At 61.2% G+C, this 55808-nt stretch carries 54 protein-coding genes and 3 tRNA genes (1 of these 57 running past the window's edge); 29 read left to right on the forward strand and 28 right to left on the reverse strand.

Translation table 11 applies throughout. The features are described from left to right. Positions 1-17: 17 nt before the first annotated feature. Both AB5Y48_RS06840 and AB5Y48_RS06845 read right to left on the reverse strand, forming a co-directional pair. Positions 18-94 (reverse strand) — tRNA-Met (locus tag AB5Y48_RS06840). A 58-nt stretch (positions 95-152) separates the two neighbouring features. Continuing rightward, positions 153-229 (reverse strand) — tRNA-Met (locus tag AB5Y48_RS06845). A 197-nt stretch (positions 230-426) separates the two neighbouring features. Here AB5Y48_RS06845 and glgX point away from each other — a divergent pair. Next, positions 427-2496, forward strand: a complete 2070-nt coding sequence (glgX, locus tag AB5Y48_RS06850) for a glycogen debranching protein GlgX (protein ID WP_224163707.1) — start codon at positions 427-429, stop codon at positions 2494-2496. A 7-nt stretch (positions 2497-2503) separates the two neighbouring features. On the opposite strand, the gene AB5Y48_RS06855 is transcribed toward glgX, so the two are convergent. The 3 genes from AB5Y48_RS06855 to AB5Y48_RS06865 form a co-directional block, all read right to left on the reverse strand. Then, positions 2504-3217: a hypothetical protein gene (locus AB5Y48_RS06855; RefSeq protein ID WP_368164059.1), complete on the reverse strand. Its 714-nt coding sequence runs from the start codon at positions 3215-3217 to the stop codon at positions 2504-2506. Between the two features lie 61 nt (positions 3218-3278). Further along, positions 3279-4901: a DUF2813 domain-containing protein gene (locus AB5Y48_RS06860; RefSeq protein ID WP_136613630.1), complete on the reverse strand. Its 1623-nt coding sequence runs from the start codon at positions 4899-4901 to the stop codon at positions 3279-3281. Positions 4902-5132: 231 nt separating this feature from the next. Beyond that, complete coding sequence (locus AB5Y48_RS06865; RefSeq protein ID WP_368164060.1) at positions 5133-6020, reverse strand: helix-turn-helix domain-containing protein; 888 nt, start codon at positions 6018-6020, stop codon at positions 5133-5135. A gap of 163 nt (positions 6021-6183) precedes the next feature. Between AB5Y48_RS06865 and AB5Y48_RS06870 the strand changes: the two genes are divergently transcribed. Both AB5Y48_RS06870 and AB5Y48_RS06875 read left to right on the forward strand, forming a co-directional pair. After that, a complete protein-coding gene (locus AB5Y48_RS06870; RefSeq protein ID WP_368164061.1) occupies positions 6184-7065 on the forward strand; it encodes a DMT family transporter in 882 nt (293 codons plus the stop codon). A 41-nt stretch (positions 7066-7106) separates the two neighbouring features. Further along, positions 7107-7955, forward strand: a complete 849-nt coding sequence (locus AB5Y48_RS06875; RefSeq protein ID WP_368164062.1) for a LysR family transcriptional regulator — start codon at positions 7107-7109, stop codon at positions 7953-7955. Here the strand turns inward: AB5Y48_RS06875 and AB5Y48_RS06880 are convergent. Beyond that, entirely contained in the window at positions 7937-8710 is a 774-nt protein-coding gene (locus tag AB5Y48_RS06880; protein WP_050667494.1) for a TSUP family transporter, read from the reverse strand. The two genes, AB5Y48_RS06875 and AB5Y48_RS06880, sit on opposite strands and share 19 nt — an antisense overlap. 97 nt (positions 8711-8807) lie before the next feature. Next, positions 8808-9533, reverse strand: coding sequence for a tRNA-uridine aminocarboxypropyltransferase (locus AB5Y48_RS06885; RefSeq protein ID WP_368164148.1), 726 nt, complete (start codon positions 9531-9533; stop codon positions 8808-8810). A gap of 204 nt (positions 9534-9737) precedes the next feature. Here AB5Y48_RS06885 and AB5Y48_RS06890 point away from each other — a divergent pair, with 204 nt between their 5' ends. From AB5Y48_RS06890 to yfaE, 4 genes are all read left to right on the forward strand, one after another. Continuing rightward, complete coding sequence (locus tag AB5Y48_RS06890; protein WP_368164063.1) at positions 9738-10328, forward strand: transcriptional regulator; 591 nt, start codon at positions 9738-9740, stop codon at positions 10326-10328. A 360-nt stretch (positions 10329-10688) separates the two neighbouring features. Continuing rightward, positions 10689-12956 (forward strand): class 1a ribonucleoside-diphosphate reductase subunit alpha, encoded by a 2268-nt coding sequence (nrdA, locus tag AB5Y48_RS06895; protein ID WP_368164064.1) that lies wholly within the window; start codon positions 10689-10691, stop codon positions 12954-12956. A 92-nt stretch (positions 12957-13048) separates the two neighbouring features. After that, positions 13049-14179 (forward strand): class Ia ribonucleoside-diphosphate reductase subunit beta, encoded by a 1131-nt coding sequence (gene nrdB, locus AB5Y48_RS06900; protein WP_060586364.1) that lies wholly within the window; start codon positions 13049-13051, stop codon positions 14177-14179. Further along, positions 14179-14469 carry a class I ribonucleotide reductase maintenance protein YfaE gene (yfaE, locus tag AB5Y48_RS06905; protein ID WP_082178037.1) on the forward strand — a complete coding sequence of 97 codons (291 nt, stop codon included), beginning with the start codon at positions 14179-14181 and terminating at the stop codon, positions 14467-14469. Before nrdB ends, yfaE begins: the two co-directional genes overlap by 1 nt. A 50-nt stretch (positions 14470-14519) precedes the next feature. On the opposite strand, the gene AB5Y48_RS06910 is transcribed toward yfaE, so the two are convergent. The 5 genes from AB5Y48_RS06910 to AB5Y48_RS06930 form a co-directional block, all read right to left on the reverse strand. After that, the gene (locus tag AB5Y48_RS06910) at positions 14520-15491 is read right to left on the reverse strand and encodes a hypothetical protein (RefSeq protein WP_368164065.1); all 972 of its coding nucleotides are present in this window, start codon (positions 15489-15491) and stop codon (positions 14520-14522) included. Positions 15492-15755: 264 nt separating this feature from the next. Next, the gene (gene prc / locus AB5Y48_RS06915; protein ID WP_050667489.1) at positions 15756-17768 is read right to left on the reverse strand and encodes a carboxy terminal-processing peptidase; all 2013 of its coding nucleotides are present in this window, start codon (positions 17766-17768) and stop codon (positions 15756-15758) included. A 10-nt stretch (positions 17769-17778) separates the two neighbouring features. After that, positions 17779-18336, reverse strand: coding sequence for an RNA chaperone ProQ (proQ, locus tag AB5Y48_RS06920; protein ID WP_050667488.1), 558 nt, complete (start codon positions 18334-18336; stop codon positions 17779-17781). 91 nt (positions 18337-18427) lie between these two features. After that, complete coding sequence (locus AB5Y48_RS06925; RefSeq protein WP_050667487.1) at positions 18428-18904, reverse strand: GAF domain-containing protein; 477 nt, start codon at positions 18902-18904, stop codon at positions 18428-18430. 72 nt (positions 18905-18976) lie between these two features. Beyond that, positions 18977-19369, reverse strand: a complete 393-nt coding sequence (locus AB5Y48_RS06930) for a hypothetical protein (RefSeq protein WP_368164066.1) — start codon at positions 19367-19369, stop codon at positions 18977-18979. Between the two features lie 359 nt (positions 19370-19728). On the opposite strand from AB5Y48_RS06930, the gene ccoN reads away from it, so the two are divergent. From ccoN to ttcA, 11 genes are all read left to right on the forward strand, one after another. Further along, positions 19729-21153: a cytochrome-c oxidase, cbb3-type subunit I gene (gene ccoN / locus AB5Y48_RS06935; RefSeq protein ID WP_050667485.1), complete on the forward strand. Its 1425-nt coding sequence runs from the start codon at positions 19729-19731 to the stop codon at positions 21151-21153. Between the two features lie 16 nt (positions 21154-21169). Next, positions 21170-21784, forward strand: a complete 615-nt coding sequence (gene ccoO, locus AB5Y48_RS06940) for a cytochrome-c oxidase, cbb3-type subunit II (RefSeq protein ID WP_050667484.1) — start codon at positions 21170-21172, stop codon at positions 21782-21784. A 12-nt stretch (positions 21785-21796) separates the two neighbouring features. Beyond that, on the forward strand, positions 21797-21973 hold the full coding sequence (locus AB5Y48_RS06945) for a CcoQ/FixQ family Cbb3-type cytochrome c oxidase assembly chaperone (protein WP_050667483.1): 177 nt from the start codon (positions 21797-21799) through the stop codon (positions 21971-21973). Beyond that, positions 21973-22947, forward strand: a complete 975-nt coding sequence (gene ccoP, locus AB5Y48_RS06950; protein ID WP_050667482.1) for a cytochrome-c oxidase, cbb3-type subunit III — start codon at positions 21973-21975, stop codon at positions 22945-22947. Before AB5Y48_RS06945 ends, ccoP begins: the two co-directional genes overlap by 1 nt. A 117-nt stretch (positions 22948-23064) precedes the next feature. Continuing rightward, entirely contained in the window at positions 23065-23550 is a 486-nt protein-coding gene (locus tag AB5Y48_RS06955) for a FixH family protein (protein ID WP_050667481.1), read from the forward strand. A 1-nt stretch (position 23551) separates the two neighbouring features. Beyond that, positions 23552-25918 carry a heavy metal translocating P-type ATPase gene (locus AB5Y48_RS06960; protein WP_060586375.1) on the forward strand — a complete coding sequence of 789 codons (2367 nt, stop codon included), beginning with the start codon at positions 23552-23554 and terminating at the stop codon, positions 25916-25918. Beyond that, the gene (ccoS, locus tag AB5Y48_RS06965; RefSeq protein WP_050667479.1) at positions 25915-26091 is read left to right on the forward strand and encodes a cbb3-type cytochrome oxidase assembly protein CcoS; all 177 of its coding nucleotides are present in this window, start codon (positions 25915-25917) and stop codon (positions 26089-26091) included. Before AB5Y48_RS06960 ends, ccoS begins: the two co-directional genes overlap by 4 nt. Continuing rightward, entirely contained in the window at positions 26075-26761 is a 687-nt protein-coding gene (locus tag AB5Y48_RS06970; protein WP_368164067.1) for a sulfite exporter TauE/SafE family protein, read from the forward strand. Before ccoS ends, AB5Y48_RS06970 begins: the two co-directional genes overlap by 17 nt. Positions 26762-26829: 68 nt before the next feature. Then, entirely contained in the window at positions 26830-27585 is a 756-nt protein-coding gene (locus AB5Y48_RS06975) for an FNR family transcription factor (RefSeq protein WP_050667477.1), read from the forward strand. A 130-nt stretch (positions 27586-27715) separates the two neighbouring features. After that, positions 27716-28660: a universal stress protein UspE gene (gene uspE / locus AB5Y48_RS06980; protein ID WP_050667476.1), complete on the forward strand. Its 945-nt coding sequence runs from the start codon at positions 27716-27718 to the stop codon at positions 28658-28660. 62 nt (positions 28661-28722) lie between these two features. After that, entirely contained in the window at positions 28723-29631 is a 909-nt protein-coding gene (gene ttcA, locus AB5Y48_RS06985) for a tRNA 2-thiocytidine(32) synthetase TtcA (protein WP_050667475.1), read from the forward strand. Between the two features lie 49 nt (positions 29632-29680). Here ttcA and AB5Y48_RS06990 read toward each other — a convergent pair whose 3' ends face one another. Both AB5Y48_RS06990 and AB5Y48_RS06995 read right to left on the reverse strand, forming a co-directional pair. Further along, on the reverse strand, positions 29681-30322 hold the full coding sequence (locus tag AB5Y48_RS06990; RefSeq protein WP_050667474.1) for a DUF2987 domain-containing protein: 642 nt from the start codon (positions 30320-30322) through the stop codon (positions 29681-29683). Positions 30323-30331: 9 nt separating this feature from the next. After that, a complete protein-coding gene (locus AB5Y48_RS06995) occupies positions 30332-31069 on the reverse strand; it encodes a hypothetical protein (RefSeq protein WP_050667545.1) in 738 nt (245 codons plus the stop codon). Between the two features lie 214 nt (positions 31070-31283). Here AB5Y48_RS06995 and potA point away from each other — a divergent pair, with 214 nt between their 5' ends. From potA to AB5Y48_RS07015, 4 genes are all read left to right on the forward strand, one after another. Next, entirely contained in the window at positions 31284-32384 is a 1101-nt protein-coding gene (potA, locus tag AB5Y48_RS07000) for a spermidine/putrescine ABC transporter ATP-binding protein PotA (protein WP_050667473.1), read from the forward strand. After that, entirely contained in the window at positions 32371-33255 is an 885-nt protein-coding gene (gene potB, locus AB5Y48_RS07005) for a spermidine/putrescine ABC transporter permease PotB (protein WP_050667472.1), read from the forward strand. Before potA ends, potB begins: the two co-directional genes overlap by 14 nt. After that, positions 33252-34016 carry a spermidine/putrescine ABC transporter permease PotC gene (gene potC / locus AB5Y48_RS07010; protein ID WP_136613643.1) on the forward strand — a complete coding sequence of 255 codons (765 nt, stop codon included), beginning with the start codon at positions 33252-33254 and terminating at the stop codon, positions 34014-34016. Before potB ends, potC begins: the two co-directional genes overlap by 4 nt. 71 nt (positions 34017-34087) lie before the next feature. After that, complete coding sequence (locus tag AB5Y48_RS07015; protein WP_136613644.1) at positions 34088-35155, forward strand: extracellular solute-binding protein; 1068 nt, start codon at positions 34088-34090, stop codon at positions 35153-35155. A gap of 33 nt (positions 35156-35188) precedes the next feature. Here AB5Y48_RS07015 and AB5Y48_RS07020 read toward each other — a convergent pair whose 3' ends face one another. Continuing rightward, entirely contained in the window at positions 35189-36181 is a 993-nt protein-coding gene (locus AB5Y48_RS07020; RefSeq protein ID WP_368164068.1) for a D-alanine--D-alanine ligase, read from the reverse strand. 122 nt (positions 36182-36303) lie between these two features. Beyond that, positions 36304-36894, reverse strand: coding sequence for a 2OG-Fe(II) oxygenase (locus AB5Y48_RS07025; RefSeq protein ID WP_368164149.1), 591 nt, complete (start codon positions 36892-36894; stop codon positions 36304-36306). Positions 36895-37025: 131 nt separating this feature from the next. On the opposite strand from AB5Y48_RS07025, the gene AB5Y48_RS07030 reads away from it, so the two are divergent. Both AB5Y48_RS07030 and AB5Y48_RS07035 read left to right on the forward strand, forming a co-directional pair. Beyond that, positions 37026-37517 carry a glutathione peroxidase gene (locus AB5Y48_RS07030; RefSeq protein ID WP_050665616.1) on the forward strand — a complete coding sequence of 164 codons (492 nt, stop codon included), beginning with the start codon at positions 37026-37028 and terminating at the stop codon, positions 37515-37517. 87 nt (positions 37518-37604) lie between these two features. Further along, positions 37605-38957 (forward strand): DEAD/DEAH box helicase, encoded by a 1353-nt coding sequence (locus AB5Y48_RS07035; RefSeq protein WP_368164069.1) that lies wholly within the window; start codon positions 37605-37607, stop codon positions 38955-38957. A 33-nt stretch (positions 38958-38990) separates the two neighbouring features. On the opposite strand, the gene AB5Y48_RS07040 is transcribed toward AB5Y48_RS07035, so the two are convergent. The 6 genes from AB5Y48_RS07040 to AB5Y48_RS07065 form a co-directional block, all read right to left on the reverse strand. Beyond that, positions 38991-39476 (reverse strand): prolyl-tRNA synthetase associated domain-containing protein, encoded by a 486-nt coding sequence (locus AB5Y48_RS07040; protein WP_368164070.1) that lies wholly within the window; start codon positions 39474-39476, stop codon positions 38991-38993. 99 nt (positions 39477-39575) lie between these two features. Then, a complete protein-coding gene (gene aroG / locus AB5Y48_RS07045; protein WP_050665613.1) occupies positions 39576-40628 on the reverse strand; it encodes a 3-deoxy-7-phosphoheptulonate synthase AroG in 1053 nt (350 codons plus the stop codon). A 162-nt stretch (positions 40629-40790) separates the two neighbouring features. After that, a complete protein-coding gene (gene aroA / locus AB5Y48_RS07050; protein WP_368164071.1) occupies positions 40791-42074 on the reverse strand; it encodes a 3-phosphoshikimate 1-carboxyvinyltransferase in 1284 nt (427 codons plus the stop codon). Positions 42075-42209: 135 nt separating this feature from the next. Then, positions 42210-43295, reverse strand: coding sequence for a 3-phosphoserine/phosphohydroxythreonine transaminase (serC, locus tag AB5Y48_RS07055; RefSeq protein WP_368164072.1), 1086 nt, complete (start codon positions 43293-43295; stop codon positions 42210-42212). A 140-nt stretch (positions 43296-43435) separates the two neighbouring features. Further along, positions 43436-44371 (reverse strand): electron transfer flavoprotein subunit alpha/FixB family protein, encoded by a 936-nt coding sequence (locus AB5Y48_RS07060; protein WP_050665610.1) that lies wholly within the window; start codon positions 44369-44371, stop codon positions 43436-43438. Then, positions 44368-45120 (reverse strand): electron transfer flavoprotein subunit beta/FixA family protein, encoded by a 753-nt coding sequence (locus tag AB5Y48_RS07065; protein WP_050665609.1) that lies wholly within the window; start codon positions 45118-45120, stop codon positions 44368-44370. Before AB5Y48_RS07065 ends, AB5Y48_RS07060 begins: the two co-directional genes overlap by 4 nt. A 151-nt stretch (positions 45121-45271) precedes the next feature. Here AB5Y48_RS07065 and AB5Y48_RS07070 point away from each other — a divergent pair, with 151 nt between their 5' ends. Next, complete coding sequence (locus AB5Y48_RS07070) at positions 45272-46894, forward strand: electron transfer flavoprotein-ubiquinone oxidoreductase (RefSeq protein WP_050665608.1); 1623 nt, start codon at positions 45272-45274, stop codon at positions 46892-46894. Positions 46895-47095: 201 nt separating this feature from the next. Then, positions 47096-48043 (forward strand): magnesium/cobalt transporter CorA, encoded by a 948-nt coding sequence (gene corA, locus AB5Y48_RS07075; RefSeq protein ID WP_050665607.1) that lies wholly within the window; start codon positions 47096-47098, stop codon positions 48041-48043. 27 nt (positions 48044-48070) lie between these two features. Here the strand turns inward: corA and AB5Y48_RS07080 are convergent, their stop codons facing one another. From AB5Y48_RS07080 to uvrB, 3 genes are read right to left on the reverse strand one after another with little or no spacing between them, the layout of a single operon-like run. After that, a complete protein-coding gene (locus tag AB5Y48_RS07080; protein ID WP_082177918.1) occupies positions 48071-48775 on the reverse strand; it encodes an ABC transporter substrate-binding protein in 705 nt (234 codons plus the stop codon). Further along, positions 48772-49014 carry a YkvA family protein gene (locus AB5Y48_RS07085; protein WP_368164073.1) on the reverse strand — a complete coding sequence of 81 codons (243 nt, stop codon included), beginning with the start codon at positions 49012-49014 and terminating at the stop codon, positions 48772-48774. The genes AB5Y48_RS07080 and AB5Y48_RS07085 overlap by 4 nt, the downstream gene beginning before the upstream one ends. Beyond that, positions 49011-51008, reverse strand: a complete 1998-nt coding sequence (uvrB, locus tag AB5Y48_RS07090; RefSeq protein WP_368164074.1) for an excinuclease ABC subunit UvrB — start codon at positions 51006-51008, stop codon at positions 49011-49013. Before uvrB ends, AB5Y48_RS07085 begins: the two co-directional genes overlap by 4 nt. Before the next feature lie 156 nt (positions 51009-51164). On the opposite strand from uvrB, the gene AB5Y48_RS07095 reads away from it, so the two are divergent. Further along, a tRNA-Asn gene (locus tag AB5Y48_RS07095) sits at positions 51165-51240 on the forward strand. A gap of 754 nt (positions 51241-51994) precedes the next feature. Here AB5Y48_RS07095 and AB5Y48_RS07100 read toward each other — a convergent pair. After that, positions 51995-53365 carry a DEAD/DEAH box helicase gene (locus tag AB5Y48_RS07100; RefSeq protein WP_050665603.1) on the reverse strand — a complete coding sequence of 457 codons (1371 nt, stop codon included), beginning with the start codon at positions 53363-53365 and terminating at the stop codon, positions 51995-51997. Between the two features lie 219 nt (positions 53366-53584). Here AB5Y48_RS07100 and AB5Y48_RS07105 point away from each other — a divergent pair, with 219 nt between their 5' ends. Both AB5Y48_RS07105 and AB5Y48_RS07110 read left to right on the forward strand, forming a co-directional pair. Beyond that, positions 53585-53926: a substrate-binding periplasmic protein gene (locus tag AB5Y48_RS07105; RefSeq protein WP_368164075.1), complete on the forward strand. Its 342-nt coding sequence runs from the start codon at positions 53585-53587 to the stop codon at positions 53924-53926. Between the two features lie 150 nt (positions 53927-54076). Continuing rightward, entirely contained in the window at positions 54077-54319 is a 243-nt protein-coding gene (locus tag AB5Y48_RS07110; RefSeq protein ID WP_368164076.1) for a hypothetical protein, read from the forward strand. Positions 54320-54321: 2 nt separating this feature from the next. Here the strand turns inward: AB5Y48_RS07110 and aroC are convergent, their stop codons facing one another. Both aroC and prmB read right to left on the reverse strand, forming a co-directional pair. Continuing rightward, the gene (gene aroC, locus AB5Y48_RS07115) at positions 54322-55410 is read right to left on the reverse strand and encodes a chorismate synthase (RefSeq protein ID WP_368164077.1); all 1089 of its coding nucleotides are present in this window, start codon (positions 55408-55410) and stop codon (positions 54322-54324) included. A 12-nt stretch (positions 55411-55422) separates the two neighbouring features. Beyond that, positions 55423-55808 carry the final stretch of a 50S ribosomal protein L3 N(5)-glutamine methyltransferase gene (gene prmB, locus AB5Y48_RS07120; RefSeq protein ID WP_050665600.1) on the reverse strand. 550 nt of this gene lie beyond the right edge of the window, so the window shows 386 of its 936 coding nt (coding positions 551-936); its start codon lies off the right edge, out of view; it ends in the stop codon at positions 55423-55425.

A 55808-nucleotide genomic window follows, 5' to 3' on the forward strand; every position in this document is an offset into this window, starting at 1 on the left:
TGCCTTGCGGCTCAAGTTGGTTGCGGGGGCCGGATTTGAACCGACGACCTTCGGGTTATGAGCCCGACGAGCTACCGAGCTGCTCCACCCCGCGTCCGAATTGTCACCTCGATGTGAGCAGAACATCGAAGCCTGTGCCTTGCGGCTTAAGTTGGTTGCGGGGGCCGGATTTGAACCGACGACCTTCGGGTTATGAGCCCGACGAGCTACCGAGCTGCTCCACCCCGCGTCCGAGGTCGCCAATAATAGGGCGCGCGCTTCATATTGCAAGGAATATTCATAAAAATATTTGATGAAACTAACTGACTGCCTGTTTGAGCGGCAAGATGAGCAACTCTCGCACAACCCTTGGGTAATAAGGCGTCAGAGGCAGCCACACTTATCCCTGACTAGACTGTGAGGCACTGGCGTCAAAGGAGCAGTCTTATGAGGATTTCACGCGGCCACTGCACCCGGCTGGGGGCACACCTCGAGGGAGATGGGGTCAACTTTGCCATCTGGGCACGCCTCGCCAGCCATGTCGAGCTGCTGCTCTTTGCTCATGAGACCGACACCAACCCGGCCGTGATCCCTCTCTCTCCCCGCCTCAATCGCACCGCCTACTATTGGCACATCCATGTGGCCGGCATTGGGGCCGGCCAATGCTATGGCTTTCGTATCCACGGACCCTGGCGTCCCTATAACGGGACCCGCTTTGATCGAGACAAGGTGCTGCTCGACCCTTATAGCCGGGCTGTCGAGCTTCCCCCCAATTACGATCGTCTGGCGGCAGCCAGACCGGGCAGTAATCTGCACTGCTGCGCCAAGAGCCGGGTGGTCGATCTGGGCCACTACGACTGGGAAGGGGATGAACTGCCCGCCCACTCCCTCTCGCGTTCTGTCATCTATGAGTTGCACCTGGCCGGTTTTACCCGTGATCCCGGCTCAGGGATCCCCGCAAAGCGCCGCGGCACCTACCTGGGTCTCATCGACAAGATTCCTTATCTGCAACAGTTGGGGATCACCGCCGTCGAGCTGCTCCCCATCTTTCAGTTTGATCCCCAGGATGCTCCCGCTGGCCTTGCCAACTACTGGGGTTACAGCCCTATCTCTTTCTTTGCGCCGCACGCGCAATATGCCGCCACCAGCGATCCGGTCACCGAGTTTCGCGACATGGTCAAGGCGCTGCACCGGGCCGGGATCGAGGTCATTCTGGATGTGGTCTACAACCACACCGCCGAGGGGGGGGACGATGGCCCCACCTTTTGCTATCGCGGCATCGACAATGAGGCTTACTACATCCTGAACGATCAGATGCACCACACCAACTACTCGGGCTGCGGCAACACCTTTAACGGCGCCCACCCGGTGGCCCTTCGCATGATCATGGACAGTCTGCGCTTCTGGCGTCAGGAGATGCATGTGGACGGGTTCCGATTCGATCTGGCCTCAATACTCTCCCGCGACGAGAGCGGCATGCCGGTGACCAACTCCCCGACCCTACGCACCATAGATACCGATCCCCAGATCACTGACACCAAACTCATCGCCGAGGCCTGGGACGCGGGTGGACTCTATCAGGTGGGGAGCATAGCGGGTGCCCGCTGGCGTGAGTGGAACGGTCAGTTTCGCGATGATGTCCGCCGCTTTATTCGTGGCGATGACAACAGCGTCCGGGCCTTTGCCGAGCGACTGTGTGGCAGTCCGGACATCTACCACTACCACCACGCGGATCCCGAGAAGAGCATCAACTTCGTCACCTGTCACGATGGTTTTACCCTGTGGGACTGGGCCAGTTACAACGAGAAGCACAACGAGGCGAACGGTGAACACAATCGCGATGGCTGCAATGAGAATTTCAGCTGGAATCATGGCCATGAAGGCGTAACGGGAGATCCGCAGATCAATACCCTGCGCCTGCGACAGGCCAAGAATATGATGGTGGCCACCCTGCTCTCGGTGGGCTCTCCCATGATTCTCATGGGCGATGAGGTGCTCCACAGCCAGGAAGGCAATAACAACGCCTACTGTCAGGACACCCCCTTGAGCTGGATGCAGTGGAAGTGGGATAGCCGCGCCCAGAATATGTTGCGCTTCATGCGGGAGCTGATCCTCTATCGCAAGCAGCTGCTGGCTCGCCCCGAACAAGATGGCATGCCCCACTCTCTGGCCGAGATCCTGCGCCACAGCGAGATCTGCTGGCATGGGGTGGAGTGCTATCAACCGGACTGGGGCGGCCACTCTCATGCCATCGCCATGTCAGCCCTCTCCAAGGAGGAGCGGCTCGCCTTTTATCTGGTCTTTAACAGTTTCTGGGAGCCTCTGGAGTTCAAACTGCCGGCCCCCCCACGCGGGGTCGGTGGAGAGTGGCATCGCATCCTCGATACGGCCCTGCCCACTCCCCAGGACATCGTCTCCTTCGGCAGTGAATTGGTCATGATCAAGGGGCACTATCGGCTGGCAGAGCGCAGCTGCTGCCTGCTGGTCAGCGGGGCAGCCGGATTCTGCCCCGCCTGAGCAAGCCTTAGATGAGGGCGAAGAGACGGGCCCCGGCACACTGGGAGAGGAGCAGGATAAAGAGGGTGGTGGAGAGCACCACAGGGGCGTTGTCACGGCGGCTGAGAAGGGGGAAGAACCAGATCCCTAGCCCCATGATCATCAGGAGGCTATAGCCCAGCACCCAGGGGATCAGGGTATCGAGCAGGGCCGCATCTTGCTGCATCAGGGTCACGACGCCAAGCCATACCAGCCCCGCCAGGGCGCCGACGAGCCCCCCAAGAGGCAACAGCAGGTTGAACGCCTGCAGCCGATGACGAGCACGAAGCAGCATCAGGTGGGCGAAGGCGCAGCCCAGCACGATGAGTTGGGTCAGCGCTGCCCCGCCCTCACGGGCCATCAGCAAGAGACCATAGAGGGCGAGCGGCAATGCCGGCACGGCAAACCAGCCAGAGGGAATGGAGCGCTTGGCCTCGAGGCGCGACTGAAGGATGGCGAGAGCAAAACCGGCGATCACCGCCCCCCCAGCCGGGGCGATCAGCCACAGAGGGGCGCCGGCAGAGAGGGCCAGCAACACCGACAGGGCCGTCATCACCCACACCGAGAAGATCTGGGTCGAAATCCGGGCGCGCTGACCGGGGCAGAGATCCCCTTTCCACAGCACGACCCCCAGCAACAACAAGGCGCCACAGGCCATCAGGCCGAGCAGAGGGTAGAGCCAGAGAGTGAGTTGAGCAAACATGGCAAGACTCCTGAGACAAGAGCCGCGCAGTATACCCAATTCACCCCGGCAGCCCAATCCATCAACTCTGACCACGCGCCATGGCGACCACTTTCGCAAACATCTGCCTGAGCACGGGGGGGATCTCACCCAGCCGCTCCGCCTCCTCCACCACGGCCAGGGCCATCCCCGGCTTGCTGCGATGATGGATAGCCTTGTCGATAATGCGCCCTGTGCTCAGCGGCGTCTTGTCGCCGACCCCGGCCTCGCGCCGATAGACACTCTCGAAGCCATGCTGATAGAGGTAGTGCTCGATATCGGCCGCCGGCAACAGGGTTAGACGATCCCGCTCGCGCTCTCCCTTGAGCTGCCCGCGCACCGAGTTGGCATACTTGACGCCGGCCTCATCGCCATCGGCCAGGAGATGCCACTCGATACCAAAGTCACGGGCAATCTTGATAAGGGGTGTCTGCCCGCACTGGGCAAATTCGATGATGCGCACCCCCTCCGCCCTCAGGCTGTAACCGCAGATCTGGGCCAGCTCCGAGAGCAGCCAGATCTCGGTCTCCCCTTCCACCAGCAGCCAGCAGCGGGCAAACAGGGACATGGGGCGGTTGATGCGCACATGAAAGGCTATCTTGCGCAGATCGTCGCTGCTATAGCGCTCGCCACCAAGCTGGTGACACTGGATATCCCCGTCCCGACGCACCAGACGGCGCACCTCGGAGAGCGGAAGCGAGGAGAGCAGGTCCCCCGAGTTGGTGGTGAGCAACTTCTGCCCGGGGAGCTGCTCGAGCAGCCCCCAGGCCAGGGCCAGCATGGTGGGGTGCAAGCGACTCTCGGGATCTTCGAGGATCAGGATGGGGCGCGCCCCCTCCTCCAGCTCACGGTTACCGCGTGCCTGCAACAGGGCGCCCGCCACGCCGGCCATGGCCAGTTGCAAGGCCCGGCTGTCGGAGCTGGCCAGCATATCGTGCAAATTGGCCGGGTGACGCAGGGTCATGGGCTTGTTGATGATCTCGCGCTGGGTACGAGGCTTGTGTTTGAGCGGCGAGAGGGCCCGAAAATAGTGCTCCATCAGGTGACGCACCGCCTGCAGCGCCCCTTTGAGCTCCCCTTCCGTGATCCCCTGGGGATCGTCTTGCATCCGCTCGCTCAGATCGCTCAATGACTGCTCCCACTGACCGTTGAGCGCAGGCTCGGTCGCCCTGGCGGCGCGGGCGTCGCGCAGCCGAAACACCGGGTTCATGGTGATCAGCTGCTCGACCAGCCCGACTTCATTCAAGGTCAGTGCCTTGCCGGCGCTATCGAGAAAATCGTGGCGCGTCTCTATCTCGCCACTCTCGAGGCGCACCGCCATGGCCCGATAGTGGATCCGGTTGAACTTGTCTTTGTGTTTTACCCAGGCCGGGGCAAGTCGCGCCAGGCGGCTGGAGTGCAGGGCGATATCGGGACGGAACTCGCAGAAAGTGAGGACAATCTGGGCATGATCGGCCAGGGGCAGACCGGGGTCTTCGGGGCGGTAGAAGTCATCGGCGGTAAACTGATAGGGCTCGGCCTCTTGCCCCAACAGGCACCAGAGCGCCCGCAGCAGGCTGCTCTTTCCCCAGGCGTTCTCCCCTATCAGTACTGTGGTCTGATCCAGCCCCATCGAGAGGCGGTTTATCCCGCGAAAACTGCGGATATCGATGCGTTCCAGATACATTCAGGGGGAGTCCGGCTGGTCATTTTCATCCAATAGTGACAAAGCCGGGCCCAAAAACCTATGTGTTGAGCGTGCTTATTACCGGGAACTGTGAGGCGTTTGGCGATTTTGTGCCGTTTCGCTGGGGGCGGTATGCCACACAGGCCCGTTCCAGTGGCTGAACCAGAGTTGACGATGACGCAGCTGACGTTTTTTATGTCCCATGACTCTCTCCTTGGGTTGCAGCCACCACTATCTTTGCTGCATATGACAACAAGATGACCATTGGGCTCGCCACTGCCCCGGCGTCTGTCCGAAGGCTGCCTTGAAGCGATTGCCGAAGTGAGCCTGGGAGGAAAAACCGCAGCGCAGGGCGATCTCTGCCAGTGGCAGCCTCCCCTTTAGCAGCTCCACGGCCCGGGTCAGCCGGCGGGTGGCGAGATAGCGATGGGGAGGTAGTCCGACACTGGTGGCAAACATCCGGGCGAAGTGGTATTCGCTCAGTTGCACCAAACCGGCCAGCTCGGCTAGCGTGACGGGCTCGCCCAGGTGCTGCTCTATATAGTCGCACACCCGGCGCACCATCACCGGGGCCAAGCCTCCCCGGATCCGGGGTAAGCGGGGGGCCGCCCGGGTGTGGCAGCGATAGAGCTGCAGCATCAGCATCCAGGCACAATGGGAGAGGGAGAGTCTATCCAGTGGCGAGGACCAGTCGAGGGCGAGCAGAGGCCCCTGCACCAGGCTTGCCAGCAAGGGATCTTCGATAAAGGTCTTGTCTTCGAGCTCGAGGTGCCGCCCCTCCCGATCGCACGCCTGTTCGGCAATACGCACCAGATGGGCCGGGGTGAAGTAGAGGTGGAAAAAGGCAAACTCGTCGCGTACCAGCCACTCCGACTGATGCTGATCCGGCATGATGCAGATCTTGCCGACCCCCCCGCGCCCGCGCGGGCCATCGAGGCGCTCGGTCTGCTCCCCACCCTCGAGATAGACGCTCAGGGTGTGGTGGCCCGGCTTGTCGTAGCGCGTCTGATCGAAGCGATTACGCCAGCGGGCCGCGCCAAGCTCGGGCTCCAGCCAGCACTCGGCCTCGAGCCGAGCCCCGGTCCGTTGCAATGCCTGATAGACGCCATCCTGCCCCATGCTGCCCCCTCTCCGTTGAGGCTCATTCTAACCATACCGGCCTGCGGGGCGAGAGAGGGCGTGAACAAAAGCGCAAGAATCTGCAAAAGGCGCACTCTGCTGCAAGACAGAGCCCGGTATGACGCGCCACTGTGGTGTCTCTCACCCTCGTCAGGAGTTTTCCATGAACCTTGCCCTCTATCTCTCCACCACCCTTATCTGGGGCTCGACCTGGATTGCCATCAGCTGGCAACTCGGTGAGGTGCCCATCGAGGTGTCGGTGCTTTACCGCTTCGCACTGGCGGCACTGGCCCTGTTTGCCATTCTGGCCGCGGCCCGTCGTCCCCTGCACCTGCCGCTTGCCGGCCACACCTATGCACTGGGTCTTGGGGTGCTGCTCTTTTCCACCAACTTCTTGTGCTTCTACCATGCCACCCGCTTCATCCCCAGTGGCCTCTCGGCCGTGGTATTTGCCAGTGCCAGCATAGTGAGTGGCCTGCTGCTGTGGCTGCTCGAGCAGAGGCGCCCCTCTGGGCGCTGGGCCCTCGGCGCCCTGCTCGGTGTGAGCGGCACCCTGCTGCTGTTTTGGCCCGAGCTGCGCCAAGGCGATGGCCAGACACCCCGGCTCGGCCTGCTGCTCGCCTGCGCGGGTACCCTCTGCTTCTGCCTTGGCAACCTGGTCTCGGCCCGTGGCCAGCGGGCCGGCTTCACTGTGCTGCAACTGGTTCCCTGGGGCATGCTCTACGGCGTGGGGCTGCTGTCTCTCTGGGTCCTCGTCAGGGGTGAGACACTGACTATCCCCCACGGCGGGCGCTATCTGGCCGGGCTCATCTATCTGGCGCTGTTCGGATCGGTCGTGGCATTTTGCGCCTACCTCACCCTGGTCGGACGCATCGGCGCCGCCAACGCCTCCTATGCTACCGTGCTCTTTCCTCTGGTGGCCCTGACCTTGTCAACCTGGTTTGAGGGGTATCACTGGACAACGACAGCCTGGGTCGGAGTCACCTGCTCTGTGCTGGGCAATCTCATTTTGTTTGCCCCGCGGCGCTTGCCGTGGCGGGTCTGACGCCCTAACGTGTCGGCAGCACGTCATACTGGGGAGTCATCATGCTGCTGGAAGGACTGGAAACCCTCTATCTGCTGGCCCGCGAAGGAACCATGGGCAAGGTGGGAAGTCGCCTCTATATCAGTCAATCGGCGGTCAGCAAGCGCATCGCCAACCTGGAGGGGCGCCTTGGCAAGCGCCTGGTGGAGCCGGATGGCCGCAACATCCGTCTCACCGCCGATGCCCGCGATCTGTTGGCTCGCGTCAATCCGCTGCTTGAGGAGCTTAAAGGGGAGATCTCGGACAACCGGGCCATGAGCGATCACACCCCGTTGCCGCTCGCCTGCTCCGAGACGCTGCTGGCAGGCTATCTGGCTCCCTTCTTCGCCGCGTATATCCGCCAGCAGGACAAGGCTCTGGTGCTCTCCACCCACCACACCCCTGTCATCATCGAGAGAGTGCGCTCCGGCGATGCCCTGCTCGGGATCTGTGCCGGACGCCTTCCCAATGGCCACGGCCTGTTGGCCACCCGGCTGATGGACGAGCCCTTCTACCTGGTCGGAGATGAGGAGCAGGCCCTCAGGGAGGGGATCCTCACCATGGAGCTGGAGAACCCCTCCAATACCTATCTGGCTGCGACCCTGGAGGAGCAGGGACTGCGCCCGCGCATGCAGCTGGACTCCTACCAGGCCCTGATCGAGCTGGCCCGCGCCGGCGTGGCCCCCGTGCTGTTACCGGCCGGGCTGCTCGACAAACTGGGGGATGAGGCGCAGCCACGGCGCCCCCTTGCTGGGCTGACACGCCCCTTGCACCTCATCTACCGCCCCAACGCCCTCAAGCGAGATCGACTGGTACGGCTGATGGAGGCCATCGGCGCCCACTTCACCTCCCGTCAGATGGTGAGCAGCTGAGGGTAGTGTGCCAGCAGCAGCTTGACCGACATCACCAGGGAGACGGAGACCAGCAGAGGACGAATCAGCTTTACCCCCTTGCTGATGACCAACCGGGAGCCGAGTCTGGCCCCCAGAAACTGACCGACCGCCATCACCAGCCCTACACTCCACACCACCTTACCCCCCAGGGCGAAAAAGAGCAGTGAGGCGATGTTGGAGGTGAAGTTGAGCAACTTGGTATGGGCCGTGGCACGGGCCATGCCGTAACCCCCCAGGGCGATAAAGGCGATGGCAAAGAAGGAGCCGGTCCCGGGCCCGAAAAAGCCATCGTAAAACCCGACCCCACCGCCGGCCAACAACGCAAAGGGCAAGGGGGAGAGGCGGCGCTGACTCTCGGCATCGCTCACCCGGGGTGAAAACATGAAGTAGAGGGCGAAGATCATCAACAGGAAAGGCAGGATCTTCTCCAGCACGGCGGCATCGATGGTCTGCACCGCCAGCGAGCCTCCTGCGGCCCCCACAAAGGTCGCGATCACCGCAGGCCAAATGGTGTGCCACTCGAGCATGCCACGACGGGCAAAGAAGAGGGTGGCAGAGAAGGAGCCAAAACTGCTCTGCAACTTGTTGGTGCCGAGCACCAGAGCCGGCGGCATACCGGTGGCCAGCAGTGCCGGCACGGTGAGCAGTCCCCCGCCGCCGGCGATCGAGTCGATAAATCCCGCCAGCAGGGCGACGCCAAACAGCATCACCAGAGTCATTAATTCCATTTCCATTGGTCACCTCATCATCAGCAATGGCGCGATGTTACTCCCCTTCCCTCCCCCGGCACAGCGAAACGACGGCAGGCAACCTATTCCCATCAGGAATCAATTAACCCTGCCATGCCTCCAGGGCCTGGCACAGGAGCGCATCGTCGGGGGAACGGCGCAATTTTCCGGCCAGATAACGACAGCTAAAGAGGTTGAACCACTGCTGCAGGGCCGCCCCCTCGCGGCCGAAGCCCGCACTCTCGAGCACACAGGCGGCGACCTCGGCGGTGCACAGGTGCTCGTCGTGGGCGGCAACCCGCATGCCATACGTCGAGAGCTGCTCCGGACGCACCGAGAGCACCGGGAAGGCGTCGAGATAGGGGCTCTTGTTGGCCATGCGCCGCGCCTCACGCCAGGTGCCATCGAGGAGAATAAAGAGAGGGCGTTTGCCCTCTTCAAGCACAGGCGTGTGAAGAACCCGCTCGGGAGCCTTCTCGCAATCGGGAAAGACCAGGAAAGGCTGGTAGTCGGGATGGGCGAGCAGGGCCAGCAGCGCCGGATCCGGCTCGGTGCGGGACCAGAGGAAGGCATGGGTCGAGTCGGGCAGCACATCGGCGATGAGGCGCCCGGTATTGCTCGGTTTGAGGGGTTCGCTATCAAACATGATCAGGCAGAAAGCGGCGCGAGAGTGCATCACGGGCCGTAAATGGCAGGCACACAGCCCCGGCTGCAACAGACAGCCAAGGCAACGCTTGACGCTGCCGCCACGGGCAAGAAAGGGTCGGGTTGAGCGGGCAAGACGGACGGTGCGCAGGCGGTTGACTGAGTGATCCGGGGCCTGGGTCATGGAGAGTTCAATCCAGAAGATGAGCGAGGAGCGCATTCTAGCGGCCCTGTGGTGAAGGGGGAACAGTCCCTCCTAAAAAGCTAAAAAACTCATTAAATCTCAAAATGGGCCCACGGGATAATTGTCCGACCCCGAACCTGCATGCCAAACTGCATGCCACTCAACAGTGAGCAATACATTACAACAACAAATTACACACAGAGCATGAAAATCCACATTGCCCCATACGCTATCGATCTCATCAGCGGCGAAATCACCCAGGATGATGAGTGTCTTATCCGGCTCGGCGGTGCCGAGACCCGACTCCTGACGGCTCTGGTCGAGGCCAATGGCGACCCCGTCAGCCGTCAGGCTCTGCTCGAGCATGGCTGGCCCGGCAAGGTTGTCGGCCCCAATTCTCTTAATGTGGCTATCGCCAACCTCAGGCGCAGCCTGCCGCCACCGCTGCAACTCATCACCCTGCCCAAATTTGGTTACCGTATCGAAGGGTTCGTACACGACGGGGAGCTCCCGCTGCCCGAGCAGCTCCCTCCCCAACTGCGTCAACATGTCAGCCGCCTGATAGAGCGGGTCAGACAACTGCCGGATCAGCACTACGCGGATCACCTGGCCGCCCTGGCCGGTTTGCATGAGGCCCTGACCATCATCATCGAGGAGGGGGAGCCGGAGGATTATCAGCGCTATTGCGACACCATCGCCGAGCTCTTTAACCCCCAGCCGGATCTCTCTGTGCTGGCTCGCGGGATCAGCCAGCTCACCCTGGAGGCGCTGGAACACAAGTTGGGCAAACATTGACCACATGGTCGAGCGTCGGGAGTGAGCTGATGAAATCTGCGACAACCCTCTTCCCCTTGTGGCGAAGCCACCTGTCGTCAAGCCAAATAATTTGGTTTTTTTTGTCGGGGGAGGATCCTGCCGACACGACAACGCCATGAAAGGGAGGGCAAACCACTCGCTGTGAGCAGCCACTAACAGGGCGCAGAGACCCACAATTTATCCACAGGAAGTGCAGTATAGATGGATTGCAAAGGCGTGTTTGCCTCACTATCTTGTGCTTCAGCCAACAAAAAACATCTACATCTTGTGCCTCACCCCATGTTGTTCCCAATATGGGGTGAGGATTTTCGGGAAACTAACAATAGAAGGTCATCTCTCATGAACTTGCTTGTGACGAAACGGGACGGCAACAAAGAGCCCATCGATCTGGACAAGATCCATCGCGTGCTGGATTGGGCCGCGGAAGGACTCGACAACGTCTCCGTCTCTCAGGTCGAACTCAAGTCACACATCCAGTTCTATGATGGCATCCGCACCTCCGACATTCACGAGACCATCATCAAGGCGGCAGCCGATCTTATCTCCCAGGAGAGCCCGGACTATCAGTTTATGGCTGCCCGTCTGGCCATCTTCCATCTGCGCAAGAAGGCCTATGGCCAGTTTGAGCCGCCCCACCTCTACAGCCACGTCGCCAAACTGGTCGACATGGGCAAATATGACAAGCACCTGCTGGAAGACTACACCCAGGCCGAATTCGAGGAGCTCAATGCTCACCTCGACCACTGGCGTGACATGACCTTCTCCTACGCCGCCGTCAAGCAGCTGGAGGGCAAGTATCTGGTCCAGAACCGCGTCACCGGCGAGATCTACGAGAGCCCGCAGTTCCTCTACATCCTGGTGGCTGCCTGCCTCTTCTCCAAGTATCCGAAAGATACCCGTCTTGACTACATCAAGCGTTTCTACGATGCGGTCTCGACCTTCAAGATCTCCCTGCCGACTCCGATCATGAGCGGTGTGCGTACCCCGACCCGCCAGTTCAGCTCCTGCGTGCTGATCGAGTGCGACGACAGCCTGGACTCTATCAACGCCACCGCCAGTGCCATCGTACGCTATGTCTCCCAGCGTGCCGGTATCGGTATCAACGCCGGCCGTATTCGTGGTCTGGGCAGCCCCATCCGTGGCGGCGAAGCCTTCCACACCGGCTGTATCCCCTTCTACAAGTACTTCCAGACGGCCGTGAAGTGCTGCTCCCAGGGCGGTGTGCGTGGCGGTGCGGCCACCCTCTTCTACCCCCTGTGGCACATCGAGGTGGAGAGCCTGCTGGTACTGAAGAACAACCGCGGCGTGGAAGAGAACCGGGTCCGTCACATGGACTACGGGGTGCAGCTCAACAAGCTGATGTACCAGCGTCTTATCAAGGGCGGTGACATCACCTTGTTCTCCCCGTCTGATGCACCTGGCCTGTATGACGCCTTCTTTGCCGATCAGGAGAAGTTCGAAGCGCTCTACGTCAAGTACGAGCAGGATCCGGGCATCCGCAAGAAGACCCTCAAGGCGGTCGATCTCTTCTCCCTGATGATGCAGGAGCGTGCCGGTACCGGTCGCATCTACATCCAGAACGTGGACCACTGCAACACCCACAGCCCGTTCGATCCGAGCGTCGCCCCGGTACGCCAGTCCAACCTCTGCCTCGAGATTGCACTGCCCACCAAGCCGCTTAACAACATCGACGACGAGAGCGGCGAGATCGCCCTGTGCACCCTCTCTGCCTTCAACCTCGGCGCCATCGAGAAGCTCGACGATCTGGAAGAGATGGCCGATCTGGCGGTGCGAGCCCTCGATGCCCTGCTCGACTATCAGGACTACCCGATTGCCGCCGCCAGGAAGGGCAGCATGAACCGCCGCACCCTGGGGATTGGCGTCATCAACTATGCCTACTACCTGGCCAAGAACGGTGCCCGCTACTCCGACGGCTCCGGCCTGGCCCTGACCCATCGTACCTTCGAGGCGATCCAGTACTATCTGCTGAAGGCATCCGTTGGGCTGGCCCGTGAGTTTGGCCCCTGCCCGGCCTTCAACGAGACCACCTATGCCCAGGGGATCCTGCCCATCGACACCTACAAGGCCGATCTGGACACCCTGTGCAACGAACCCCTGCACTACGACTGGGAAGCCCTGCGCGAAGAGATCCGCACCGTGGGTCTGCGCAACTCCACCCTGACCGCCCTGATGCCGAGTGAGACCTCCAGCCAGATCTCCAACGCCACCAACGGCATCGAGCCGCCGCGCGGCCTGGTCTCGGTCAAGGCGTCCAAGGACGGTATCCTCAAGCAGGTGGTCCCCGAGTACAGCCGCCTCAAGGATCAGTACGAGCTCCTGTGGCAACAGCCGAGTGTGGATGGCTACCTGCAGTTGGTCGGTATCATGCAAAAATTTGTGGATCAGGCCATCTCCGCCAACACCAACTATGATCCGGCCCGCTTCGAGGGTAGCAAGGTCCCCATGAAGCAACTGCTCAAGGACTTGCTGACCGCCTACAAGTACGGGGTCAAGACCCTCTACTACCACAACACCCGGGACGGTGCCGACGACACCCAGACCGATCTGCAAGATGACGGTTGTGCCAGCGGGGCGTGCAAAATCTAACCAACGAGGGCGGGAGCAAGACTCCCGCCCGGCTGCTTTTGCCCCCGGATAACCCCAACAACAGTGTTCACACAGACAAGAGCCGAACATCCATGGCCTACACCACTTTCAGCCAAATCAAGAATGACCAGCTCAAAGAGCCCATGTTCTTTGGTCAACCCGTCAACGTAGCCCGCTACGATCAGCAGAAGCACGATGTCTTCGAGCGACTCATCGAGAAACAGCTCTCCTTCTTCTGGCGACCGGAAGAGGTGGATGTCTCGCGGGATCGCATCGACTACCAGGCCCTGCCGCCCCACGAGCAACACATCTTCATCTCCAACCTGAAGTATCAGACCCTGCTCGACTCCATACAGGGGCGTAGCCCCAACGTGGCGCTGCTGCCCCTGGTCTCCATCCCCGAGCTGGAGACCTGGATCGAGACCTGGTCCTTCTCCGAGACCATCCATTCTCGCTCTTACACCCATATCATTCGCAACATCGTCAACGATCCGGCCCTGGTGTTCGACGACATCGTCACCAACGAGCAGATCCTCAAGCGCGCCGAGTCTATCAGCCACTTCTACGACGATCTGATTGAAGCCACCTCCGTCTATCACCTGCACGGGGAAGGCACTCACATCCTCAATGGCAAGAGCGTCACCCTGACGTTGCGGGATCTCAAGAAGAAGCTCTATCTGTGCCTGATGAGCGTCAACGCCCTGGAAGCCATCCGTTTCTACGTCAGCTTCGCCTGCTCCTTTGCCTTTGCCGAGCGTGAACTGATGGAGGGTAACGCCAAGATCATCAAGATGATCGCCCGCGACGAGGCACTGCATCTCACCGGGACCCAGCACATGCTGAACCTGATGCGCAGCGGTCAGGATGACCCCGAGATGGCCGAGATCGCCCGCGAATGCGAGCAGGCCTGCTTCGATCTCTTCAAGGAAGCCGCCATTCAGGAGAAGGAGTGGGCCGAGTACCTGTTCCGTGATGGCTCCATGATCGGCCTGAACAAAGACATCCTCTGCCAATACGTGGAGTACATTACCAATCTGCGCATGAGCGCCGTGGGCCTGCAGCCAGCGTTTGCCGCCAAGCAGAACCCCATCCCCTGGATCAACACCTGGCTCTCCTCTGACAATGTGCAAGTCGCTCCGCAAGAGGTGGAGGTGAGCTCCTACCTGGTCGGCCAGATCGACAGCGAGGTAAGCCACGAAGACCTGGGCGACTTCGAGCTCTGATGAGTAGCGGCGCCCTCCCGAGTCTCGATGTGCAGGCCGTCATCGAAACCGACTCGACCCGGCTGGTGGTGAAGGGAGCAGAGACCCTGCTCGATACCTTGGAGCGCCACGGGGTCGAGGTGGAGTACCAGTGTCGCAGTGGCTATTGCGGCGCCTGCCGCACTCCCCTGCTGGCCGGCACCGTCCGCTACCTGCTGACGCCTCTGGCCTTTGTCGGTGCCGGTGAGTGTCTCCCCTGCTGCTGCCGGGCCGAGGGCACCATTCGGCTGGCGCTCGGGGAGCGCCAGTAAGCAAAAAAAGAGAGGGAGGCGCAGGCCTCCCTCTCTTTTTGCTTATGCCGTTACTGGGTCGAATCGAGATCCAGCACCAGTCCCTTCACGTCCGGGACACCGATCCCCAACATGGGCTTGCCCTTATCATCTTGGAATCCGACGCCATAGACGGTCAACGAGTCTTGCTGCTTCGCCAGATCGCGCAAGGCAAGCAGCCACGACCGCTCCAGGTTGGTCTCAACCAGCGAGGTATTGTCGTAATAGTCGAAGCGGCACTGCTGCAGGCCACTGAGCACAATACGATTTAACCCGCTCCCCGCCTGCCCGCGCCCTTCCAGACGGCAACCGGCATGGGGCAACGCCAGAGCCAGGTGCAATTCACCGCCATTGACGGTCGTCTCTGCACTGCTGAGCAGAGAGGCATTATCTCCCCCCTCATAAGTCCAGTGACGCGAATCCAGTGCCTGGGTCGGGTAGGGTTTCAGGGCAACCTTGCCGCTCCAACCGGCCACCAAGGATGATGAAGAGCCCGTGTTGCTATATGCGGTCTCGTGATCTGCGATCCACAGTGCTTCGCTCAGACCTTCAACCGCCACACTACCCCGGCTCAGGGGCGACCAGTCAAAATTGCGAATCTTGTCTCCCATATATAACTGGCTGCTATCAGGCTGCTCAAATCGTTCAACGACGTTGGAAATGGAGTTGGTGTAACGCCCACTCTCATCAGTAATCCGACCTGCACTACCAGTCAGTTGCAACAACGTTGCCTTGCTCTTATCGGCACTCTCCAGGGCGATCAGGCTGGTCCAGGGCTGTGCCTTCTCACCGGCCGGATAGACGATAGCGACTGAAAACTCAGGATCCAACGCCAGCGCCTTGTTGGCGCCATCGAGCAGATAGGGGGTATAAATACCGACCTCGGGCATGGCCATCGGCTGGGGCTTGGGTTGCGGGGCCGGAGAGCCGCCCTCAGAGCCACCACCGCCACAGGCAGAGAGCAGGGCCAGGGTGCTGGCCAGAATAGTAAACCTGAACTTCATCGTTGTTATCTCTTTGTTGTTTTATGAGCGGCAAGAGGATATCAATCAACTGATAAAAAACACACTCATCAGTTGTTACAACTCATTTCAACAACAAATACAAATAAATACTCCAGATAAAATCTAGTTCTCAGTATAAAGAAACAACAAATGACGCAATTCCTTCACCGGGCCAGCATCTTTATCCGGGCTAAAATAGCTATGCACTTTTTCAGATAAAAAAACGGCCAACACAGGTTGGCCGTTTTACTCTCGCTGGAAAAATCAAGATTTGGTCGTGAGCTTGCCCAGATCGGCGGTGATGTTGGCCGCCTCCTTGAGAAACTCATCCGGCGCCTCATAATCACTCGGCAGTTCATCGAGAGATTTCACCTGAGGCTTACCCATGCGCTTGAGACGCTCGTTGGTGCGCACCAGCGCCAACGCATCCTGCTTCTCTTGCTCGGCACGACGCTCAGCCTCATTGAGGGAGACGGATTTTTTGTCCTTCTCGCGCTTGTATTCGGCAATATCCTGCTCCACATAGGCAAACTCGGGATCGCTGGCAACCCGTTTCTCGTAGGCCTGCTTGAGGGTGGGCAACTGCGCCGTGAAGTTGCCCACCCGTTGGTAGCTGGCCGACGCAATCTTGTCCCACGGCAGGGCGTTGGGCTCCTGGCTCTCCCCCGTCTCCTCATGAGGAATGGCGGTCGGGAAGGCGATATCGGGCACGACGCCCTTGTTCTGGGTGCTGCCACCATCGATGCGGTAGAACTTGGCAATGGTGTACTGCACATGCCCCAGAGGCTCGTCGTAGAAGTCATACACCTTGGCCAGACTGCGGTGCTGCTGCACAGTTCCTTTGCCGAAGGAGTTTTCTCCTATGATGAGGGCCCGGCCGTAGTCTTGCATGGCAGCGGCAAAGATCTCGGAGGCAGAGGCACTGTAACGGTCGATCAATACCGTCATGGGGCCCCCGTAATAGACCTGACCGTCGTCGTCGCCGTTGACGGTGACCCGCCCCATGTGATCGCGGATTTGAACCACAGGACCTGCGGTGATGAAGAGCCCGGTCAGGGCAGAGGCTTCCGTCAGGGCTCCGCCCCCGTTACCACGCAGATCGACCACCAGGCCGTCGATCTTCTTCTTGTTGAGACTGGCCAGCTCCTTGATCACATCCTCGTGCAGATTGACATAGAAACTCGGGATTTCGAGCACCCCGATCTTCTTGCCCTCGGCCATCACCACCTTGGATTTGGCGGCGCGATCCTCGAGACGAACCTTGTCGCGCACCAGCTCGATCACCTCTGTCTTGGCGGTGGCACCCTTGCCACGCTGGATCTCGAGGCGCACCTTGCTGCCCTTGGGGCCCTTGATAAGGTCGACCACCTCATCGAGACGCCAGCCGATCACATCGACAATCTTGCCGTCGGCCTGGCCCACACCGGTGATCTTGTCATCGGGCTTGAGCTGGTTGGAATTGGCGGCGGGACCACCGGGCACCAGGGAGCGGATCACGGTGAAATCATCTTCGGCCTGCAGCACGGCACCTATCCCCTCGAGGGAGAGGTTCATCTCGGAGTTGAAACGATCGGCATTGCGGGGCGAGAGATAACTGGTGTGAGGTTCGATGGCGCGAGCAAAGGAGTTCATGAAGAGCTGAAAGACATCCTCGCTCTCGGTCTGGGACATACGCTTGATGGCATTGTTGTAACGCTTGGCGAGCAACTCCTTGATCTCGGGCCACTCCTTGCCGGAGAGCTTGAGACTCAGGGCATCGTACTTGACCCGCTGGCGCCACAACTCGTTGAGTTCACCCTCACTCTTTGGCCAGGAGGCGCCTTCCCTGTCGAAGAGATACTCATCCTTCTGGGTGAAATCGAAGGGAGTATCGAGCAGTGTCAGGGCATATTCGTATCGCTCATAGCGCCGCTGCTGACTCAGGTTGAACATGTCATAGGCAGGGTCGAGACGACCACGCTCCAGATCCTTGTCAAACCCCTTGCGGTACTTCTCAAAACGCTGGATGTCGGAGGCCAGAAACAGATTGCGGCTGTAATCGAGCGCCTCTAAATACTTGTCAAAGATCTCGGCTGAGAAGGCCGCATCCAGCTTGAATTGCTTGTAGTGGGAACGGGTGAACAGATTAGTGATCCGCTTGCTCGCCGTGGCGTGCTGGCTCTCTTGGCTAAGAACCGGGAGCTCACTCTCTTTCAGTACCGGCTCGACGGCCTGGGCGAGCCCGGCGATGGCCAGGCTCCAGGCGATGAGAGAATAACGAATGACACCTTGCTTCAAAAAAGCCTCCTTAGAGGACCAGGTGTTCGAACTTGACGCGCATCATCATGCCGGTCTGCAGCTGAACCTGCACGTCATCCTTGGTGATTTCCTTGATGGTAGCGGCAACCGGAGACTTACCCAGCACAACCTTGACCCCCTGCTCGAGCTTGAGCTCGTCGGCTGAGACCTTGCGCGGTTGCGGACGACGGGGCTTCTTGGGCTTGTCGCTCTTGTTGGTGACACGACGGCTGGCAAAGACGCGATCCTTGCTCTCCTTGAGCGCCTGTTTGGCGTGCTCGACATGCTCCTCGGTCAGCAGCTCACCCGGATTGCCATCGAGATCGACACGGGCGATCCCCGCCTTGAGGCCATGCAGATAACGCCAACTGGAGGTGTACTGACGCAGAGCTGAACGCAGCAGGGTCTTGGAGACCTTGGGGTCATCGGCCAGGCGGGCAGCCAGGTCCTGGAAGATACCGATCTTGAGCGGCTTGGCCTCCCCTTCTGCGATGAAGCAGGCGGGAAACTTCTCGATCAGATAGGCAATGACCTCTTTACTGTTCTTCAGCTTTTCAGTGTTTTCCATGTATAACCTTGATTTATTAATTAGCAGGGGCTCGAGCCCGCAGAGACGACAAGGGCCCCATTATAGAGAGGTTGGGAGCGTTTGCGAACTCTCATGCAACCTTGAAGAGTTCGGCCTCGAGTAACGAGACGATTTTTTCCAGTCCTTCCTGGTCCTGCTCGTCGAAACGAGCGATGCGGGGACTGTCAACATCGAGCACGGCCACCACCTCGCCCCGGGCACGAACCGGGATCACCACCTCGGCATTACTGGCCGCATCACAGGCAATATGACCGGCGAACTGATGCACATCGCGAACCAGCTGGCTCGCGTTCTCGGCCACGGCACTGCCACAGACACCGCGACCGACCGGAATGCGCAGACAGGCCGGCTTGCCCTGGAAGGGGCCGAGCACCAGGGTCTCGCCTTTGAGCAGATAGAAGCCCACCCAGTTGATCTCTTCGAGCTCCAGGTTCAACAGGGCCGAGACATTGGCCATGTTGGCTATCATGTCCGGCTCCCCCTCGATCAGGGCCTTCACCTGCTGGCACAGGCGCTCATAGAAGCGGGATTTGTCACTTGCTACCACAGGGGCATACTCCTCATCAGTTAACCAACAAAACAATCATGTCGGGTGCATCATCAGCCGCCCGACGGGGCATTAACGGGTCACGGTGAAGGGGATCTTCAGCGGTCTCTCACCCTCAGTCTCCACCACCAGCTGCCACACCATGGCGGGCTCGGTGCAGGCACCGACCATGGCATCAACGACCCAGACACCCGCCTCTTGTCGGGGCTCGAGGGGAATGCGCCCCATAAACATATCCCGCCCTTCGACCCAGGCTTTGGCGGGCGCCTTCCCGAGACCATCGAGCCTGATCACGAAAGGACTCTCTGCCTTGATCGGCCGGGGTGAGGCGGTGGCGGTGAGCACCTTGTCTCCCTGGATCAGTCGGCAAGCGGCGTGCGACAGATCACAGATTTGAATATCCGTCGACGGCGATATTCCGGCGTCAGAAGCCTGCCACAGGGTCCGATAAGTGAAGGCTGCCATTAAAATTGCCAGCACGATCACAATTTGAATCAGCTTGGCCCGGGTTAATTTGCCCTGCATCGTAAAAAACGCCCCAAAGATGTCGAATAGATGTACTTTTCTTGATCGAAAACATGGTCTTTTGGCTCTGCCACACCTTGTGGCGGGGCTCAAATATATCACTGTTTATACTGTTATTTTACCTGTCACTTCATTATCATCATCACCGAGTTTTCATTTACCACCCTTTTGGATTTCGTTTTGCTAACAAGCGTTAACAAAACTCGATTCAAGGCGGCAAATGAAGCCACTTCTCCAAGGTTGCTAGCGGTCTTCGGACCACATATCTAGAACAACAGCATCGGAAGCGGAAAACAACGATGAGCCATACTACTACCCACCCTGAGTACAACTACACCGTTGTCCGTCAGTTCACCGTGATGACCATCATCTGGGGAATTGTCGGGATGACAGTAGGGGTACTGATTGCAGCCCAGCTGATCTGGCCTGCCCTCAACTTCGATACTCCCTGGTTGACCTACAGCCGCCTGCGCCCCCTGCACACCAACGCGGTGATCTTTGCATTCGGCGTCAGTGCCCTGATGGCCACCTCCTTCTATGTCGTGCAACGCACCTGCCAGGCTCGCCTGTTTGGTGGCCCGCTCGCCAGCTTCGTGTTCTGGGGCTGGCAGGCCATCATCCTCTCGGCCGCCATCACCCTGCCCCTGGGCATGACCGGTGGCAAGGAGTATGCCGAGCTGGAGTGGCCGATTGATATCGCGATTACCATCGTCTGGGTGGCTTATGCGATCGTCTTCTTCGGCACCATGATCAAGCGCACCACCTCTCACATCTATGTGGCGAACTGGTTCTTCGGTGCCTTCATCATCACGGTCGCCGTGCTGCACATCATCAACAGCATGTCGATCCCCCTGACCCTGACCAAGTCCTACTCCATGTACTCCGGCGCCATGGACGCCATGGTGCAGTGGTGGTACGGCCACAATGCGGTAGGTTTCCTGCTGACCGCGGGCTTCCTCGGCATGATGTACTACTTCGTGCCCAAGCAGGCGGGTCGCCCGGTCTACTCCTACCGTCTCTCCATCGTGCACTTCTGGGCGCTGATCTCCCTCTACATCTGGGCCGGTCCGCACCACCTGCACTACACTGCGCTGCCGGACTGGGCCCAGTCGCTGGGCATGGTGATGTCCCTGATCCTGTTCGTGCCCTCCTGGGGTGGCATGATCAACGGCATCATGACCCTGTCGGGCGCCTGGCACAAGCTGCGCTATGACCCTGTGCTGCGCTTCCTGATCGTCTCCCTCTCCTTCTACGGTATGTCCACCTTCGAAGGCCCCATGATGTCGATCAAGACGGTCAACGCCCTCTCCCACTACACCGACTGGACCGTAGGTCACGTTCACTCCGGTGCGTTGGGCTGGGTTGCCATGGTCTCCATCGGTTCCGTTTATCACCTGATCCCGAATCTGTTTGGCCAGGGCCGCATGTACAGCGTCAGCCTCATCAACACTCACTTCTGGCTGGCGACCGTCGGTACCGTGCTCTATATCGTCTCCATGTGGATTTCCGGTGTGATGCAGGGTCTGATGTGGCGTGCAGTCAACGACGACGGCACCCTGACCTACAGCTTCGTGGAAGCCTTGCAGGCCTCCTACCCCTTCTACTTCGTCCGCTTCCTGGGTGGTTGCTTCTTTGTGCTCGGCATGCTGCTGATGGCGTACAACGCCTATCGCACCATCACTGCGCCCAAGGGCTCCCTGGAGCCGATTGCCCAGCCGGCCTGATCTGAAGAGGTAACCCATGAGCAACAACAACCGTCACGAAATTTTTGAAAAGAACGTTCCCCTGCTGGCGCTGGGTATCGTCTTCGCTATCAGCCTGGGTGGTCTGGTCGAGATCACCCCCCTCTTCTTCCAGAAGCAGACCACTGAGCCGGTCGATGGCCTCAAGCCCTACACCGCCCTGCAGATGGAAGGCCGCGATATCTACATTCGCGAAGGGTGCAGCGTCTGCCACAGCCAGATGATCCGTCCGTTCCGCGCCGAGACCGAGCGCTATGGTCACTATTCGGTGGCCGGCGAGAGCGTCTGGGAGCACCCCTTCCTGTGGGGCTCCAAGCGTACCGGTCCGGATCTGGCCCGGGTCGGTGGCCGTTACTCCGATGACTGGCACCGTGCCCACCTGATCAACCCGCGCGATGTGGTGCCCGAGTCCAACATGCCCGCCTTCCCCTGGCTGGCCAAGAACGAGATCGATGGCGATCTGACCGGCAAGAAGCTGGCGCTGTTCCGGGATCACTTCGGTGTTCCCTACACGGATGCCGACATCGCCGGCGCCAAGGATGCGGTGAAGGGCAAGACAGAGCTCGATGCGCTGGTTGCCTATCTGCAGTCTATCGGCACCGCCCTCAAATAAGGAGCAATGGATATGGATTACGGCACCTTTCGCGGACTCTATACCCTGCTGCTGCTGGCCATCATGATCGGTATTGCCGTCTGGGCCTACAGCAAGCGCCGCAAGGCCGCCTTTGACGAGGCTGCCAACCTGATCTTTGCCGACGAGCAAAACAGTGCCGATAACAAGAACGCAGGAGCGAAGCAATAATGAGCACTCTGTTGAGTATTTTTGTCACCGTCATCACCTTGGGGACCATACTGGGCTGCTTTGCCCTGCTCTGGTGGTGTCTGAAGGACAAGATGGGGGTTGAAGAGGGTCAGCCCATGGGCCACGCCTTCGACGGCATCGAAGAGATCAACAACCCGCTGCCCAAGTGGTGGACCTATCTCTTCATCATCATGATCGTCTTCGGTCTGGTCTATCTGGCCTCCTACCCGGGCCTGGGTAACTGGAAGGGTCTGCTGGGCTGGCAGAGCTCCAACCAGGACATCCGCTCCCTGGCGGACTCCAAGGCGGCCACTGCCTCGGCCCAGGAGCAGGGGCGTGTGGTGCAGTATGACCGTGAACATGCCAAGGCTGACGAGCTCTACGGCGCCAAGTTCCGCGAACTGACCTACAGCGCCGATGGCAAGACCTACAAGGCCATCGAGGAGATCGCCAAGGATCCGGAGGCCCTCAAGGTAGGCCAGCGTCTGTTCCTGCAAAACTGCGCCCTGTGCCACGGCTCCGATGCGCGCGGCGGCAAGGGCTTCCCCAACCTCACCGACGGTGAGTGGCAGTGGGGCGGCAAGCCGGATCAGATCAAGACCACCATCATGAACGGCCGCCATGCCGCCATGCCGGCCTGGGGTGAGACCCTGGGCAAGGATGGGGTCAAGGAGGTCACTGCCTATGTGCTGAGCCTCTCCGGCCGTACCGTGGATCCGGTCATGGCGCGCAAGGGACAGGCCCGCTTCGCCATGTGTGCTGCCTGTCACGGTGCCGAAGGCAAGGGCGGTGAGGCCTTCGGGGCTCCCGATCTGACCAACACCACCTGGCTCTACGGTGGCTCTCGCCAGACCGTCGAGGAGACCATTACCCATGGTCGTCAGGGTGTGATGCCGGCATGGAAAGATGTGCTGGGTGAAGACAAGGTGCATCTGCTTGCCTCCTACGTCTACAGCCTCTCCCATCAGCAGTAAAGCGTGACAACGCTTTGAGTAATCAGCAAAAAGCCTCGACTCTTCGAGGCTTTTTGTTATCTTGTGTTGGTATTTTTAACCCGCTCAGTTAACCATTCGTTTCACGGTAGTAGCATCATGTCCCAACCCTGGTATCGTCAGTTCTGGCCCTGGTTTCTCATAACCCTTCCCCTCTGCGCCGTCGTCGCCAGCGTCTATACGGCCATCATCGCCAGTCGTGGTGGCGTCAATCTGGTGGCCGAGGACTATTACAAGCAGGGCAAGGAAATCAACCAGGATCTCAGCAAGTTTCACCGCTCCGAAACCCTGGGACTCACCTTCGATCTGCGGGTCGAGGGCAACACCCTCACGGTGCGTAAACTGACCGGAGATATCCCCAACCAGGCCCTCTTTCTCTCTCTGTTTCACCCTACTCTGCCGGGCCATGACAGCGAGCATCTTCTGACGGCCGATGCCAGCGGCACCTATCGCCTGGTGCTCGATCAACCCCTCACCGGCAAGTGGCAGGTACGCCTCGACGCCTTTAACCACGAGTGGCGCCTGCAAGAGACCATTCGTCTGCCGCTGCCCCATGGTCAGGTGCTCGACCCCAAGGGGCGTTGAGATGAGTGACTGCTTTCATTGTGGTGAGCCGGTTGGCACCGCCGATTACGCCCTCGAAATAAAAGGGATCAAACAACCCTTCTGCTGCCCCGGCTGTCAGGCGGTGGCCGAGACCATACTCGGCAGCGGTCTGGCCAGTTATTACGAGCATCGCACCGCCCCCGGCGCCAAAGGGGATCTGGTGCCCGAAGAGCTGCTGGCCATGGCCAACTACGATCTGGCCGAGGTACAGCAGGAGTTTGTCACCGAACAGGGTGCCGAGCGGGAGATCCAGCTCACGGTCGAGGGGCTGACCTGCGCCGCCTGTGCCTGGCTCATCGAACGCCACCTCTTCACCCTGCCCGGCCTGCGCTACATCAACGTCAATACCACCACCCACAGAGCCAGGGTGCGTTGGGATCCCGAGCAACTCTCCTTAAGCGATCTGCTCAAAGGTTTTGCCGCCGTCGGCTATCGGGCCTACCCCTTCCAGACCCACAGCCAGGAGGCTCTCTACGCCAAGGAGGTGAAGAGCTATCTCTACCGCATGGGGCTCGCCGGTCTTGGCTCCATGCAGGTGATGATGTGCTCGGTCGCCCTCTACATGGATCTCTTTGTGAGTGTGGAGCAGGAGTTTATCGTCTACTTCCAGTGGATCAGCCTGCTGCTCTCCACTCCCATCATGCTCTACTCGGCCCAGCCCTTCTACGTGAACGCCTGGCGCAGTCTGCGCCAGGGTCATCTGTCGATGGATGTGTCTGTCTCACTGGCGCTGATCGGTGCCTTTATCGCCTCTATCTGGGCCACCGTCTTCAATACGGGTGAGGTCTATTACGACTCCATCACCATGTTCGTCTTCTTTCTGCTGCTGGGCCGGTTGCTCGAGCTGCGGGCCCGTCGCAAAGCCTCGGAGTCGAGCTCCAACCTGGCTCGCATGATCCCGGTCATGGCTACCCTGGTTGAGGCGCAGGGAGAGCGGCTGGTCGCCGCCAAGACCCTGAAGGTTGGCGATCAAATCCGGGTTCTGGCCGGCGCCACCCTCCCCGCCGACGGCATCGTTCTGGAAGGGCGCGCCAGTATCGATGAATCCATGCTCACCGGTGAGCCCCTCCCCGAGGTGCGCCAGGTGGGTGATCAGGTCTTCGCGGGGACCATCAACAGCGACAGCCCATTGCTGCTTCGGGTCTCCCACCCGATGAGCGAGTCGCGCATCGCCCAGATCATGCGCCTGCAAGACAGCGCACTGGACGAAAAGCCCGCCCTGGCCCTGATGGCGGATGTCATCTCCCGCTACTTCATTCTGGTGCTGCTGCTGATCGCCGCCGCCGTTTGGCTCTTCTGGCACTTCCATGCCCCCGAAAAGGCCTTCTGGGTCACCCTCTCGGTGCTGGTGGCCACCTGCCCCTGCGCCCTCTCGCTGGCCACCCCCACCGCCCTCACCACCGCCACGGCGCGGCTAACCCGAAGCGGGATCTTGTTGCGCCGCGGCCATGTGCTCGATGTGCTGACCCAGGCCAACCGGGTGGTACTCGACAAGACAGGCACCCTCACCACGGGGGAAATCCGCCTCAAGCGGATTCAGGCCATGGAGGGGCAAGATGGACACTACCTGCAGCGGATCGCCGCCGCCCTGGAGTCCCGCTCCGAACACCCCATCGCCCGGGCCTTCCGACTCGGGGAGGTGCTGCTCCCGGTCAGCGACTATCGCCTCGAGATAGGTTGTGGCGTCGCAGGAAACATAGATGGCAAAGCATATCGTCTCGGCAGCGCCCAATGGCTCAAGGCCCCCACCGACTTTGAGCAGGGTCTGAGCATATGGCTCGAGGAGGAGGGACTACTGGTGGCCCGCTTCGAGCTCGAAGATACCCTGCGTCCCGATGCCCCTGCTCTCATCCTCGCCCTGCAACAGGCCGGCCTCGCCGTTACGATGCTGACCGGCGACAGCTCCGTCCAGGCCGAGCGCGTCGCGGCCGAGCTCGGCATCGATGAACTGGTCAAGGGGGTCACCCCGGATGGCAAGCTGGACTACCTCAAGGCACGCGAGCGCAAGGGGGATGTCAGCATCATGGTCGGTGACGGGGTCAACGATGCCCCTGTGTTGGCCGGTGCCCATGCCTCCTTTGCCATGGCCGGCGGCACGGATCTGGCCAAAAACAGCGCCGATGCCATCCTGCTTGGCGATGACCTGTGCAAGCTGCTGGAGGCTCGTCGCCTGGCACGCCATACCCGGCGCATCATCAGGCAGAACTTTGCCTGGTCCCTGGGGTACAATCTGCTGGTGCTGCCGCTGGCAGCCAGTGGCTGGCTGCCCCCCTATCTGGCCGCGGCCGGCATGTCACTGAGCTCCCTCATCGTGGTGAGCAACTCCATGAGGCTCAACAAGCTATGAATATCGTCTTCGTCCTGATCCCGATCGCCATCCTGTTTGTCGTCATCGCCGCCCTGGTCTTCTTCTGGGCCATCCGCTCGGAGCAGTTCGAGGATCTCGACCGGCAGGGCTCCAGCATCCTCTTTGACGAGCAGACCCCGGATCAGAAGGGCGAACATGAGCGCCAACCTTGATCTGCTGGGAGCCCTGCTGATGGGCCTGGCGGGCAGCAGCCACTGCTTTGCCATGTGTGGCGGCGTCTCTGCCGCCCTCTCCATGGCCATTCCCCCCGCCCATCAACGCCCCCTCGGCCGCCTCACCTACCTTATCTGTTACAACCTGGGTCGCATCCTCAGCTACATGCTGGCCGGTGCCCTGGTGGGGGGACTGTTCGCCTCGGTGGCGGGGCTCGGCCAGGGAAAACACGCCCTGGCCTGGCTGCAGCTGTTTGCCGCCCTCATGATGATCGCGGTCGGACTCTATCTGGCAGGCTGGTGGCAAGGGGTGCTGCGCATCGAGCAGTTGGGTGCCCGGCTGTGGCCCCATATCAGTCCCCTCGCCAATCGCTGCCTCCCCCTGCAACGACCGCTGGCCGCCCTCCCCTTCGGCATGATCTGGGGTTGGCTCCCCTGCGGCATGGTCTACTCCATGCTGACCTGGAGTGCCGCCTCCGGCAGTGCCGGCGCCGGGGCCTTGCTGATGCTCAGCTTTGGCCTGGGTACCCTGCCAACCCTGTTTGCCCTGGGGGGATTGGCAGATCGCCTGCGTTACTGGTTGACCCGACGGGAGCTGCGTCTGGCGGGGGGGTTACTGCTGCTGCTGCTCGGTACTCACACCCTCTGGATCGCCATCAGGCTACTTTGAGACTCTATCCAACTGGCGGTAGTTGATGGTAAACTCTTTGACATAAATCAATTCTTTCGAAGCGCCTTATGATTCCGGAAAAGAAAACGGGTAGACGCATACAGAGTGGCGGTTGTGCCATTCACTGCCAGGATTGCAGCATCAGTCAGCTCTGTATCCCCTTCTCCCTCAACGAGAGTGAGCTGGATCTGCTCGACAGCATCATCGAACGCAAAAAGCCCATCCAGAAGGGTGAAGAGCTGTTCAAGGCAGGTGATGAACTCAAGTCTCTCTACGCCATCCGCTCCGGTACCATCAAGTCCTATACCATCACTGAACAGGGTGATGAGCAGATCACCGCCTTCCATCTGGCCGGTGATCTGGTCGGCTTCGACGCCATCAGCAGGCAGAACCATCCCTCCTTCGCCCAGGCGCTGGAGACCTCCATGGTGTGCGAGATCCCCTACGACGTACTCGACGAGCTCTCCGGCAAGATGCCCAAGCTGCGCCAGCAGATCATGCGTCTGATGAGCACCGAGATCATGGGCGATCAAGAGATGATCCTGCTGCTCTCCAAGAAAAATGCCGAGGAGCGCCTCGCCGCCTTCCTCTATAGCCTCTCCGAGCGTTTCTCCGAGCGCGGCTTCTCCGCCAAGGAGTTCCGTCTCTCCATGACCCGGGGCGATATCGGCAACTATCTCGGTCTCACCGTCGAGACCATCAGCCGTCTGCTCGGTCGTTTCCAGAAGACCGGCCTCATCAGTGTCAAAGGCAAGTACATCACTGTGCTGGATCAGGCGGCCCTCGCCGTCATGGCCGGCAACACCAAACCCAGCTGCGGTTAATCAAAACCTGGGCCGGAATGCATCCCAAAGGGTGATCCGGCCCACGGCCTTTCCCTCCCGTCTGATCTAACCTTGTAGGTAGCAAGGTAATGATTCTTATGGCCCCAACTGGATGGGCCGGGGAGGAAAAATGGACAAGTACCGCAAGATCCTGGTGGTCATCAATCCGGAGCTGGAGCAGCAGGTAGCCCTGGAGCGCGCCGTGCGGGTCGCCCGCCTCGAGAAAGAGGCCGAGCTGACTCTGCTGCTTCCCATCTACGACTTTTCCTACGAGATGACCTCCATGCTCTCGGCCGATGAGCGCAAAGAGATGCAGGAGGGGGTCATTGCCCAGCGCAGTGACTGGCTCGACAAGCTGCTCGAGCCCTATCGCGCCGAAGGGCTCAACATTGCGGTCAAGGTGGTCTGGCACAGCCGCCCCTTCGAGAGCATCCTGCAAGAGGTGTTGACCGGCGCCCATGATCTGGTGGTCAAAGCCACTCACAGGCACAGCTTTCTGCAGACCTTTATCTTCACCCCGACCGACTGGCATCTGCTACGCAAATGCCCTTGCCCCATCCTGCTGGTAAAGGAGGGGCAATGGGTGCGAGGCGGCAACATCATCGCCGCCATCAACTGCTCGAGTGACGATCAGGATCAGCAAAAACTCAACGATCGCATCACCGCTGAGGCCCTCGAGGTCGCCGAGCTGCTCGATGCCAGCCTCTATCTGGTCAACACCTATCCGGGCACTCCGGTCAATATCGCCATCGAGCTTCCCGAGTTCGATCCCAAGGCCTACAACGACGCCATTCGCCAGCATCACGAGAAGCTGCTGCGCCAGCATGCCGAGCGTTATGGCATCAACGAGGCCTGGACCCGGGTCGAGGAGGGGCTGCCGGAAGAGGTGCTGCCCGAGATGGCCAACCGACTCGACGCCACCCTGATGATCATGGGGTGCGTCGGACGCACCGGGCTCTCGGCGGCCCTGCTCGGCAACACGGCCGAGCAGGTGGTCGATCAACTCGATTGTGACATGCTGATCCTCAAGCCCGAGGGCTATGTCTGCCCGGTGGATGCGCGGCGCAAGGGTTAACTTGCCCTGACCCGGGACACGGCTATAATACCCGCCTGTTTTTGTCCCGGGTTTTCGATGTCATGCAAGAAGAGCTTAACGCCAAAGAGAAGTACAACTTTAACAAGCTGCAAAAACGCCTGCGCCGCAACGTGGGCCAGGCCATCGCCGACTTCAACATGATTGAAGAGGGCGATCGGGTCATGGTGTGCCTCTCCGGTGGTAAGGACAGCTTCGGCATGCTCGACATCCTGATGAACCTGCAGCAAAGCGCCCCCATCCATTTCGATCTGGTGGCAGTCAACCTGGATCAGAAGCAGCCCGGCTTCCCCGAGCATGTGCTGCCCGAGTACCTCAATACCCTCGGCATCGAGTACAAGATCGTTCAGGAAGACACCTACTCCATCGTCAAGGAGAAGATCCCCGAGGGCAAGACCACCTGCTCCCTCTGCTCCCGTCTGCGCCGCGGTATCCTCTATCGTACCGCCCAGGAGCTCGGCTGCACCAAAATCGCGTTGGGCCACCACCGCGACGACATCCTCGAGACCCTGTTCCTCAACATGTTCTACGGCGGCAAGCTCAAATCCATGCCGCCCAAGCTGGTCAGCGATGATGGCAAGAACGTGGTGATCCGCCCCCTGGCCTACTGCAAGGAGAAGGATCTGGTTCGCTACGCCGAGATCAAGGCCTTCCCCATCATTCCCTGCAACCTGTGCGGCTCCCAGGAGAACCTGCAACGCAAGGCCATCAAGCAGATGATGCAGGAGTGGGATCGCCGCTTCCCGGGTCGCCTCGAAACCATGTTCACCGCCATTCAGGATGTGATCCCGAGCCATCTGCTCGATCACAAGCTGTTTGATTTCAAGAGCATCAACCGTGACTCCGGTATCATAGACGGGGGGGACAAAGCCTTCGATCCGCCCGAGCTGCCCGCCTCTCCCCTGCTCGACATCGAGGGGATGGAGATGCTGGACGTCATCGAGGTGCGTTAAGTCCAATGAAAAAGGAGCCGCCATGGCTCCTTTTTCGTATCCGTCAGCCTCACTGGCCAAGCCAGGGAGTCACCCTGATCGGGGGCGTCGCGAAGGCGAGGTGGCCCTCCCCCTTGAGGGTCTCGTCATCGATGGCCAGGCGTCCCTGCTGCCAGAGGAGCAGACGCTCTCCCTCTTTTCCGTCGAGGGCGACCTGACCCCTGGGCTCTGCCATCTCCAGGTGCACCCCGCGCATGGGGGGCAGGAAGTGCTTGCCTATCATGCCGGCCATCTTGTCGAGCAGGCGCTGCATATCCAGGCGAGCGATCTCAAGCGTGCCTAATGTCACCACTCCGGGGGGCAGATCGGCCATCACCTGTACCGACATGCTGCAATCTTGGCCCTCTTTCTCCATCTCCAGCACGACCTTGGCCTTGTCGAGATTAAGATCCGGATCGAAGGGAAGACGCAGCTCCCCGTCAGGGGTGACGGTGGCCGGCTCATGCCGATCCAGGGTCTCGACGCTGGCGCTGCGAATGAGGCAGCGTTGGCCACTTTGTGACTCGGTCAGATAGAAGCCCAGGCGCGCCAAACCAAACTCGCCCTTGGCAAAGGTCTTCATCTGGCTATAAAACTCGCTGTAGCCAAGCTCCAGGGGTACGGCGCCGACACTGCCCGCCAGCAGCAATAACCCCATCCATGGTGCCTTCATCGTCTCTCCTTATGCGTTGAAATGGTCCGGGGATGCGGGTTTCTCGGTCACTTCGACCCCAATCCCGCAGAGATCCCGATAGAGGATCCCCTTGATGTTGTAATAGAGCGGTGCCACCCAGATAAGCCCCAGACCCATAGGGATCAGGGCCAGGAAGAAGAGCACAAACATGATCCCGTGAAGCAGCAGCAGGGTCGGCAACCCGCGAATGAAGAGACGCAGGGAGAGCAAGATGGCCTGCAGGGGCGATACGCCCCGCTCCAGCACCAGGGGAACGCTGAAGATCAGTCCCATGCCGAGTAAAACAGAGGGGACCAGGGCCAGGGTAACGGGTAACCCCAGGACGGCGAAGAGGGGGCCGAACAGGCTGGTACACAGGGTCGAGAGCAGGGAGAGAGAGCCGAGGCGCACAAAGTGGCGGAAGAAATCAAACACCTGTCCGGCCCGGGCGCGGACCCCGAGAGACTGCTGCAGACCCAACATGTCGAGGGCGGAGGTCATGGGGGAGATCAGCACAGTGATAAGCAGGCTCAGCAGCAGGGTCAGGTCCTGCTCCTCATCCCCTGCCAGGTGGGGCGCCACCATGACCTGGGTCAACAACAACCAGATGGCGACGACGCCGGCGATGGCCAGCAGGAGCCCAAAGCCGTGGACCCGGGTCTGGGTCCACCCCTCCTGCAGGATCCCTCTGATATCCAGGCGATAACCCTGGGTCAGGGAGCGCTCCATGTCACCCCCGATACGAATTCTGTTACTCACGTGATGGTCCAACTGACTTGCATGACGACATGGCTCAAGCGCCGCATTATAGCCTGAATGTCGACGGGGTCAGCCTTTTCCCCGCTAAACGGTGGCAGAATATGCCCCCCGTAGGGGAAAAGGCTTTAATTTCAAGGGGGGGGGCCCTAAAATGCGCGCTTCTTTTCCATTGATGGCCACCGGCTGGGGTGAGACTGCGTAGATGACAAACAACACCAGGACTATCGTTTCGCTGACGGGGATCAGCAAGGGGTATGGCGGAAAACCCGTCATTGAAGGCTTGGATCTGGCGATCATGGACGGCGAGTTTCTCACGCTGCTCGGTCCCTCCGGATGCGGTAAAACGACAGTGCTCAGGATGCTCGCCGGACTCGAATCGGTCGATGAAGGGCGCATCCTGCTGGGTGATGATGACATCACGGAGATCCCGGCCGAGCATAGACACATCAACACCGTCTTCCAGAGCTATGCACTCTTCCCGCACATGACGGTGTTCGACAACGTCGCCTTCGGCCTGCAGATGCAGGGGATTGAAAAGGGCGAGGTGCAACACCGGGTTCACGAAGCCCTCACCATGGTTCAGCTCGAGGCCCTGGCCGACCGCAAACCGGATCAGCTCTCCGGCGGGCAGCAACAGCGGGTGGCCATTGCCCGGGCCGTGGTCAACCGCCCGCGGGTATTGCTGCTTGACGAGTCCCTCTCGGCCCTCGACTACAAGCTGCGCAAACAGATGCAGAGCGAGCTCAAGGCGCTGCAGCGGCGCCTCGGCATCACCTTCGTCTTCGTGACCCACGATCAGGAGGAGGCCCTCTCCATGTCCGATCGCATCGTGGTGATGGACGGCGGACGCATAGTCCAGAGCGGTACCCCGCGCGACATCTACGAGACCCCCGCCAACCTCTTCGTCGCCCGCTTTATCGGCGAGATCAACGTGATGGAGGGGGAGCTCATCGCCCACCAGGAGGGGGATATCTGGCTGGCCCGGGTCGAAGGACGCGAATGCCGCATCCACTCCGCCCTCCCCTTCACACCGGGTCAGCGGGTGCTGGTACTGCTGCGACCGGAAGATCTGCGCATGGATGACTCCGGCGAGCGTGCCGACGGCCTGCCCGGCAAGATCCTGGATCGCAACTACAAGGGAGCCACCCTGGACTCTGTGGTCGAGCTCGACTCGGGCAAGCGCATACTGGTCTCTGAGTTCTTCGACGAGGATGACCCCGACTTTGACTATCGCCTCGGCCAGGATGTCGCCATCCACTGGGTCGATAGCTGGGAGGTGGTACTGCCCTATGAGCCGCACTGATCACCCGCACAGAAGCTTTGCCCACCACGGCTTTCGTAACGTGGCGATCGCCCTCATCCTGGGCTGGCTTACCCTGTTCGTGCTCTTTCCCAACCTGATGATCCTGGCGGTGAGCCTGCTTACCCGGGACGAGAGTCAGATGATTGCCCCTCTCTTTACCTTGGGCAACTACCTGCGGCTGCTCGATCCCCTCTACTGGCAGGTGATCCTTCACTCCCTCTGGTTGGCCATGGTCGCCACCCTCTGTTGCCTGCTGCTGGGCTATCCGTTTGCCTGGATAGTGTCGCGTCTGCCGGCGCGCTGGCGGCCCCTGCTGCTGTTTCTGGTGGTAGTGCCGTTTTGGACCAACTCCCTCATCCGTACTTATTCTCTCAAGGTGTTGATGGGTACCCGGGGACTCATCAACGGAGTGCTGCTCGATCTGGGCCTCATCGAACGACCGATACAGATGATGTACACCGAGTTCGCCGTCATCGTCGGTCTGGTCTATGTGCTGCTCCCCTTCATGATCCTGCCTCTCTATTCGGCCATGGAGAAGCTGGATCTGCGTCTGCTCGAGGCGGCCAGGGATCTGGGCGCCAACGGCTGGCAGCGCTTCCGGCACGTGGTGCTGCCCCTGACCCTGCCCGGCATAGTCGCCGGCTGCCTGCTGGTATTCCTGCCCGCCATGGGGATGTTCTATGTCTCCGATCTACTCGGCGGTGCCAAGCATTTGCTGATCGGCAATGTTATCAAGACGGCGTTTCTCAACACCCGTGACTGGCCCTTCGGCGCCGCCACCAGCGTCACCCTCACCCTCTTGATGGGGCTGCTGCTCTGGTGTTACTGGCGAGCCGGCAAGTTGCTTAGCAAACAGGAGGTGCTGGCATGATGCGTCTGCTCAAGGGGGGTTACCTCACCCTCATCTTTGCCTATCTCTATATTCCGATCCTGGTGCTGATCGGCAACTCCTTTAACCTCTCCAAATACGGGATCGACTGGCGCGGTTTCACCTGGCAGTGGTACGAGAAGCTGATCGCCAACGCCAGCCTGATGCAGGCGGCCCGCCACTCCATGGCCATCGCAGCCTTCTCGGCCAGCGCGGCAGTGATCATCGGCACCCTCACCGCCGTGGCCCTGTTTCGCTACCGCTTTCGCGGCAAGCCCTATGTGAGCGGCCTGCTGTTTGTGGTGATGATGTCCCCCGACATCGTCATGGCCATCTCCCTGCTCACCCTGTTCGTGCTGCTCGGGGTCAAGCTCGGCTTCTGGACCCTGCTCATCGCCCATATCACCTTCAGCCTGCCGTTTGTGGTGGTGACCGTCTATGCACGTCTGGTGGGGTTCGATGTACGCATGCTCGAGGCGGCCCGGGATCTGGGCGCCGGCGAGTGGGTGATCTTTCGGCGCATTCTGCTGCCACTGGCCATGCCCGCCATTGCCGCCGGCTGGCTGTTGGCGTTTACCCTGTCCCTCGACGATGTGGTGATCAGCTCCTTTGTCACCGGACCCGCCTACGAGATCCTGCCCCTCAAGATCTACTCCATGGTCAAGGTGGGGGTCTCCCCCGAGGTGAACGCCCTGGCGACCCTGATGCTCGGTTTCTCCCTGGCCCTGGTGCTGCTCGCCCAGTGGCTGCTACGCCGCAAATAAGCCGTCGCCCGGACGGGCGACTTTTTTGACAGCGGGCCTGCATGGCCCCAAACCCCGCAAGGAGTTTTGCGATGACGCACAGCGCTTTCAAAAAAGCGACCACCCTCGCCGCCACCCTGGCACTGGGGGCCACCCTGGTGAGCCAGCCGGTGCTGGCCGAAGAGAAGGTGGTCTACTTCTATAACTGGTCCGAGTATGTGCCCGACGGTCTGCTCGAGCAGTTCCAGAAAGAGACCGGGATCAAGGTGATTTACTCCACCTATGAGTCTAACGAGACCCTCTACGCCAAGCTCAAGACCCACCCGCAAGGGTATGATGTGGTGGTGCCCAGCACCTACTTCGTGGCCAAGATGGCCAAGGAGGGGATGCTCCAGCCTCTGGACAAGGGGCTGTTGCCCAATATCAAGCACCTGGATCCGACCCTGCTCAACCATGAGTACGATCCCGAGAATCGCTACTCGGTCCCCTACATCTGGGGCGCCACCGGTATCGGTCGCAACAGCGACGTCATCCTTCAGCCAGTGACCAGCTGGAAACAGTTGTGGGCCCCCGAGTGGAAGGAGAGCCTGCTGCTGATGGACGATGCGCGCGAGGTGTTCCACATCGCCCTGGTGCAGCTTGGCCACAATCCCAATACCCGGGATCCGGCCCAGATCAAGGAGGCCTTCGACTACCTGAAGCAGCTGATGCCCAACGTCAAGGCATTCAACTCCGATAACCCGGCCGATCCCTACATCGCCGGTGAGGTGAACCTCGGCATGCTCTGGAACGGCTCTGCCTATGGTGCCCAGAAGGAGTACCCCGGCATCACCTATACCTGGCCGAGCGAGGGTGCCATCCTCTGGATGGATAACCTGGCCATCACCGCCAAGGCCAAGCACGTAAGCGAGGCCCATGCGCTCATCAACTTCCTGATGCGCCCGGATGTGGCCGCCAAGGTGGCCGAGGCGATCGGCTATCCCACCCCGGTCAAGGATGCCCTGCCCCTGCTCAAGCCCGAGTTCAGGGACAACCCCATGATCTTCCCCGGCGACGAGATCAAGCAGAAGGGGCACTTCCAGTCCGATGTTGGCGAAGCCTCGGTGCTCTACGAGCAGTACTTCCAGCAGCTCAAGGCCATGGTGGCCAACGCGGGTTAACAAAAAGGGCGCCATCGGCGCCCTTTTTCACGGTCAGCTCCTGGCCTTGTCCAGGATCTGCTCGAGGAAACGGCCCACCTCGTGGCCATGGTGCTCCAGCATCTTGGGGAACATGGAGATGGGGGTCATGCCCGGGAAGGTGTTGATCTCGTTGAGCAGGATCTCCCCCTCCTCGGTCAGGAAGAAGTCGACCCGGGAGAGGTGAGTCAGGCCAAGCTGGCGGAAGGCCTTGAGCGCATAGGCGCGGATGGTCTCGATCTGCTGATCGCTGAGCCCCTCGGCTCGCAGGCTGGTGGTGGTATGGCTGGTGCTGCTGTACTTCTCTTCATAAGAGTAGAAATGGTCGGTCGGGGCGCAGATCTCCCCCGGCACGGTCGCAACCAGCTCATCCCCGTATTGGTAGACGGCCACCTCCAGCTCGCGAGGCTTGACCGCCTTCTCCAGCAATACCTGATCCGAGTAACCGAAGGCACCGTCGATGGCAGCGGCCAGGGACGCCTCGTCGACCACCTTGTAGCAACCCACCGAAGAGCCCTGACAGGCGGCCTTGACGAAGAGGGAACCCCACTCGGCCAGGGCTGCTCGGGCCTCTTCCAGGCTCTGGGCACTGTTTTCGGTCAGGAAGCGGTACGGGGTGTTGGGGATACCGAGGGCCGTCAGCCACAGCTTGGTGGTGATCTTGTTAAAGCAGATCTTGCTCGCCTCGGCACCGCACCCCAGATAGGGCAAGCCGGCCAGCTCGAGGAAGGATTGCAGATCGCCGGTCTCACCCGGATAGCCGTGGATGCAGGGGACCACGAAGTCGACCGGACGCGCGACGCTGGCAAAGGAGAGCAGGCGATCGAGCCCCAGCTTGCACTCGCGTCCGTCGGCGGAGATCCAGCGATCTTTGAGCATCTCGACCCGGGTCACCTCGACCCCGGGCAGAGCCGTGAGCTTGCTCTCCAGATAGTTGGCACTGACGAGGGAGACTTGGTGCTCGGCGCCACCGCCACCGCACAGCAGCAATACATGCATGTTTTTCATCGTTCGCGATCCCTTTGGGAGAAGTGGCCGGGGCTGCAATCGGCCACCGGCGCAAGATGGGGGGCAGTGTAGCAAGGTCGGCAAAGGCTTGTCAGCCCACAGAGCCCTGTTCGTCCATGCGCTCAGCGCGGGGGATCGAGTCGCCCCACCCCATGACCGTTCACCCTGAACCAGCCGGCGATGCTGAATCGCTCGGCCCGGGCCGGCAACACCTCGTGGGGAAAGGTCTCGGAGAGAAAGACCACCAAGCGTCCCGCCCGGGGGGCGATGTCCGTCAGAAACTGTTCGTCATCCCCATAGAGACGCAGAAGACCACCGTCGGCCTCCTGCCACCCCTCATTGAGGTAGCAGACCGTGGTGAGACGGCGATTGGAGCGTCCGGCGAAGGCATCCCGATGGCGTCCGTAGAAGTCCCCCTCCCGATAGCGGGCGAAGTGGGCCTCGTAATCGAAGAGCCCCAACATAAGTTCTCGATTGGCACAGAGGCGAAGTTGCTCCATCATACCCAGGTAGTCGGCGACCGGGGCCCCGAGCGATGCATCGAGCCAGTGGATCTGGTCGCGACGTACCTCGCTGTTGGTCTGGTGCAAGGCGGCGCGGCCTATGCCTGCCGGTTGCCATACCTCGGGGAGTGCGTCACATAATCCGGCCACCAGAGCCGGCTCGAGAAAATCATCCACCACTACCCAGCCCCGGGCAGCGATGGCATCCATGAGAGGAAGAAGATCCAAGATGTCGAATCCATTGAGAGAGGAGTGCGCATTCCAGCGCCCCCAAGGCAGGATGACAAACCATTCTTCTTCTCTTCACCAGCTTGTTTAGTCATGTAAAAGGGAGTTGAACCATGCCTCATATCAGCGAATTCGAACTGACCGCCCTCGACGGCACCCCCTTCCCCGCAGAGAGCCTCGATGGCAAGGTGGTGCTGCTGGTCAATGTGGCCAGCCGCTGCGGCTTTACCCCTCAATACCGGGATCTCGAGTCCCTATGGCAACGTTTCCGGGATAAGGGACTGGTGGTACTCGGTTTTCCGTGCAACCAGTTTGGTCAGCAGGAGCCCGGCGACGCCGAGGAGATCGCCGAGTTCTGCTCCACCACCTATCCGGTCAGCTTTCCCCTGCTGGCCAAGGGTGACGTGAATGGCCCCGATGCCCACCCCCTCTACGAGTGGGCCAAGCAGCGCTGCCCCGGGCTGCTGGGGCTGGAGGCCATCAAGTGGAACTTCACCAAGTTTCTGTTCGACCGCGAAGGGGAGCCGGTGGCCCGCTACGCCCCCACCACCAAGCCCGAGAGCCTGCTCCCCGATATCGAGACCCTGCTGGCTCAGGGCGAGTAGAGGCTTGCCTCGCCTTCTGCTATAGTTCGCCCCCCTGAACTGTGATGTGCCGGCACCCGGGTGCCGGCCTGCCAACCCGGAGTCTGCATGACCTTCAACGAACTCGGTCTTTCCCCCCATCTGCTGCGCGCCATCGACGAGCTGGGTTACACCAGCCCGACCCCCATCCAGCAAGCGGCAATCCCTGCCGTGCTGGCGGGCAAGGACGTGCTGGGCGGGGCGCAGACCGGGTCTGGCAAGACCGCAGGCTTCGCCCTGCCCCTGCTGCACCGGCTGCTCGACAACCACGGTCGCGGTCAGCGCACGGTGCGAGCCCTGATCCTCACGCCCACCCGGGAGCTGGCCGCCCAGGTAGGTCAGCAGGTGACCGACTATGCCCGTCATCTCCCCCTGCGTCCCCTCACCGTCTATGGCGGCGTGATCATCAAGCCCGACATCGAGGCCCTCAAGAAGGGGGTCGATCTGCTGATCGCCACCCCGGGTCGGGTGCTGGATCTGCTGACCCAGCGCGCCCTCAACTTCGAACGTCTCGAGGTGCTGGTGCTGGACGAGGCGGACCGCATGCTGGACATGGGCTTTATCCGGGACATAGAGCGTATCCTGCGTACATTGCCGAGCGAGCGCCAGACCCTGCTCTTCTCCGCCACCTTCAACGACGAGGTGAAGCGCCTGGCCGACGAGCTGCTCAATGACCCCCAGCTCATCGAGGTTGATCCTGCCAACACCACGGCCGAGAAGGTGCGTCAGCGTCTCATCAGGGTCGATCGGGAGCGCAAACGCGAGCTGCTCTCGCACCTCATCAATGAAGAGCAATGGGAACAGGGGCTGATTTTCGTGCGCACCCGCCACATTGCCGATCGCCTCGCCCGCCAGCTCCAGAGCGACGGCCACGACGCCATCGCCATCCACGGTGAGAAAAGTCAGGGAGTGCGTAACCAGGCCCTGTCCGATTTTCGTGAAGGCAAGGTGCGTCTGCTGGTCGCCACCGACGTGGCGGCACGCGGCCTCGACATCGATCGCCTCGAGCACGTGGTGAACTTCGAGCTGCCCCAATCCCCCGAGGACTATATTCACCGGGTGGGCCGCACTGGCCGTGCCGGCCGTGGTGGTGTCGCCCTCTCCCTGGTCTGCCCCGAGGAGCAAGCCCAGCTCAAGGCGCTGGAGCGTTTCCTCGGCGAGCCGCTCACCTGCGAGGTGATCCCGAGCTTCGAGCCAAGCGGCAAGCCGACCCGCCAGACCCTGCCCGGCAGCAAGCCGGTGCAAAACCCGCCGCGCAAGGGCAAGGGGGCTGGCAAGCCGGCCGCCCCCAAGGGCGCCAAGCCGGCCAAGGCCGCGAGACCGGCCCCCAAGAGCAAGCCAGCCGATACCGGTGGCGACGAGGTAGGCTTTATGCCGGTACGCCGCCAAAGCCGCCAGCTGCTGCAAGAGGACGACGAATAAACACGAGGGGCCAATGGCCCCTCATCGTCTTGGCTAGAGCTCAACCAGCGCCACACGACGGGAGAGCGCCTCGAGCAGTTGCCGCAACGCCGCCCGGGGTAACACCCAGGTCGCTGTGTTGACCAGGGGGTGGCACTGCAGGGCATCGGCCTCCCACACCCGGCGCTCCATCACCAGCTCCACCTGCCGTTCGGCGTCATTGACCAGGGCCAGTGGCGTGACGGCGCCCGGACTCACCCCCAGGTGGCGCTCGAGCAGCTCAGCCGAGGCGAAGGATAGGCGTTGGCAGCCCAGCGCTGTGGCAAGTTGCTTGAGATCTACCGGCGAGCGCTCATCGGCCACCAGCAGGATCAGGCGATCGCGCCGGCTCTCCCTGAGCAGGAGGTTTTTCACCCGCATGCCCGGCAGATCCCCCACCAGGGCCGACGCCTGCTCACAGGTGTAGACGGGCGCATGATCCCGCCCCTCAAGATGAATACCCAGTGTTGCAAGCCATTGGGCCAGTCTCTCCTTGTCCATCACTCTCCCCCTTGGTTGCCGCTCTCGTCCCACCTTACCCTCCCGTCGGCCACAAAACAAAGAGGGCTGCCCGGGCAGCCCTCTTCACAGGTGGCAAGATTAACCGCGGCGGGCCTGGATAGCCGCCGAGAGACGCCGCAGCAGGGTCTCGGTATCTTCCCAGCCGATACAGGCATCTGTGATGCTCTGGCCGACGGTGAGCTCGCACCCTTCTTTCAGATCCTGGCGCCCCTCCACCAGATGGCTCTCCACCATGACGCCGAATACGGCCTGGCTGCCACCGGCCAACTGGGCTGCCACGTCTTCGGCCACCAACATCTGGTTCTTGAACTGCTTGCTGCTGTTGGCGTGGCTGAAGTCCACCATCACCTTCTGCGGCAGGCCCGCCTTCGCAAGACCGCCACACACCTCGGCCACATGGGCCGCGCTGTAGTTGGGCTCGCGACCACCACGCAAGATGATGTGACAGTCCGGATTACCGGCGGTGGAGACGATGGCGGAGTGGCCATACTTGGTCACCGACAGGAAGTGGTGCGGGGCGCTGGCGGCACCGATGGCATCGATGGCCACCTTGATGGTGCCGTCGGTACCATTTTTGAAGCCCACCGGGCAGGAGAGGCCGGAAGCCAGCTCACGGTGCACCTGGGACTCGGTGGTGCGGGCACCGATGGCTCCCCAGCTCATCAGATCCGCCACATACTGAGGGGTGATCATGTCGAGGAATTCGGAAGCGGTCGGCATGCCGAGATCGTTGAGATCGAGCAGCAGCTTGCGCCCGATCCGCAAGCCATCGTTGATGCGGAAGCTGCCATCGAGGTAAGGGTCATTGATGAGCCCCTTCCAGCCGACAGTGGTACGCGGCTTCTCGAAGTAGACCCGCATCACGACCTCCAGCTCCCCCTTGAGCTCCTCGCGCAAGGCCAGCAGACGCTTGCCGTACTCGACGGCGGCGACCGGGTCGTGGATGGAGCAGGGGCCGATCACCACCAACAGGCGGTCATCTTCACCCGCCAGGATGCGATGGATGGCCTGACGGCTCTCATAGACGGTCTGGCTGGCAGTCTCGGTAGCCGGAAACTTCTCCAGCACCGCGACAGGGGGCAGTAACTCTTTAATTTCCTTGATACGAACGTCGTCGGTTTGGTGCTGCATAGGGCTTTCCTGCGTGATTGCATACAACGGAGAAATTCCAATCTAGCCTCGACGCGGCGGCGTGTAAATAGAAAATTACATTTAAAATTAGAGAGTGAAACTTAAGAGCCTTGCAACTTACAGAAAGAATGCTAAAGGCCCGCCGAAAGGCGGGCCTGAGGATCAATCGCGCTGGCTGATGGCATCCAGTTTGGCGAAGAAGTCGGGGAAGGTCTTGGAGGTGCATCCCGGGTCGTTGATGGTCACCGGCGTGTCGGAGAGGGCCACCAGCGAGAAGCACATGGCGATACGGTGATCGTTATAGGTATCGATGGCCGCATGGGTCAGTCGGGGCACCGGAGTAACGCGAATATAGTCCTGCCCCTCCTCCACCAGGGCCCCCACCTTGCGCAGCTCGGTCGCCATGGCATGCAGGCGATCGGTCTCCTTCACCCGCCAGTTATAGATGTTGCGGATAATGGTCGGCCCCTTGGCAAACAGGGCCGTGGTGGCGATGGTCATGGCCGCATCGGGAATATGGTTCATGTCCATGTCGATCCCCTCAAGCGCCCCTTGCTCTGCCTCGATGAAGTCGTCCCCCCAGGTGATGCGGGCCCCCATCTTTTCCAGTACGTCGGCAAAATGGATGTCTCCCTGGATGCTCTGTTTGCCGATCCCGGTGACCCGTACCTTGCCCTTGATGGCGCCGGCGGCGAGGAAGTAAGAGGCGCTCGAGGCGTCTCCCTCCACCAGAAAATCCCCGGGACTGACGTAGGTCTGGTTGCCCTTGATGTAGAAACACTGGTAGTTGTCGTGCTCCACCACCACGCCAAACTGTTTCATGATGTGCAAGGTGATGTCGATGTAGGGCTTGGAGACCAGCTCTCCCATGATGTGGATGCGGGTATCCCCGGCCGCCATGGGCGCGGCCATCAGAAACGCGGTGAGAAACTGGCTGGAGACGGAGCCGTCCACGTGCACATCACCGCCCCACAACCCCTTGGCGTCGATGGCCAGGGGGGGGAAGCCCTCCTGCTTGAGGTACTGGATATGGGCCCCCGCCTCACGCAAGGCGTCGACCAGATGGCCGATGGGGCGCTCTTCCATGCGCGGCTCGCCGGTTAGCAGGTATTCACCGCTGCCAAGGCAGAGGGCGGCGCACAGGGGACGCATGGCGGTGCCGGCATTGCCGAGGAAGAGGCGCACCGTCTCCTTGGCGGCAAAGCTGCGACCCAGACCATGAACGGTACATTCGGTCTTGTCGGCCGAGAGTTGATAGCGCACCCCGAGCTGGGTCAGGGCGTCGAGCATGTGACGGATGTCATCGCTGTCGAGCAGATTGGTCAGACGGGTGGTGCCGCGGGCCAGAGCGGCGAGCAGCAGGGCACGGTTAGAGACACTTTTGGAGCCTGGCAGATTGACGGTGCCGGCAACCCGGGTGATGGGCTCGAGGGATAACGACTTCATAGACATCCTGTTCCTGGTACCTAAAACTTGACCTGCTTCGGACGTTAACAGCCCGGGCAGGTATCGGCAAGGATCTTGCCTGAATGGATAAAAAATGGCGCCGGGGGAGACCCGGCGCCATCGTGCGACCGGTATTTAACCGTGCTGCTTGGCAAAACGCTCCATAAACGCCACCAGGGCCTGCACCCCTTCGATGGGCATGGCGTTGTAGATGCTCGCTCGCATCCCTCCCACCAGCTTGTGCCCCTTGAGGGCGAGCAGCCCGGCCTCCTTGGCGTCGGCCAGGAAGCGAGTGTCAAGCTCGGGGTTCTTGAGCTGGAATGGCACGTTCATACGTGAGCGGCAGGCCGGGTCGACCCGGTTGCTGTAAAACGCGCTGCTGTCGATGTAGCCATAGAGCAGGTCGGCCTTGGCCTTGTTGAGACGCTCCATCTGCTCGAGCCCACCGATCTCCTTGAGCCACTCGAACACCAGGCCGGCCAGATACCAGGCATAGGTGGGCGGCGTGTTGAACATGGAGTCATGCTCGGCGGTGAGGCGATAGTCGAGGATGGCCGGCACATCGCCGCGCCCCTGGTTCAACAGATCGTCACGCACGATGGCGATGGCAAGGCCAGAGGGGCCGATATTCTTCTGGGCGCCGGCATAGATGACGCCGAAACGACTCACATCCAGAGGGCGCGAGAGAATGGTGGAGGAGAGATCCGCCACCAGGGGGATGTCGCCGGTATCGGGGATGTCGAACATCTCGATCCCCTCGATGGTTTCATTCGGGCAGTAGTGTACATAGGCCGCATCGGGACGGAACGCCGGCGTCGGCAACAGACGGGTGATCTCCCCCTCCGAGCTGACCCCCTCATGACCCAGCATCTCCCCAAACTTGACGCCCTCCTTGAGGGCGCCCCGGGACCAGACACCGGTCAGCAGATAGTCGGCCTTGCGATTATCGCCACCGAGCAGGTTGAGAGGAACAGCGGCAAATTGGCCGCGACCGCCTCCGTGCATGAAGAGCACCTTGTAGTTGTCGGGCACGGCCAACAGATCGCGCAGGTCTTGCTCGGCCTTCTCGGCCACCGCCATGAACTCCTTGCCGCGATGGGAGAGCTCCATGACGGAGGCCCCTATCCCCTGAAAATTGCAAAATTCGCGCTGTGCGCGCGCCATGACAGGCACCGGCAGCATGGCCGGGCCGGCGCAGAAATTGTAAATCGCTTGGTTCATGACAGTTCCGTGGCGTGATCCATGAGAATCATGCTTTTACACCGAACCGGCGCCGGTGAGCAAAGGCTTTTTGCGCAGGCGATCACACAAATGAGAAAGAGACGGGCGGGTCGCCAACCGTCGGCTCGCCCGTCTGAGCATCACAACTTGGCGGTGAGCTCGGGGAGCAGGGTGAAGAGATCCCCCACCAGGCCATAGTCGGCGATCTGGAAGATGGGCGCCTCCGGATCCTTGTTGATGGCGACGATGATCCGGGACTCCTTCATGCCGGCCAGATGCTGGATGGCCCCCGATATCCCGACGGCAATATAGAGCTCGGGGGCGACCACCTTGCCGGTCTGACCCACCTGCAGATCGTTGCCCACGAAGCCGGCATCGACCGCAGCGCGAGAGGCCCCCACGGCGGCTCCCAGCTTGTCGGCCAGGGCCTCGACCAGGGCAAACTGCTCGCGAGAGCCCAGCCCCCTTCCCCCCGAGACCACCACCCGGGCGGCGGTAAGCTCGGGGCGCACCGAGACGCGGGTCTCGCAGCCCGTGATGCGGGCCCGCACCGGGGCGGGCTCGAGAGCCAGATGCTCAATCGGGGCGGCCGGCTGGCTGGCGACCGGCACAAAGGCGGTGGAGCGCACCGTCATCAGGCGCTGGGGCGAGGCCAGGCGTACCCGCGCCAGGGCATTGCCCGCATAGATGGGACGCACGAAGGTCTCCCCATCCTCGATGGCGATCACATCGCTCAGGGGCTCGACACCGAGTCGGGCGGCGAGCCTTGGGATGAGATCCCGCCCCAGGGTGCCTGCGGCCATCAGGCAGAGCGGATATGGCGCCACCAGGGGATGCAGAGCCTTGTCGATACCGAGCAGGGCGCTCTGGGGAAGCCCGGTGGCCACCTTCACGGCGCTCACCCCGGCCAGTTCGGCCGCGCTCGCAGCTGCCTTCTCGGCCCCCTCCCCCAGCAGCAAGAGTTCGCACCGGCTGGCACAGCAAAGAGCCGCCGCGACCAGTCGGGGCACCGAGGGGGCCAGTTGCCCCTGAGTCTGCTCGGCAATGATCAGAACGTTCGTCAGTGTACTGCTCATGAGATCACCTTGGCCTCTTGTTTGAGTTTGACCAGCAGCTCATCGACCGAGCCGACCAGCACGCCACCGCTACGCTGGGGTGGCGGCGTCACCCCGAGGGGAACGATGGCGCTCCCGGCGCCTGCGCCGAGGGTCGCCAGAGGCTGGCTCTCAAGGGGCTTGCGCTTGGCCTTCATGATGTTGGGCAGGGAGGCAAAACGGGGCTCGTTGAGGCGCAGATCCACACTCACCACGGCCGGCAGGCCCAGGGCCACCGTCTCGAGACCACCATCCACTTCACGGGTCACCAGCAGCTCGCCACCCTCGGGTTTGAGGGCCGAGGCGTAGAGGGCCACCGGCCACTCCAGCAGGGTGCCCAGCATGGCAGGCACCTGGCCGTTGTCGCTGTCGATAGACTGCTTGCCAAGCAGCACCAGATCCGGCTGCTCGCTCTCACACACCCGGGCCAGGGCGCGGGCCACCGCCAGCGGTTGCAGCCGCTCGTCGGTGACATAGTGCAGCGCCCGATCGGCCCCCAGCGCCAGGGCATGGCGCAACTGCTCGGCCGCCGCCTCCGGCCCCAGGGTGACCACCACTACCTCTTGGGCAATCCCCTGTTCACGCAGGCGCACCGCCTCTTCCACGGCGATCTCACAGAAGGGGTTGATCCCCATTTTAACGTTGGCAAGATCCACGTCGGAGCCATCTCCCTTGACGCGTACCTTCACGTTGTAATCGATGACCCGCTTGATAGGGACCAGCAGCTTCATGATCACTCCTTGATAGAGAGAAACAAAGGTCGACTCGCCTTGTCGGCAACTGCCCCGACCAGCATGAGAGACTCGACCAGCTTTTGAATTCAAGTTTACGTTTACGTAAACTTCATTTACTAACCTATGACAACTCAGGAGCAGGGGCAAGATGGAACGCGACGTAATGGAATTCGATGTGGTGGTGGTCGGAGCAGGTCCCTCTGGCCTCGCAGCCGCGATCGCCCTCAAGCAGCGGGCTCCCGACTGCTCCGTCTGCCTGCTCGAGAAGGGCTCCGAGGTGGGTGCCCATCTCCTCTCCGGCGCCCTGCTCGATACCCGGGCCCTGCAAGAGCTCTTTCCCGAACGCTGGCAGGAGGCGCCACTCGGTGTGGCGGTGAGCGACGATCAGGTGCATCTGCTGCAAAGCGACAAGCACAGCCTGCGGCTGCCCCATTGGGCCATCCCCCCCTCCATGCACAACGAGGGAGCCCGTATCATCAGCCTGGGCAATCTCTGCCGCTGGCTCGCCAAAGAAGCCGAGGCACTCGGGGTCGAGATCTATCCCGGCTTTGCCGCGAGTGAGCTCATCATCGAAGAGGGCGTGGTCAAGGGGGTACTGACCGGAGATCTGGGGCTCGACAGGGAGGGCAATCCCAAGGCGGATCATGTGCCCGGCATGGCCCTGCTCGGTCGCTACACCCTGCTGGCCGAGGGGGCGCGCGGCCATCTGGGCAAGGGGCTCATCGAACAATTTGCTCTGGCCGAGGGTCGCCAGGCCCAGCACTACGCCATCGGCTTCAAGGAGTTGTGGCAGCTCCCGGCCGGTCGCACCAGCCCCGGCACTGTGCTGCACGGCAGCGGCTGGCCCCTGGGTAAAGATAGCCACGGCGGCTTTTTCCTCTATCACCAGGAGGGGGATCAGGTGGCGGTCGGCCTCATCGTCGATCTCAACTACCAAAATCCCTGGCTCAGCCCCTTCGAGGAGTTCCAGCGCTTCAAGCACCACCCGCTCATCGCCTCCGTGCTGGAGGGGGGAGAGCGGGTCAGCTACGGGGCCCGGGCCATCACCAAGGGGGGATGGAACGCCCTGCCCCGCATGCATGTGCCCGGCGCCCTGCTGCTGGGGTGCGATGCCGGCACCCTCGACTTTTCACGCATCAAGGGGATCCACACCGCCATGAAGTCGGGGATGCTGGCCGCCGAGGCGGTGAGCGCTGCCCTGGGCTCTGGTGGAGAAGATCTCGCCCACTATGGCCAGCTCATCGCCCAGAGCTGGCTTGGCCACTCCCTGCGCCGCGCCCGCCACTTTGGTGCCGCCCTGCACCGTTTCGGCCCCTGGCTCGGGGGAGCCTTCAACTGGCTGGAGCAGCGCTTCTTTCCCAAGGGTCTCCCCGTGCGCCTTCGTGACAGCGAACCCGACTATCGCCGCCTCAAGCATCAGGATCGCTGCCAGCCCATCGCCTATCCCAGGCCGGACGGAAAACTGAGCTTCGATCGCCCCTCTTCTGTCTATCTGGCCAACACCAGCCACGACGAGGATCAGCCCTGCCATCTCAAGCTGGCCGATCCCTCTGTTCCGCTCAGGGTCAATCTGGCCAATTGGGCCGAGCCGGCTCAGCGTTACTGCCCGGCCGGGGTGTTCGAGGTGGTGCAGCAGGAGGGGGAACCCGCGTTTCAGATCAACGGGGCCAACTGTATTCATTGCAAGACCTGTGACATCAAGGACCCCAGTCAGAACATCCGCTGGACGCCGCCGCAGGGAGGGTCGGGACCCAACTACCCCAACATGTGATCGGACCTCGTCCCTTTTTTGGCAAAGTCGTTGAATATTCGCTGAATAGCCCCTGACAAGCGCGGCGGACCTCTGTATAGTTCGCCGCAGTCAGGTTTTCTTTCGGCCTATGCGTCTTCCTGCATTCTCCTGTCGTCCTTCCGGGCGCGCATAAACCTGAGTGACCATCCCTGCAAACCCAACCGCATCAAGGGGGACCAGATGATTACCGCCTATATCCTCAATAACCAGGTACTCGACATCCACAACCTCGGGCCGCAGGACATACTGCCCGATAACACCATCTGGCTGGATGTCTACAAACCCGACGAGGAGGAGCGGGAGTGGTTGACGGGACTCTTCCTCGAAGAGGTGCCGGACAAGGAGGAGCTCGATGACATCGAGGCCTCCGCCCGCTTCTACTGGGACACGGACGGTCTGCACATCCACTCGCTCTTTCCCCAGCGGATCGGTCGCGATACCAAGGGGGTGCATGTCTCCTTCACCCTGCGCAACAACCTGCTCATCAGCATTCGCGAAGACGATATCGGGCTGGTACGCCTGCTGCGCCACTATATGCGCCAGGAGCGCCTCGAGGTGGAGAATGCCCTCGATGTGCTGCTGGAGGTGCAAAACCTCAAGGTGGAGTACCTCTCGGATCTGATCGAGGATGGCTACAAGACCCTGGAGGGGACCGCCGATCAGGTGTTCGAAGCCGATCAGCTCACCCCGATCCTCAAGGAATTAATCGCCCAGGAAGAGACCAATGGCCAGATCCGCCTCTCCCTGCACGATACCCGCCGGGCCCTGCGCTTCTTGAAGCGCAGCCTGCGCCAGACCATGAGCGGGGAGCAGAACAAGTGGATCGACGAGATGCTGCACGATGTGGAATCCCTGCTGCCCCATACCCAGTTCCTGTTCGACAAGATCAACTTCCAGCTGGAGGCCGCCATGGGGGTGACCAATCTGGAGCAGAACAAGGTGATCAAGATCTTCTCGGTAGCCGCCGTGGTCTTCCTGCCCCCCACCCTGATCGCCAGCATCTACGGCATGAACTTCGCCCATATGCCGGAGTTGGCCATGGGGTATGGTTACCCCATGTCCATCGGCCTGATGTTGATGTCGGCCTTTGGCACCTACTTCTTCTTCAAACGCAAAGGGTGGCTCTGACGCCACCCTCTCTTTCTGTGCTCACGCCTAGTTACCGAGATAACGCTCCTGCAGGCGATAGTAGTCTCCGCTACGCCTGAGCCGCTCCAGCCCCTTGTTGAAGTCATCTCGCTCCCCCTTGTCGCGAAACAGGATGCGATAGTGCAGGGTCGGAAAGAGAAAATGCACTGCCAACCCCTCTCCCACGACCCCCTTGCGCTGCAGGTAGCGCAGGATATTGATATCGACCACCACCACATCGAGCCGTCCCTTCTCCAGCATGCGCAGGCTATCCTCCAGGCGCCCCCGCTCCTGATAGCTGGCCATCTTCTTGACCACGCCGGCAAACGAGGCCCCGAGCAGACCCCTGGCATGTTGAAAGGCGTGCACCCGCATCCCCGCCAACTGTTCCAGGCTCCCCAGCGCCAGGGCGTTCGACTTGAGGGTCACGGCCACATTCTCATAGGTGATATGGGGCAGGGAGTAAAAGCCTGCCGACTTTCGCTCGGTGGTGGCATAGGCATCGACCCGTCCCGCCAGGTAGAGGCGCTCGGCGCGGCCATAGGGGACAAACAGGGGCTGGAGTTGATGGCCAGAGCCCTCCAGCGCCCCTTTCACGATGTCGAGCTCGAGGCCGCTTGGGGGATCGCCCTCGATAAAGAAGGGGGGCATGGACTCCCCCACCGCAATGGCCAGAGGATGAGCCTGAGCCAGGGTGGTGCAAAACACCCACAGCCCCAAGAGTCGTCTCATTCGCTCTCCCCTATGGCCTGCCTCACATCGAGCGGTAGCAGTCGCTCCCACCCCCAGAGAAAGAGCAGTACCAGGGTGGCATCATCACACCAGCCCAGCAGTGGAATGACATCGAGCAGCAGATCCCAGGGGGAGATCAGATACAGAAACAGTAGCACCGCCAGCCCCTTGCACCAGAGCGGCGTGGCCGGATGACGCAAGCCACGCCACAGACGGCGCAGCAAGCTCAGACGCTTCATTCGATCAGCTCCGCGCGCAGGCGCGCCACCTGATCACGCAGAGCTGCCGCCTGTTCAAACTCGAGGTTTCTGGCGTGCTCGAACATCTGCTCCTCAAGGCGCTTGATCTCGCGGGCCAGCTCGGCGGCGCTGCGGGGCCGATGCTCAGGCTCGGGCTCGGCCACCCGACGGGTGCGGCGATCGCGCAGCTCGCCCCCGGTGTCCATCATATCGACGATCTTCTTGTTGAGCCCCTTGGGCACAATGCCGTGCTGGATGTTGTAGTCATGCTGCAGGGCGCGCCGTCGCTCGGTCTCCTCGATGGCCACCCGCATCGACTCTGTGATGGTGTCGCCATAGAGGATCACCTTGCCATTCACGTTACGCGCCGCCCGCCCTATGGTCTGGATAAGGGAGCGAGTGGAGCGCAGGAAGCCCTCCTTGTCTGCATCGAGGATCGCCACCAGAGAGACTTCCGGCATGTCGAGCCCCTCGCGCAGCAGGTTGATCCCCACCACCACGTCAAACTTGCCCAGACGCAGGTCGCGGATGATCTCCACCCGCTCCACCGTGTCGATGTCCGAGTGCAGATAACGCACCCTGACGTCGTGATCGGCAAGGTACTCGGTCAGGTCCTCAGCCATCTTCTTGGTCAGGGTGGTGACCAGCACCCGCTCGTCCACCGCCACCCGCTTGCGAATTTCCGACAGCAGATCGTCCACCTGGGTGCCGACCGGGCGCACCTCGAGCTCGGGGTCGAGCAGGCCGGTGGGTCGCACCACCTGCTGCACCACCTCGTCGGCGGATTTGCCGAGCTCATAAGGACCCGGAGTCGCCGAGACAAACACGGTCTGGGGCATCAGGGCCTCGAACTCGTCGAACTTGAGGGGGCGGTTATCCAGCGCCGAAGGCAGCCGGAAGCCATACTCCACCAGGGTCTCCTTGCGCGAGCGGTCTCCCTTGTACATGGCGCCTATCTGGGGCACGGTGACGTGGGACTCGTCGATGATGAGCAGCCCATCCCCCGGCAGGTAGTCAAACAGGGTCGGCGGCGGCTCGCCGGGGGCGCGGCCCGACAGGTAGCGGCTGTAGTTTTCGATCCCCGAGCAGTAGCCAAGCTCCTGCATCATCTCGATGTCAAACTGGGTGCGCTGGCTGATACGCTGCTCCTCGAGCAGCTTGTTCATGGAAATCAGCGTGCTCTTGCGCTCACGCAGCTCCTCTTTGATCTTGTCGATGGCACCGAGGATGGTCTCACGCGGGGTGGCATAGTGAGTCTTGGGGTAGACGGTCCAGCGCGCCACCGTCTGCTCGACGGCACCGGTCAGGGGATCAAACAGGCTGATGCGCTCTATCTCGTCATCAAACAGCTCGACCCGCACCGCCTGCTTGTCCGACTCGGCCGGGAAGATGTCGATCACCTCCCCGCGCACCCGGAAGGTGCCGCGGGCGAAGGCCATCTCGTTACGGGCGTATTGCAACTCGGCGAGCCGGCGCAGCATGTCACGCTGGTTGATGGTGTCACCGACTCTCAGGTGCAGCATCATCTGCAGGTAGGCCTGGGGATCCCCCAAGCCATAAATGGCCGACACCGAGGCGACGATCACCACGTCGCGCCGCTCCAGCAGCGCCTTGGTGGCCGACAGGCGCATCTGCTCGATGTGATCGTTGATGCTGGCATCCTTCTCGATGAAGGTGTCGGTCGAGGGGACGTAGGCCTCGGGCTGGTAGTAGTCGTAGTAGGAGACGAAGTACTCCACCGCGTTATCGGGGAAGAACTCCTTCATCTCCCCGTAGAGCTGGGCCGCCAGGGTCTTGTTGGGGGCCAGGATCATGGTGGGGCGCCCCAGGGTCGCGATCACGTTGGCCATGGTGAAGGTCTTGCCCGAGCCGGTCACCCCGAGCAGGGTCTGATGGGCCAGGCCGCTCTCTATCCCGTCGAGCAAGCGGGCGATGGCCCCAGGCTGATCCCCCGAGGGCTGGAACTGGCTACAGAGGGAGAAGGTCTTGCTCATGGGCACTCCGCGATGACGATACGACGCAACAGTCTACCGCCAACCGCCCCCCTGTGCCTATGGGGGCAAGGAGAGCCTGGCTAACTGAGTCCTGCCGTGATGCAGCGCTTGACCCGAGAGGACCCGTTCTGTAATATCTGCCTCCCTGCTATTTATTCCCCCGTAGTTCAGTCGGTAGAACGGCGGACTGTTAATCCGTATGTCACTGGTTCGAGTCCAGTCGGGGGAGCCACCTCTCTTTCACCATTCCGGTGCAACTTATCCACTTCGGTGTCTCGATATCATCGAAATAATGCACATGTGCACAATCGTGCCATCACGCCCCTTTTTATCCCGTTTCGCTTCCTTCAGTATTTTCCTCTGCTGTTCATAAGTCTTTGTTTATTAAAGCAAGTTTTTTTGTGCGTTATTTTTTGAACAGGCCTGAAAAGCCAGTGTTCATGCGGGGTTCAGGCAGATTTTCAATTTTCATAAACAGGGTTATCCACAGTTTCTGTGGGTAACTGGCGCGAGCCCTGATCCCGTGCGGGTTGCCCCCTTCCCCTCCCGAAAATCATCGTTTGAAACCGAAAAAACGATTTCCTGCTACCCCTCCCCATGTGTGAGTGAGATCACAACATGGCTGGGCGAGCCACAGGAGGCCACCTCGCGAAAAACGAGCAAGAAATCGCCAACTGATGCACTCCTCATGGATCAGCATTTTTATCTGACTAACCCCCATTAAAATGAGAAACACAGCAGAAAATAAACCCCTCCCTCCCCCCTCGGCCAGAGCCGGCCAGGTTGCGCCTTTTTTCTGTCATGAAGAGCTGATACAGAGGAAAATGCTGGTCCGTCCCCATGAGACACAGTGCGAGACAGGGCGTAGTCTCATCAGCCCCAGCAGGCAAGATCCCCCCCGATTTCTCTGACCACCAGCCCCATGAGTGGCCATCAACAAAAAGGCCACCCGAAGGTGGCCTCTCACAATAGCGTCACACGAACCGTCAGGCCTGCGCCGGACGCGGTCCACGGGGGCGGCGACGACGAGCCGGCTTGGCGGCACGGCTCTCGCCGTCGGCAGCACGGGCCTGGGGCTTGCCGGCGGATTGCGGGCGGGCACCGTTGGCCGCCTTGGGTTGGCCTTGGGGAGCACGGCGCGGCTGACGCTGCTCGTGCGGCTCACGGGGCTCCTTGCGCGGCGGCTGGCCGATCCCCCTGGCAATGGCATCCAGGGTCTCGCGGGAGGGCTCAAAGCCGGCCACGGCCTGTTTGTCGATGGTCTGCTTGATGAGACGCTCGATCCCCTTGATGAGCTTGCCTTCGTCGGCACTCACCAGGGAGATGGCATGACCGGCGGCACCGGCACGACCGGTACGACCGATACGGTGCACATAGTCTTCCGCCACATTCGGCAGCTCGTAGTTGACCACCTGGGGCAGCTTGTCGATGTCGAGGCCTCGGGCCGCGATGTCGGTGGCCACCAGCACCCGCAGGGTGCCCTCCTTGAAACCGGCGAGGGCGCGGGTACGGGCCCCCTGGCTCTTGTTGCCGTGGATGGCGGCGGCAGTCACCCCTTCCTTCTCCAGCTTCTCGGCCACGCGGTTGGCGATGTGCTTGGTGCGGGTGAAGACCAGCACCTGCTGCCAGTCGTTGGCCTTGACCAGGTGGGTCAGCAGGGGGATCTTGTTGCCCTTGTCGACCGGGTGCACCAGCTGCTCGATACGCTCGGCGGTGCTGTTGCGCGGGGTCACCTCCACCACGGCCGGCTCGTGCAGCAGGCCGGTGGCCAGCTCGCGGATCTCGTCGGCGAAGGTGGCGGAGAAGAGCAGGTTCTGACGCTTCTTGGGCAGCAGGGCCAGGATCTTGCGGATATCGCGGATAAAGCCCATGTCCAGCATGCGGTCCGCTTCGTCCAGCACCAGGATCTCCAGCTCGTCGAACTTGACGGCGTTCTGGTTGTAGAGATCGAGCAGTCGGCCAGGGCAGGCCACCAGCACGTCCAGACCACGGCGCATGGCCATCATCTGCGGATTAATGCTGACGCCGCCGAAGACCACGTGGCTGCGCATGGGCAGGTACTTGCCGTACTCACGCACACTCTCGCCCACCTGGGCGGCCAGCTCGCGGGTCGGAGCCAGCACCAGGGCTCGCACCTGGTTGGGGGAGACGCGGCGCTTACTCTCGGAGAGGCGCTGCAGCATGGGCAGGGTAAAGCCGGCGGTCTTGCCGGTACCGGTCTGGGCGGCAGCCATCAGATCGCGCCCCTCGAGCACGACCGGGATGGCCTTCTGCTGGATCGGGGAGGGAGTGTCATAGCCTTGATCGGCCACGGCACGCAGCAGCGGAGCGCACAGGCCCAGGGAGTCAAATTGCATGGAGTTCCTTGATGGAGACGACACGGCAGTCGGGTCGGCTTCTCTGCGGGGCACGACCGGCCGGATCGGGAGAGTGTTCGATTGCCGCCAGGATGCAGAGCTGATGGGGCATGAAGGAGGGGCAGTGTAACGATTTTGAACTCCCGTGACGAGGGAAAAATAGCGCCGAGGCCATTGCCCTATACTTTTTCCATCACGGGATAACACAATGAGACCATTATGAGACTGAGCATCACCCTCTTGCTGCTCCTGCTCCTCCCCTGTGGCTGGGCCGCCCCCCTCAAGATCGGCTGGTCACACTGGCCCCCGTACCAATATCAAGATAACAAACAGCAGCTCACGGGGATCGATATCGAGTTGACCCGCTCCGTGCTGGAAGAGCTTGGCAGAGAGTATCGCTTCGTCAACATGCCATGGGCCCGTTCGCTCCATGCCCTGCAGTATGCCGAAATAGATGTGGCCATGGGGGCCCGCTATCTGCCCGAGCGGCCCGACTCTTTGACTGCAGCAAATCCTATCGCTACAGCGAGCTCGTGCTCCTGCTGCACCACGAAGATCTGAAGAGATGGCGCTCTTTGACCGATGGTCCACGAGTCTGCCAACAGGCAGGGATGAGCGGCGCCAGGCTGAGAGGGGTGACGATATTTGGTGAGGCCCCCTGCCCCGCTCTGGATGGCTTCAGACAAGAGAACAGTGACGAGAAGTTATTGCATGCTGCTCTCACGGCGGGTCGACGCCATTGTAATAGAGCGGCACAACGCAGCGTCCCTGCTCAGCGAACGCCCAGAGCAACGGGACCAGCTCCACTGCCAGCTGCTGCTCGAGCGCACACCGGTCCATCTTATTTTTACCAAGGGGAAAATGGGCGAAGAAGCCCTTGCACAGATCAACCGTCTCATCGAGGAGATAAGGGAGGAAGATGAGACCTCCTCCCTCTGCTCTCTCGACGAGTGAACTCAGCGCAGCTGCGGGGTGCCGGTGTGCACCCCGAGATTCTGTGCCCGGTGGCGCAGCAGATGATCCATCAGAACCAGGGCCAGCATGGCCTCGGCGATGGGCACGGCGCGAATGCCGACGCACGGGTCGTGGCGGCCGCGGGTGATCATCTCGGTCGCCTCTCCGTCGGTGGTGATGGTCTTGCCCGGCACAGTGATGCTGGAGGTGGGCTTGAGCGCCATGCTCACCACTATCTCCTGCCCCGAGGAGATGCCACCCAGAACGCCACCGGCGTGGTTGCTGGCAAAGCCTTGTGGCCCCATCTCGTCGCGATGCCGGGATCCCTTCTGCTCCACTACCGCGAAGCCGTCACCGATCTCGACCCCCTTGACGGCGTTGATCCCCATCATGGCGTGGGCGATGTCCGCATCGAGGCGATCGAATACCGGCTCACCGAGCCCCACCGGGACGTTGCGGGCCACCACCTGCACCTTGGCGCCTATGCTGTCCCCCTCTTTCTTGAGCGCTCGCATAAACTCGTCGAGCGCATCGAGCTTGCCCGCGTCGGGGAAGAAGAAGGGGTTCTGCTCGATTTGCGCCGCATCAAACGCCTCGGCCTTGATGGGGCCGAGCTGAGAGAGATAACCGACGATCTCGATGCCGTGCACCTGTGACAGGTACTTCTTGGCGATGGCGCCGGCCGCGACCCGCATGGCGGTCTCACGGGCCGAGGAGCGGCCACCGCCGCGATAATCGCGCAGACCGTACTTCTGGTGATAGGTGTAATCGGCGTGGCCCGGGCGGAACAAGTCCTTGATCTCGGAGTAGTCCTTGGAGCGCTGATCCGTGTTCTCGATAAGCAGCCCGATGGAGGTGCCCGTGGTCTTGCCCTCGAACACGCCGGAGAGGATCTTCACCTCATCCGGCTCACGGCGCTGCGTGGTGTAGCGCGAGGTGCCAGGCTTGCGCCGGTCGAGATCGCGCTGCAAGTCAGCCTCGGTGATCTCAAGCCCCGGCGGACAGCCATCGACGATGGCGCCGAGCGCCAGGCCATGGCTCTCGCCGAAGGTGGTCACACGAAAGAGCTGGCCAATGGTGTTCCCTGCCATGATGCGTCCTTATTAGCTCTTGTAGATGGCGAAATGTTCCTGATACTGCAGCAGCTCGGCGCGGGTCATGGCGAAGACGCCGTGGCCACCGTTCTCGAACTCCACCCAGGTGAAGGGGATCTCGGGGAACTGGGCCTCCAGGTGCACCATGCTGTTGCCCACCTCGACGATGAGCACGCCATCGTCGGTCAGGAAATCGGCCGCATTGGCGAGGATGCGCTTGGTGAGCTTGAGCCCGTCGGAGCCCGAGGCGAGCGCCAGCTCCGGCTCGTGGCGAAACTCCTCCGGCAGATCCGACATATCCTCGGCATCCACGTAGGGCGGGTTGGAGACGATGACGTCGTATTTGTCGCCAAGCGGCAGATCCCGGAACAGATCGGAGCGAATGGGGATCACCT

The sequence above is a fragment of the Aeromonas sp. R6-2 genome (assembly GCF_040908155.1).
In the GTDB taxonomy this organism is placed as follows: domain Bacteria; phylum Pseudomonadota; class Gammaproteobacteria; order Enterobacterales; family Aeromonadaceae; genus Aeromonas; species Aeromonas schubertii.

Excerpts from the sequence above, each read along its gene's own strand:
- ccoO (WP_050667484.1), top strand. The coding sequence starts at position 21,170 with ATGAGCAACAACAACCGTCACGAAATTTTTGAAAAGAACGTTCCCCTG.
- corA (WP_050665607.1), top strand. The coding sequence starts at position 47,096 with ATGATTACCGCCTATATCCTCAATAACCAGGTACTCGACATCCACAAC.
- AB5Y48_RS06945 (WP_050667483.1), top strand. The coding sequence starts at position 21,797 with ATGGATTACGGCACCTTTCGCGGACTCTATACCCTGCTGCTGCTGGCC.
- AB5Y48_RS06880 (WP_050667494.1), bottom strand. The coding sequence starts at position 8,710 with ATGGAAATGGAATTAATGACTCTGGTGATGCTGTTTGGCGTCGCCCTG.
- potA (WP_050667473.1), top strand. The coding sequence starts at position 31,284 with ATGACAAACAACACCAGGACTATCGTTTCGCTGACGGGGATCAGCAAG.
- AB5Y48_RS06955 (WP_050667481.1), top strand. The coding sequence starts at position 23,065 with ATGTCCCAACCCTGGTATCGTCAGTTCTGGCCCTGGTTTCTCATAACC.
- nrdA (WP_368164064.1), top strand. The coding sequence starts at position 10,689 with ATGAACTTGCTTGTGACGAAACGGGACGGCAACAAAGAGCCCATCGAT.
- AB5Y48_RS06960 (WP_060586375.1), top strand. The coding sequence starts at position 23,552 with ATGAGTGACTGCTTTCATTGTGGTGAGCCGGTTGGCACCGCCGATTAC.
- AB5Y48_RS06930 (WP_368164066.1), bottom strand. The coding sequence starts at position 19,369 with ATGGCAGCCTTCACTTATCGGACCCTGTGGCAGGCTTCTGACGCCGGA.
- aroA (WP_368164071.1), bottom strand. The coding sequence starts at position 42,074 with ATGAAGTCGTTATCCCTCGAGCCCATCACCCGGGTTGCCGGCACCGTC.
- AB5Y48_RS06855 (WP_368164059.1), bottom strand. The coding sequence starts at position 3,217 with ATGTTTGCTCAACTCACTCTCTGGCTCTACCCTCTGCTCGGCCTGATG.
- aroG (WP_050665613.1), bottom strand. The coding sequence starts at position 40,628 with ATGCAGCACCAAACCGACGACGTTCGTATCAAGGAAATTAAAGAGTTA.
- AB5Y48_RS07080 (WP_082177918.1), bottom strand. The coding sequence starts at position 48,775 with ATGAGACGACTCTTGGGGCTGTGGGTGTTTTGCACCACCCTGGCTCAG.
- AB5Y48_RS06860 (WP_136613630.1), bottom strand. The coding sequence starts at position 4,901 with ATGTATCTGGAACGCATCGATATCCGCAGTTTTCGCGGGATAAACCGC.
- AB5Y48_RS07015 (WP_136613644.1), top strand. The coding sequence starts at position 34,088 with ATGACGCACAGCGCTTTCAAAAAAGCGACCACCCTCGCCGCCACCCTG.
- uspE (WP_050667476.1), top strand. The coding sequence starts at position 27,716 with ATGGACAAGTACCGCAAGATCCTGGTGGTCATCAATCCGGAGCTGGAG.
- potB (WP_050667472.1), top strand. The coding sequence starts at position 32,371 with ATGAGCCGCACTGATCACCCGCACAGAAGCTTTGCCCACCACGGCTTT.
- AB5Y48_RS07065 (WP_050665609.1), bottom strand. The coding sequence starts at position 45,120 with ATGAAGCTGCTGGTCCCTATCAAGCGGGTCATCGATTACAACGTGAAG.
- AB5Y48_RS06875 (WP_368164062.1), top strand. The coding sequence starts at position 7,107 with ATGCTGCTGGAAGGACTGGAAACCCTCTATCTGCTGGCCCGCGAAGGA.
- ttcA (WP_050667475.1), top strand. The coding sequence starts at position 28,723 with ATGCAAGAAGAGCTTAACGCCAAAGAGAAGTACAACTTTAACAAGCTG.
- AB5Y48_RS07100 (WP_050665603.1), bottom strand. The coding sequence starts at position 53,365 with ATGCAATTTGACTCCCTGGGCCTGTGCGCTCCGCTGCTGCGTGCCGTG.
- ccoP (WP_050667482.1), top strand. The coding sequence starts at position 21,973 with ATGAGCACTCTGTTGAGTATTTTTGTCACCGTCATCACCTTGGGGACC.
- ccoS (WP_050667479.1), top strand. The coding sequence starts at position 25,915 with ATGAATATCGTCTTCGTCCTGATCCCGATCGCCATCCTGTTTGTCGTC.
- AB5Y48_RS06885 (WP_368164148.1), bottom strand. The coding sequence starts at position 9,533 with ATGACCCAGGCCCCGGATCACTCAGTCAACCGCCTGCGCACCGTCCGT.
- yfaE (WP_082178037.1), top strand. The coding sequence starts at position 14,179 with ATGAGTAGCGGCGCCCTCCCGAGTCTCGATGTGCAGGCCGTCATCGAA.
- AB5Y48_RS07070 (WP_050665608.1), top strand. The coding sequence starts at position 45,272 with ATGGAACGCGACGTAATGGAATTCGATGTGGTGGTGGTCGGAGCAGGT.
- AB5Y48_RS07035 (WP_368164069.1), top strand. The coding sequence starts at position 37,605 with ATGACCTTCAACGAACTCGGTCTTTCCCCCCATCTGCTGCGCGCCATC.
- AB5Y48_RS06890 (WP_368164063.1), top strand. The coding sequence starts at position 9,738 with ATGAAAATCCACATTGCCCCATACGCTATCGATCTCATCAGCGGCGAA.
- ccoN (WP_050667485.1), top strand. The coding sequence starts at position 19,729 with ATGAGCCATACTACTACCCACCCTGAGTACAACTACACCGTTGTCCGT.
- AB5Y48_RS07025 (WP_368164149.1), bottom strand. The coding sequence starts at position 36,894 with ATGGATGCCATCGCTGCCCGGGGCTGGGTAGTGGTGGATGATTTTCTC.
- potC (WP_136613643.1), top strand. The coding sequence starts at position 33,252 with ATGATGCGTCTGCTCAAGGGGGGTTACCTCACCCTCATCTTTGCCTAT.
- AB5Y48_RS07040 (WP_368164070.1), bottom strand. The coding sequence starts at position 39,476 with ATGGACAAGGAGAGACTGGCCCAATGGCTTGCAACACTGGGTATTCAT.
- nrdB (WP_060586364.1), top strand. The coding sequence starts at position 13,049 with ATGGCCTACACCACTTTCAGCCAAATCAAGAATGACCAGCTCAAAGAG.
- serC (WP_368164072.1), bottom strand. The coding sequence starts at position 43,295 with ATGAACCAAGCGATTTACAATTTCTGCGCCGGCCCGGCCATGCTGCCG.
- glgX (WP_224163707.1), top strand. The coding sequence starts at position 427 with ATGAGGATTTCACGCGGCCACTGCACCCGGCTGGGGGCACACCTCGAG.
- uvrB (WP_368164074.1), bottom strand. The coding sequence starts at position 51,008 with ATGAGCAAGACCTTCTCCCTCTGTAGCCAGTTCCAGCCCTCGGGGGAT.
- AB5Y48_RS06865 (WP_368164060.1), bottom strand. The coding sequence starts at position 6,020 with ATGGGGCAGGATGGCGTCTATCAGGCATTGCAACGGACCGGGGCTCGG.
- AB5Y48_RS07030 (WP_050665616.1), top strand. The coding sequence starts at position 37,026 with ATGCCTCATATCAGCGAATTCGAACTGACCGCCCTCGACGGCACCCCC.
- AB5Y48_RS07085 (WP_368164073.1), bottom strand. The coding sequence starts at position 49,014 with ATGAAGCGTCTGAGCTTGCTGCGCCGTCTGTGGCGTGGCTTGCGTCAT.
- AB5Y48_RS06970 (WP_368164067.1), top strand. The coding sequence starts at position 26,075 with ATGAGCGCCAACCTTGATCTGCTGGGAGCCCTGCTGATGGGCCTGGCG.
- AB5Y48_RS06990 (WP_050667474.1), bottom strand. The coding sequence starts at position 30,322 with ATGAAGGCACCATGGATGGGGTTATTGCTGCTGGCGGGCAGTGTCGGC.
- aroC (WP_368164077.1), bottom strand. The coding sequence starts at position 55,410 with ATGGCAGGGAACACCATTGGCCAGCTCTTTCGTGTGACCACCTTCGGC.
- AB5Y48_RS06870 (WP_368164061.1), top strand. The coding sequence starts at position 6,184 with ATGAACCTTGCCCTCTATCTCTCCACCACCCTTATCTGGGGCTCGACC.
- proQ (WP_050667488.1), bottom strand. The coding sequence starts at position 18,336 with ATGGAAAACACTGAAAAGCTGAAGAACAGTAAAGAGGTCATTGCCTAT.
- AB5Y48_RS06910 (WP_368164065.1), bottom strand. The coding sequence starts at position 15,491 with ATGAAGTTCAGGTTTACTATTCTGGCCAGCACCCTGGCCCTGCTCTCT.
- AB5Y48_RS06975 (WP_050667477.1), top strand. The coding sequence starts at position 26,830 with ATGATTCCGGAAAAGAAAACGGGTAGACGCATACAGAGTGGCGGTTGT.
- AB5Y48_RS07020 (WP_368164068.1), bottom strand. The coding sequence starts at position 36,181 with ATGAAAAACATGCATGTATTGCTGCTGTGCGGTGGCGGTGGCGCCGAG.
- AB5Y48_RS07105 (WP_368164075.1), top strand. The coding sequence starts at position 53,585 with ATGAGACTGAGCATCACCCTCTTGCTGCTCCTGCTCCTCCCCTGTGGC.
- AB5Y48_RS07060 (WP_050665610.1), bottom strand. The coding sequence starts at position 44,371 with ATGAGCAGTACACTGACGAACGTTCTGATCATTGCCGAGCAGACTCAG.
- AB5Y48_RS07110 (WP_368164076.1), top strand. The coding sequence starts at position 54,077 with ATGCTGCTCTCACGGCGGGTCGACGCCATTGTAATAGAGCGGCACAAC.